Genomic DNA, 57,671 nt, shown 5'->3' with positions numbered 1-57,671 from the left:
CAAGGATTTCGGTGGCGAACGCACACTTTCGGAAGCGCTGGAAATGCTTGATAGCCGCTTCGATTACATCATCATGGATACCGCGCCCGGCTGGGATGTTTTGACAGTCAACGTGCTTTTCTTCGCAGACGAGGTACTCTCCCCCGTATCTCTGGAGGTCATGACGCTGCAGGGGCTACTGGAATTCCAGCAGAGCCTGACCACGATCCAGCGATATCACCAGGAGCTGATCCTGCGCTATATCCTGCCCACCTTTATGGATCGCCGGGTGAAAAAGTCGGGGGAGATCCTGGGCCAGTTGACGAGTACCTTCCCCGAACAGACTTGCGAGCCCATCCGCTACAACGTGCGACTCTCGGAGGCGCCGGGCTACGCGCAGTCTATCTTCGAATATTCACCCCGTTCCGCGGGATCTCAGGATTACCAGCAGCTTGCAGAAAGGATCGCCAACGATGGCACGTAAGGAAACTCCAGATCTCCTGGGTGAGCTTTTGGCAGGCACCGCGGCAGAAACCTCAACGCAACCGGCAACCCAGGCAGCGACCACCCCGGAAAAAAAAGGCCGCAAAAAGACGCAGAAAAAACCCTCCTCTCAGCGCAAGACCACCCCTGTTACGGTCTGGCAGCACCTGCTGATCTCCTTCTGTGATAGCCAGGGTTGGCGACCACGCTACATCAATGGACGCGAGATCAAAGGGTGGACCCAGGCACCGCTTGTCCACGACTATATGGAGCAACTGGGCGAGGATGGCTGGGAGCTGGTCGGTGCCGGCAACGGCAAACCGCTGTATGGCAAGACCGATTATGTTCAGTTATTTTTCAAGCGTCCAAAAACAGCCTGAGGGATCTGTCACTTGGCGAGAGAACGATTTTTTCTTAGGAACGAAAGTTACGCACATCAGAAGACGGCAGACGGCGGTCGGCGGTTCTCGGGAATGCGATAGGAGTCGAGGCTGTGCGTAGCCCCCTTTCTGGGTTAGCCGGGGTCAGCGACGCGGCGACAAAGTGGTCCGTGGTCGGCGGTCCTCGGTCAACGGTCTTCCGATGTACGTAACATCATTCAGGAGGTTTGTATCAATGAGGAAACAGCTTATCACAGGCATCGCCCTGTTGGCCGTTGCCATACTATTGTTGGGCAGCGCCGTAGTGGCTGCCGCCAGCCCAGTCGGTTTTGCTCAGCAGGAAATCAATCCTGACGCTGGATTGGTCATCGTGCAGGTGGATCCCGATGGCCCGGCCGCAGTCGCCGGGATCGTGCGAGGAGATATTCTCCTCGAGGTCGACGGTGAAGAAGTCGATTCGATGTTGGCACTTTCCAGGAAACTCGGTACCTTTGAGAAAGGCCAGCAAGTGGTGGTCACGGTCCTTCACGGTGACAAAGTGAAGATTGTCGGCGTCCAACTCGGTGAGTTGAACCGCCGGCCCTATCTCGGTCTGACCCCCTTTGGGGGCGCGGCAGCGCTCCGCCAGGCCATGCCACAAATGCTGCCCGCGATGCCCGAAGGAGAGGTGGAGATGATGCAGTTCTTCCAGCCCGGCACGCTCGTGGCCGAAGTTGTCCCCGATGGCCCTGCGGCAGCGGCAGGCCTGGAAGCCGGTGCCATCATCATTGCCCTGGATGGTGAGGCCTTGACGCCGGAAAGCGACCTGGCCGACATCATTGCCGGCCATGAGCCTGGCGACAGTGTCATCCTTGAAATCGCAGCGGCAACTGAAGATGGTGACACCGAAGAAATCACTGTTGTGCTCGGCGAACACCCGGAGTTGGATGGCGTGGCTTTTCTCGGCGTGCGATACTCAGCCATGCCCATGGCCGGTTTCCTGCAAAATGCCATGCCCTTCGATCCCGACAGTTTCGAGGGACCATCCCCCCAACGCCAACCCTTCCTGCCAGACCTTGACTTTGATTTCCCCGAAGCTGATCTCACGCAAGGCGCCGTAGTCACCGAGGTTCTGGCAGAGAGCGCGGCTGCTCTGGCTGGTCTTCAGTCGGCCGATGTCATCACCGAGATCGATGGCGAACCGGTCAGCGGCCCCGATGCAATAATCGAGACGATCGCAGGCATGGAGCCGGGCGACAGCGTCGAACTGACGGTCGTGCGCCAGGGTGAAGAAGATCCGTTGACCCTGGAAGCTGTTCTGGGCGCACATCCCGAGGAGGAAGAAAAGGCATTTCTCGGGGTTGCCTTGAGTGGTTTCGCTATGAAACGACTCAACTTCGAGGACATGCCCCACGATGGCCGCCACATGCTGCCCTTTGGCATGCCCTTCAACTTCGAGGACATGCCCCACGATGGCCACCACATGCTGCCCTTTGGCATGCCCTTCAACTTCGAAAATATGCCCCACGATGGCCACCACATGAGGGGTTTCCGCTTCCACATGCCCTTTGATCTGGACCAACTTCCCTTCGACCTGGATGAGTTGCCCTTTGATCTTGATGCGCTTCCCTTCGATCTGGATAAATTGCCGATTCCGACGCCTGATAAAAACCCGGAGGCCCAGTCGATTTGACCGGGTCTGGCTATGCCAGCAACGGGTTAACCTGACTTGATGAACCTGGGCGGGTGTGTGGCATAACCACACGCCCGCCTTCTCTGTTTCGGTGAATGGTTCATGTTCCCCATTCGATTCGCCGGCGGTCTGTTGCCAGCTTCGTCCTGGTGACGCTACGATATCAAGTTTACGGAACTGGATGGGCAAATGATCGTGGGGGCAGATCAGGCAGAGGATAGAAATGGACTTTGGGGAGCCGGTACCGGCAGGTTGTTAGCCACCGAACATGGCTCGTGCCGCCTCGTTGAACCAGGTCGCCCAGGGGTAGGGGTAGATTCCAATCAACACGGTACCGACAGCAGCGATGAAAACGACCGCCGAAACCGCAAGCGAAGATCCAGCCAGCAAGGTACTCTCAGCCGATGCGTCCGCCCCCGCCAGTGGCATGTTGCCCGACCTGCGTGCCAGACCTTCATCGGGCACGCGCCGGAAGTACATCTCCGCCGTCACCCGCAGGTAATAGTAAGCGGACAGCACACTGTTCAATACGCCAATCACCACCAGCCAGATCCATCCGGCCTCTACCGCCGCGCCAAACACATAGAGCTTGGCAAAGAAGCCAGCCAACGGGGGAATACCGGCCAAAGCGAACATGAAGACCGCCATGGCAGCCGCCAGCAGAGGTTGCCGGTCCGACAGGCCGGCCAACTGCTCGCGTGTTACATCGTTGTCGCCCAGGTGTTCCATGGCGAGCACAACCGCGAAGGCACCCAGGTTCATGAAGGCGTACACAAAGAGGTAGAAGAGAACCGCCGAAACACCCTGGCTTGTTCCCGCCACCAGGCCAACCATGGCATAACCGGCATGGGCAATGCCGGAATAAGCCAACATGCGCTTCAGACTGGTCTGTCGCAGTGCGGCCAGATTACCGAGGGTCATGGTCGCTATGGCCAGGCCCGCCAGGGCATAACCCCAAACGTACTGGGCCGACGGCAACGCCCACAGGAATACCCGCACAAATGCTGCAAATGCGGCAGCCTTGGTAGCCACCGACATGAAACCGGTCACCGGCGTGGGTGCGCCCTGATAGGCGTCGGGCGTCCAGGAATGGAAGGGCACCATGGCGATCTTGAAACCGAAGCCTACGATCAACATAGCTGTTCCGGCGTAAAGGTAGAATGCGTTGAGGCTACTGTCGCTGGCCAATGCCGTTGCGATCTCAACCAGGTTGGTGCTGGCAGTAGCCCCATAGAGCAATGCCACCCCGTAGAGAAAGAAGCCGGAGGCAAACGCGCCCAGCAGGAAATACTTCAGCGACGCCTCCGCGCTGCGTGGTTCCTCCCGGTTGAAGCCCACCAGGATGTAGAGCGCCAACGAGAATATCTCCAGCGCCAGGAAGATCACGATCAAATCGATGCCCGACCCCATGGTCATCATGCCGGCCAATGCCAGCAAGAGCAGGGCGTAGTAGGCACCCACCTGGTCGCTTATCTTGGGAATAGTGGCATAAGCAAGAGCAACCCCAAACCCGGCAGCGATCAGGATCACCAGGTTGAACATCATGGCGAAGCCATCGGCCACCGCCATATCCTGGAAGACTTGAGGCTGGTTAGCCGGCAGCGCCAGCCAAACTGAGGTTGCGCCGGCTGCCACGATAGCGATCAGAGCCAGCCAGGGAAGCAAGGGCCGGCTCCATGAACCTTTGCGGTCTATGGCGTCGAGCAAAAGCACCAATAATGCCATCACGATGACAATGGTCTGGGGAAGAATTGCTATGAAATTCAGGTTCGGAAGCGTCATAACGCCATCTCGTGGTGATACATAGTCGACATGTCTGGTGTCTACCGGTTGACCAGTTCTATCCCGCCATTCTCCTGCGGTCCGGCGTCCATCTCCTGAACCAACGCCTGTCCATCCACGCGGCTCAGCAGGCCTTCCACCGAAGGATTGATCTTCTCAAGGAAAAGGTTGGGAAAGAGGCCGATGACGAAAAACATGATTACCAGGGGAACCATGATCAATATCTCGCGGCGGTTGAGATCCTTCAGCACCGCGTTGGCTGGATTGTTGAGCGGCCCCTGGAAGATCTTAGTGAACGCCCAAAGCAGGTACCAGGCCGCCAGGATGATTCCCAGCGTACCCAGGACCGCGTAGATAACGTTGGAAAGCATGGCGCCCGTCAGAATCGTGAACTCGCCGACGAAGCCGTTCAGGCCAGGCAATCCGGCGCTGGACAGGACAGTGAGCAGGGTAAGGGCCGCGAAAACGGGCATTATCTTCCAAAGGCCACCAAAGTCGTCGAGCATTCTGGTATGGCGACGCTCGTAGAGGAACCCGACCAGCAAAAACAATGCGCCCGTACTCAGCCCATGATTAGCCATCTGCAATACAGAGCCCGACACGCCCTGGTATTGAAGACTGAATATCCCCAGGACGACAAATCCCAGGTGCGCCACGGATGAATAGGCCACCAGGCTCTTTACATCCTTCTGCACCAACGCCATCAGGGCGCCGTAGAGAATGCCGATGATGGCCAGCACGATGAAAAGTGGTGCGAATCGTTGGCTGGCTTCGGGGAAGAGGGGCAGCGAGAAGCGAACCAGGCCATAGGTGCCCATTTTCAGCAATACGCCCGCCAGGATGACCGAGCCGGCCGTTGGTGCTTCAACGTGGGCATCAGGCAGCCAGGTATGGAAGGGAAAGAGAGGTACCTTGATTGCAAAGGCGATACAGAAAGCAAAAAACAACCAGGTCTGTATGCCGACCGGCACACCTATCTCGTACAGCGCAGGCAAACTGAAGGTCAGCACACCTGTCTCCTGATAGCCAACGTAGCCCAGGACCAAAATGCCGGCAAGCAACAGGGCGCTGCCGAAAGCGGTGAAGATGAAAAACTTCATTGCCGCGTAGACCCGTCGAGGTCCGCCCCAACGACCGATCAGAAAATACATGGGGATCAGACTGGCCTCAAAAAAGACGAAAAAGAGAATCAGATCGAGCGCTACAAAAACCCCCAGCATGGCGGTCTCAAGGATGAGCATGAGGAACAGATAGGTCTTTACATTGTCTTTGACCGAGTCCCAGGAGAAGAGTATCACCAGTGGCATCAAAAAGGTTGTGAGAAGAACCAACAGCAGGCTTAGACCATCGACGCCCACGATGTAGTTGATGCCTATCGATGGCGCCCAGGGACGGCTTTCAACAAATTGGAAACCGGGATCTCCCGTCTGCCAGCCAAAGAAGAGCAGCAGGGATATCAGGAAAGTCAACAGGGTCGTAGCCAGGGCCAGGCCTTTCATGCCCCGTTCGCCGGGCATGAAGAGCAAGATGATTCCTCCCAACAGCGGCAGGAGGAGAAGGATCGACAGGATTGGAAGATCAGTTAGATTTGACATGTGAAGCCAATTGAATCGCTCGGTTTAGCCGAAAAGGGCAACCAACAGGAAATATCCCAGTACCACCACAGCACCAAAAAAGAGAGTCAGGGCATAGGTACCCACCAAGCCTGTCTGCAGGCGTTGGGTGACGGAGCCCAGCCAGCCAAAGCCGGCAGCAACGCCGTTAACTGCCCGGTCGATCACGTTCACATCGAAGCCGGCATAGAGGAATCCTCCCAACGCCCACAAAGGTTTTCGGATTGCCTCGTCATAGACCCGGTCGAAATAATAACCATTGTCCGCCAGCGTGTAGATGAAACCAAACTTCTCGCTAACGCTTTCACCGGTATCTGCCCGCCTGACATACAACCAGTAGGCAAGGAAGATTCCCGCCAGCGAAACGGCGGCCGATAGCACAAGCAGGCCCACTTCCAGAGTCACGGAAACGTGGTGTTCGTCACCATGCACCACTGGCTCCATCCAGCCATCCAGGGCCGGTAACAGGATAGGAATATTGATCAAGCCGGCAAAGATGCTCAATGCCGCCAGGATGATCAAGGGCCAGGTCATCAAGCCGGGCGCGTCGTGGGCGTGATCGTACAGCTTTTTATCCCGTGGTTTTCCCCAGAAGGAGACGAAAACCATCTTGAAGGCGTATACCGCGGTCAAAAACGCCGTGAATAAACCAATGGCATAGAGCAAATAGTCTCCATCCTCGAAGGCCCCAAACAGGACACCATCCTTGCTCCAGAAGCCCGCCAGCAGTGGAAATCCTGCCAGAGCCGCTGCACCGATGAGGAAGGTCCAGTAGGTTTTTGGCATCTTATCCTTCAGCCCACCCATCTTGTTGATGTCCAGTTCCCCGTGCAACGCGTGCATCACGCACCCGGCGCCGAGGAAAAGCAGCGCCTTGAAAAAAGCATGGGTGGTCAGGTGAAAAATGCCCGCGGCGTAGGCGCTTGAGCCCACAGCCAGGAACATGAAGCCCAACTGGGAGATGGTGGAGTAAGCAAGGATTCTTTTCAGATCGGTCTTGGTCAGAGCAATGGTGGCTCCCATCAACGCCGTCAGGACGCCTATCCAGGCAACCACGGTCAACGTGTTGCCCGCCAGCTCGAAAATGGGGCTGACGCGAACGATCATGTAGACGCCCGCGGTCACCATGGTTGCAGCGTGGATCAGGGCGCTGACCGGCGTGGGTCCCTCCATGGCATCGGGCAACCAGACCCACAGAGGGATCTGGGCTGATTTGCCGGTTGCCGCCAGAAGCAGCAGCATCGTGATGATACCAGCAACGCCCGCCAACAGGGCAGGATTCTGCTCGAGGGCCGCGAAAATGTCGTCGAAGGCCAGGCTGCCTGCCACATCGCCCATGTATTTAAAAATCATCATGATGGCCAGGGCCATGCCGAAATCGCCCACCCGGTTGACCAGAAAGGCCTTTTTGCCTGCGTCACGGGCGGAAGGCTTGTGGAACCAGAAGCCGATCAGCAGGAAACTTGCCAGACCAACACCCTCCCAGCCCAGGTACAGAAGCAGGAAATTGTTGGCAAGCACCAGAAAGAGCATGGCGACAATAAAGAAATTTACAAAGACGAAGTAGCGGGCATAGCGGCCTTCGTCCAGAGGCCGGTGTTCATCATCGACCTTCATGTATTCGATGGAGTAGATGTGGATCAAAAAACCGACCCCGGTGACAACCAGGATCATGATCACCGAAAGGGGATCGATCAGCAATGCGAAATCGGGAGAAAAGGTGCCGATGGTTATCCACTGCCAGAGAAAAACCTGTACGCTGCGGTCATCGGGCGGCAGGGCAAGCAAACCGACAAAAATGCCGACAGCCACCAGGAAGGAGAGCCCGACAGCCAGCGCGCCCAGATAACCGGCCCCCGGTTTTCCGAGACGTCGCCCGAAAAACGCGTTGATCAGTAGAGCTACCAGAGGTGGGATGAAAATTAGCCAGGCAAAGTTGAGCATGTGAGTTTCAGAAAGTGCGTGAATCTTCGATTTGACGCTAACCCTTCAGCAGATCAATCTCGTCGACGTTAGTCGTGTCGCGGTGCCACACCATGGCCATGACGATCGCCAGACCAACAGCCACTTCGGCGGCCGCTACTGCCATAACCATAAACACGAATATCTGGCCGTCCAGTTGGCCAAACTGCCGGGCCAGGGCGATAAAGGTCAGGTTCACCGCGTTGAGCATCATCTCCACACACATGAAAATGATCAGGGCATTACGGCGTACCAGTACCCCGAGAGCTCCGATGACGAAGATGATGGCTGAGAGTATCAGATAATAGTTGGTAGGTATGGTGTCCATTATTCAGACATTTCAAAGTTTCTTTGGTCGTCGGGCCAGCACAACGGCGCCGATCATGGCAACCAGGAGAAGTACCGACGCCAGTTCGAAGGGCAAGAGATACTCGGTGAACAACACCTGTCCGATGGCCTGTACGCTGCCAAAATCGGGCACAATGCCAGTCGTCGGCGCCAGCGCACCCAACACGACAACGATCGACAGTCCGACTGCCATCAAGACAGACAGAATCAGGGCCGCAACCCGGGTCTGGCGGCGTCCGCTGGCAAGGGTGGACCCAGGAGCAAGCTGGCCGCCAATCAACATGATAACGAACAGGAAAAGAACGACGATGGCGCCGGTGTATACGATCACCTGCACCACGCCCAGAAACTGCGCGTTCAGCATGAAATACATCACTGCCAACACGGCAAAATTGAGCAGCAACGCCAGCGCGCTGTAGACCGCATTTCGGCTTACTACCACGCCGATCGCACCGACGAGGGCGAGAAATCCTAACGCTATGAAAAAGAGCAATTCCATGGTCGGTTCCAGATTATGTCAGCAAGTCATCATGACATTGTGGCATCACGAATCAGGACGGATAACCAGGTTCGCATCCTTGGGTTCAAGGAGCACATCCTGGGTCAATATGAAGTTTGCCCGGTTTCGCTGTGGCATCGGCACCGACTGAGTGAGAACGATGGCCTCGGTCGGACAGGCTATCTCGCAGTCACCACAGAATACACAGCGCAACAGGTTAACTTCGTAGGTTTTGGCGTAACGTTCACCGGGCGATCGCGGGTTCCCGGGATCATTTTCGGCGGCTTCTACCAGAATGGCGCCCGTTGGACAGGCAGCTTCACAGAGACAACAACCGATACAGCGTTCCAGACCGTTGTCATAGCGGCGCAACATGTGTTGGCCTCGATAGCGCGGGAACACCGCCATCGGCTCTTCAGGATATTCGAGAGTCACGGGCCGCCTGGTTGCATATTTCAGCGTAACACCCATGGCCTGCGCGATTTGGGCTGCACCTTTTACAACATCACCAAGTCCAGACATCATCACTCCACAGTGAAAACGATTCGTTCACTACTCAGACCGTTGCCTACGTCAGGGCCACGAAGACCGCGGTAATCGCCAGGTACACCAGAGAGATCGGGAAAAGAAATTTCCAGCAGAAACTCATCAGCTGATCGTAGCGCACCCGGGGCACGCTGGCCCTAACCCAGATAAAGAGGCCCAAAACGAGAATGACCTTCGCTACAAACCAGAAAACACCCAGGATCGGCAGTGTGTCCACAAAGGGCCCCTGCCAACCACCAAAGAAGACGGTGACCATGATGGCAGAGGCAGTGATCACATGGATATATTCTGCCATGAAAAAGAGCGCGAATTTGATGCCGCCATACTCGGTCTGGAAACCGGCAACCAGCTCGTTTTCCGTCTCCGGAAGATCGAAGGGACTGCGGCTGGTTTCTGCCAGCATACAGATGAAGAAAATGGGAAAGGCAACCCACAGCCAAAGCCAGTGCAAGATGGAACGATCGGGCGTGACAACCTCAACCAGTTCGACCAGGCTGAGACTGCCAACCCCCGTGGACAGGCTGGTAAGCAATACGATACTTACGAGGATAATCCCCATAGGTAGCTCGTAGCTGACCATCTGGGCAGCCGTTCGCAGCGCGCCCAGAATGGAGTAGTTGTTGTTGCTGCTCCAACCCGCTAGAATCACGCCGTAGGTGCCCACGCTGGCAATAGCCAAAATATAAAGAAAACCGATGTTGACATCCGCGATATAAAGGGAGATCGTGTGCCCGAAGATGGTGATATCAGGCCCGATGGGAATCACGGCAAAGGCCACCAGCGCAGGAATGAGCGCCAGCGCGGGTGCCACGATGTACACCCACTTGTCCACATGCCCCGGAACGAACTCCTCCTTGAAGATGGCCTTCAATGCATCGGCAATCGGCTGAAGCAGTCCTTTCGGACCAGCCCGATTGGGCCCGACGCGGGTGGTCAGCCGGGCCAGAAATTTCCGCTCGTAATAAGTCATATAAGCGAAGCCAAGGAGCAAAACCACGATTAATACCAGGCTCTTGACCGCCGGGATGAGGAGAAGTTCTACCCAATCCATTGTCACTCAGCCTTGCTCAACTGAACTGGAATTCCAATACTGTCGTCGGTGCCCAAAAGCGCCTCCACGGGGGCTCCCAGCAACGAATAGGAAATCCACAAGGTGCCGGGCCGCACCCGCTCATCCAGATCAACGGCGAGAGTCAAGGAGCCGTTGATGGACGAAACGACCACCTGTTCACCGCCAGCCAGCATTTCCCTGGCCGAATCCACCGGATTGATGCCAACAACCAGCGGCGCGGCAATGCCGTAAGTGGCTTCAGTCGCCTGCACCAATGTGCCACTGTCAAATAGAACGTTTCCGCTGGCCAGCCGGTAGGTGGCGGCGCTTCCGGCATCCCTGAAGCCCAGGGTACCAGGAACCACGAAACGCTGCGATCGCCCGCCGCTTTGCCCGCCGTTGCACTGTTTGCCCAGGTCGCCCAACTCACTCCAACTGATGTCACCGTAGCCGGACACTGCTTTGGAAATCTCATCCAGTACGGCCTGGGCGCTGGCATAGGTCCACCGTTTGGGCGGCAGGCCCTCTTTACGTCGTTTTTTGCCCTTGCGGTTTCCGGAGTCAGCGATGTCGCCGACCATCCCCGGCCAGCTCTGGGCAAGCTGGGTCAAGATGCGCCAATCGGGCAAGGCCCTGCTCTGAGGCTTCTGCAGTGCCCTGGGCGCCCTTTGCACCCGTCGCTCCAGGTTGGTGTAGGTCCCATCGCTCTCGGCCCAGCTGACTGCCGGCAGCACAACATCAGCCAGGGCGGCGGTTTCCGTCAGGAACATATCCTGAACAACCACGAATTCAGCGCGTTCTATCGCAGAACGTCCGGCAGGACCTTCTGAGACCGGGTCGCTGCCAACCAGATACAGCGCCGCAAGATGACCACTGCCGGCGGCGTTGAGCATGCCGCTATAGGACAGGCCTTCGTTGGGCGGCAGGGAACCGCCCCACAATCGCCGCAAACGATCGCGCGTTGCTTCGTCGGTGACCGCTGTGTGCCCAGAGTGCTGATGCGGCAGCAAGCCCATGTCGCGAACGCCGACGCTGTTTGCCTCCGGCGCGATATAATAGGTCCTGTCCGCACAACCGGCAAGTCGGGCGAAATTGTCCAGAGCCCACCGGTTATTCTCTCCACCAGGCCCGCTAACCAGTGCCGGTCCATACAAAATGATGGCCCGTTCCGCACCGGCAATCAACTGGGCTACCGCCGACACCTCCTGGCCAGCCGGCTCGTTCCCCAGCCAGGCAACCAGGTCGTCAAATCCATGGGCCTTGGCGACACGCTCCCGGATGGTGCTGACCTGGAGCAAGGCCCGGCTCATCTCGGCCAGCAATTCGACCTCGGCCCCAGGCATGTAGGGCAAATAGGCAGCCGGATACCGGGTGTCCTCGATTTTGCGGGGATGCAAAACGACCAGCTTTGCGCCCTTTCGAACCACCGTTCGGCGAATAAACAGGTCCATCACCGGCAGCTCTTCGGCAGGATCGAATCCCACGAGCACAATGACGTCCGAGTCTTCGACGTCGCGCAGGTTGGAAAGCCCTCGAGGATCGGCGAGCACCGCACTGCCGCCTTTGTGATCCACGTTGTTGGTGCCCACAAGGCTGCGCATAAATTTCTGAAAGAGGTAGGCGGCTTCGTTGCTGAGTTTCGCCGAACCGATGGCACCCACGGCATCGCCGCCCTGGCGTTCGACAATGGCAGTCAGTTGATCGGCCACTACCTCCAGCGCATCCTGCCAGGTTGTCTCCTGAAGCCTGCCCTCGACGTCCCGCACGAGAGGCTGTTTCAAACGATCGGGATGATCCACAAAGCCGTGCACAAAGCGTCCCTTGTCGCAGATCCACTCGTCGTTGACAGCCATGTTCTCGCGAGCGACGATTCGGCGCAACTCGTGCAGGCGGGTATCCAGTCGCACATTGCAGCCCTGGGAACAGTGCACGCAAATGCTGTCGGTGCTTGTCAACTCCCAGGGTCGATATCCAAAGCGGCTGACGCGATTGGTAAGGGCGCCAACGGGACAGAGGTCGATGATATTGCCACTGGTTTTGGCGTCAACCGGCTCGTTGGAGAACTTTTCGATGACCGTTTCGCTGCCCCGGTGATAGAGGCCAAGCTGCGGCTTGTCTTCCCATTCATCGAGATAACGGATGCAACGCCAGCAAAGGATGCAGCGCTCCTGGTCGAGCAGAATCAGGTCACTGATCGGGTAACGCTTCTGCTTGTGTACCTTGTCTTCTGAAAACCGCGACTCACCAGAGCCGTGAGCCATGACCTGGTCCTGTAAAGGACATTCGCCCCCTTTGTCGCAGATGGGACAATCCAGTGGATGGTTGACGAGGAGGAATTCCAGAGTATCCTCTCGGGCCTGGGTAGCCGATTCACTGGTGTAGCGAAACTTCATGCCGTCCGCCACCATGGTGGTGCAGGCCGTCACGATACTCCACCGCCCCCCCCTGCCCTCCATCTCCACCAGGCACATGCGGCAGGCGCCCAGGGGATCCAGCTTGGGATGGGCACAGAAAACAGGAATCTCTATGCCGAGATACTTGCGGGCCGCCTCCGACAGCGGGACTCCCGCAGGTACCTGGTACTCGATATCGTCAATGGTTATGGCAACAAGTTCGGACATATCACGAATCAGGTTCGCACATCTGGTGCTACTGTGCCAACATCAGGCCTGTAGATCGCCCGCACTGGCAATTGTGGGGCCTTGCCTTCCGGATTGCTCATTTCGATGTAACGCTCAAAGTCATCCCGGAACAGTTTCAGCATGCTGCGTAGCCCCCAAACCGCTGCCGGTCCAAAGGGGCAGAAGCTCTGGTGCTCGATGGGATAGGTCAGGCGTTCCAGAGTATCGAGGTCTTCCTTGATACCCCTGCCGTGTTCAATGCGCAACAGGATTTTTTCCAGCCATGCCACACCCTCGCGACAGGGCGAACATTTCCCGCAGCTCTCCTCGCGGTAGAAACCGACCATACGGCGGGTCACCTCGACGATGTTTTCCCCTTCGCAAATGACGATGATACCGCCGGAGCCAAGCATCGATCCCAACGAGGCAATCGTCTCGAAATCCATGGGTTCATCGATCAGGTCTACCGGCATGCTTGGCGCGGAAAGCCCGCCGGGAATGATGCATTTAATCGGGCGGTCGTCAATCGTGCCACCGGCAAAGTCGTAGATCAGCGACCTCACCGTCGTCCCATACGGCAGTTCGTAGACGCCGGGCTTTTTGACCGATCCACTCAGGCAGTACAAGGCAAAGCCGGGTGACTTTTCGGTTCCCCACTGTCGGTACCAGGCAGATCCGTTTTTGACGATGTGCACGACCTGGGAAATGGTTTCAATGTTGTTGACAATGGTGGGCTTGGCGTAAAGCCCCTCAATTGCAGGAAAAGGAGGCTTGAGCCTGGGATGGCCGCGAAATCCCTCCAGTGAAGAGAGCAAGGCCGTCTCTTCGCCACAGATATAGGCGCCAGCCCCTCGATGCACCGTGATCTCCAGATCGAAATCGCTGCCGAAGATGCCCTTGCCGATGTAGCCAGCATCCCGGGCTTCCGCGATAGCTTTTTCGAGTCGCCGGGCGCCAAAGAAGTACTCACCCCGAATGTAGATGAAGGCGCGGTTGGCCTGACAGGCATAGGCCGACAGGATGATCCCTTCGATCAACTGGTGGGGGTCATACTCGATGATCAACCGGTCCTTGAAGGTGCCGGGTTCGCTCTCATCCGCATTGACGACCAGGTAGCGAGGGAAGACTCCCTCGGGCAGAAACCCCCACTTGACGCCAGCGGGAAAGCCTGCACCACCGCGACCGCGAAGACCGGCATCACGTACTGTCGTTTTAACCTCTTCGCCGCTCATCGTGCCCATGCCCACGACCTCTTTGGCCGTCTGATAGCCACCATCCCTTTCGTATCCGGCAAGTTCGTGGCTATCTGCCTGGTCGATCCTCGCCAGGATGAAGTTTGTCTCTGGATGGTGATCGTGGTGAAATGGGCCAATGTCGCGGCCAGGCAACGGGCTGGATGTGGTGCGGGGAACGCTTCTTTCCGGTACCGGCAACTTGTTATCCGGCACCTCCGCCAATTGGCGAAGTTCTCTCAGGACAGCGTCGATTCGCTCGTCGGTACTGAGATTCTCGTAGTAGCGAGACCAGTTGGATTGCCGCTTGGTGACACTGACCACGGGCGCCGTGGCGCAGGACCCAAGGCATTCCATGTGATCCAGAGTGAACATGCCATCATCGGTGGTCCCACCCCAGTCCACACCCAATTTTTCCTTGAGCCGGTCCGCACACAAACCGGCACCCCGCAGCAAACAGGGCACGTTGGTACAAACCTCGACATGGTAAGTCCCAACTCTGTTCTGCCTGAGCATATGGTAGAAGCCGACAAAGGCCTGCACCTCAGCCGGCTCGATATCGAACAACGCGGCAACCTCTTCCATGGCTTCGTCGGGAAGAAAACCAATCTGCTGTTGAACGGCCTCCAGAGCGGGACCCAGTGCGGAGCGCTGCTGTCCCTCAGGATAACGGGCCATCAATTCTCTTATCTTATCGCGTGTCTTATCAGAAAGAAGCATGTCTTGCCAGTTCGATCTAGCGGTCAACTTCACCGAGCACGATATCGATGGAGCCGATGATAGTGATCAGGTCCGAAAGAAAGTGCCCGCGAGCCAGCGTGTCTGCCGCAAAGATATTGACGAAGCTTGGACCCCGAACCCTCAGGCGATACGGGTGGGCGCTGCCATCGGAAACCAGGTAATAGCCAAGTTCTCCCTTGGGATTCTCATGGCCGACATAAACCTCGCCGGGTGGTGGTTTGATACCTTCGGTCACCAGTTTGAAGTGGTGAATCAGGGCCTCCATGCTATGTTCAAGCTCAGACCGGACAGGTAATGCAACCTTCCTGTCGCCTGTCATCCAGGCTTCACCCACCGTGGCCCTGACATCTTCCATGGCTTGTTCGACTATACGAAGGCTCTGGCGCATCTCCTGCATACGAACCCGATAGCGGGCGTAACTGTCCCCTTCGGTGGCGGTCGGCACTTCAAAATCGTAGCGCTCATATCCGCTATAGGGAGCCAGCTTGCGCAGATCGTACTTGACGCCACTTCCCCGCAGCAAGGGGCCGGTCAAACCCAGGCTGAGCGCATCCTCGGGGCTTAGCCTTCCGACACCCTCCAGCCGCTTGCGCAGGATGATGCTGTTGGTCAGCATACGCTCGTATTCGTCCAGCCGGTGGGGGAAAAGCTCACAGAACTCATCAACCTTGGTGTAAAAGGCCGGAGGCACATCCTTCCACAACCCGCCCGGCCGCACGTAGGAGGTGGTCATGCGGGCGCCGCAGATCATTTCAAAGATATCCAGAATGATCTCACGTTCTCTGAGCGCGTAGAAGAGAATGCTCATCCCCGTCCCGCTGGTATCCAGGATAGATGTCGCCAGCCACACCAGATGAGCGGCAATGCGCTGCAGTTCCCCGACAACCACCCGAATCGCCTGGGCGCGCGGGGGAATCTCGACATCCAGCAGTTTCTCCACTGCCAGCGCATAGCCCAGGTTGTTATTCATTGCGGAGGTGTAATCCATCCGATCGGTATAAGGAACAAAGTCCTTGTAACGGACATTCTCGCCCTGCTTTTCAAAGCCACTGTGCAGATAACCGGTGTCAGGGTAAACGCTTACCAGAGTCTCGCCATCGAGCTCAACCGCCAGCCGCAACACACCATGGGTCGCCGGATGGTGGGGACCCAGGTTAAGCACCATGTGTTCTTTTAAGTCAACCCCCTTGGGCAACGGGACCTGGACCGGAGAGTCATCCCGAATCTGCTTGCCGAAGGAGGCAAATTCCGGGTCGTTCCAGGTCATACTGAAGGGTACTTCTTCACCCCCAAGGGGATAATCCTTGCGAAGTGGATGCCCCTGCCAATCCCACGGCATCATGATACGCCGCAAATCGGGATGCCCCTCGTAGTGAACACCCATCAGATCGAAGGCTTCCCGCTCCATCGGCAAGGCGGCTTTCCATAGCGGATAAAGGCTCGGAACGGTTGGCCGGTCATCGGGCCCTTCGGCTGGAACGGTGAGGCGGATTCGCTGCTGATTCGAAATGGAAAAAAGGTGATAGATGCCGGCAAAACGCCCGGACCCGGCAGTTTCAGATCGCCGCTGTCCTTCTGGCAACTCGCTACGGTCCAGGGCAGTCAGGTCTGCCAGGTGTACAAATTGCCAATCGGGATCATCGCGGAGAAATCGAGCCACATCCAGAAAACCGGCGGCCCTGAGGGTGAAATCAACCTCGCCGCGAAAACGCTCCACGTCAAGGAGGGCATCCGGGAAAGAAGCCTGCAACCTGTCAGCTAAATTGTCCTGCCAGTCGTCTGTTTTATCCTGAACCGTGGCGGGTGTGGGATCGGTCATTCATCCAGTCCATCAAAACAAGCGTGTACTAACCCATCTGGCGGCCCCTGGCCGCTTCCATGTATTGTATCTCGTAATCGCTGAACTTCTCACCCTTGATTTTTCTCTGCAGCAGCATCAATCCCTCGAAGAGTGCTTCCGGGCGAGGAGGGCAACCGGGCACGTAGACATCCACCGGGATGATCTTGTCTACGCCCTGCACGATCGCGTAGTTGTTAAAGGGACCGCCCGCGCTGGCACAGATTCCCATCGCGATCACCCATTTGGGTTCGAGCATCTGATCGTGCAGCCTCTTGATAACGGGCGCCATCTTGTTGCTGACCCGGCCCGATACGATCATCAAGTCAGCCTGCCTGGGTGACGCCCTGAAGAGCTCGGAGCCAAAGCGGGAGATGTCGTAGCGGGAAGTACCGCTGGCGATCATCTCGATGGCACAGCAAGCCAGACCGAACAATAGAGGCCAGACCGAGTTGGACCGGCTCCAGTTGACCATGCTCTCCAGCGATGTTACGACAATGCCATCATCGCTGCCAAGTTTTGTCTCAAGTCCCATGAAACCCTCTGTCCGGTTTAACTATCATGCAAGTCCACATTCAATCAGATCCCCTTACCACTCCAACGCTCCCTTGCGCCATACATAGACGAATCCGATGATCAGTATCGCCAGGAAGACTGCCATCTCGATCAATCCAAAGAGCTTAAGTTGGCGCAGGACGACGGCCCAGGGATAGAGAAAGATCACCTCGATGTCGAAGAGAATGAAAAGCACGGCAACTACGTAATACTGAACCGGAAAACGCCGCCGGGCATCGCTGTAGGGCAACACACCGGACTCGTAGGCCTCCATTTTGGCCTTGTTCGGTCGCCGTGGGCCCAGAACAGCAGGCATGACCAGAGCAATCACAGCAAATATGGCCGCGAGGACAATCAGAATGAAAATTGGCAGATAATCAACTGGCACTGCTGTCTCCGGTTTCGAGGGATGGGTGTGGAACGGATAACGTTGTCAACCCCGTTTTTTCCCTGCGCACAGGCGCTGGGATCAACGGTGGGCCTGTACCGAACACCTGTGGTCGACAACAATTGCGAATTCTATCACACGGTATATCAGATGTCAAGGGTTTTTGAATGGCGTTCATAATCACCGTTGCACATGGTTTACTTATGAAACCGGCAAAACACCGATTGTCCACCGACCCCGTTTGGTAGTTTTGGCCTGAATCCGGTAAAATCCCAGGCAGTGGTGAAAAGAAAAAAACATGACCGCAGACCTGTCCTGAGCGTAGCCGAAGGATCAACGCCGACGTGTCCTGAGCGCAGCCGAAGGGTAAACGCTGATCAGACATCAGAAAAGATCAGCGGCAATCTGCGCCGGAGGTCTGCGTAATCAGTGGTGAAAAGAAAAAAGCATGACCGCTGATTTGCGCTGATAAACGCTGATCAGACATCAGAAAAGATCAGCATCGAAAGTTGCCTTGTCAAGGCCAGGATTTCTCTCGATGAAGCAAAGGCTACCAACTCTAATGCCGGTTGCAATTTTGATTGGGATTGCTCTCTTGATCGCCGGCGGGTTGACAACACTCGTGATCCCTTCGGTTGATGCCCGCGCCGACCTGCCTGATGCCCCAATGGAGCCAAACGCCGCAACTGGTCCAATGAACATCGCGCATGACCAGGCGCCCGAGAACGACTGTCCTGCCTGGGAAGCGCCACCCGCCAGCAGCTACCGTGCCTTTCCCGATGCCGGTCTCTATGGGTTCTTCGATTGGCCCCATTTGGATCCTGACCAATACCCCTGGCTTCGCGGTGGGCACACTGTCTTTACCTGGCGCAACATCGAGAATCAGGCCGAAGGCGAGTACCTGTGGGACCCTGTCGATCAATGGATCGCGGTCGAGGCCGACCTGGGGAAAACCGTTGGTCTGGCCTTCAATACCTACGAGGGTACCTGCTGCGGTGGCAACCAGACCCCCTGGTGGTTCCAGGCGGAACAGGGCGCCTGGCCTGATGGTGATGGCTTCGTTTCCTGTAGCTGGACCGACACGCAGGGTTTCCATCAGGAAGATATTCCCATGTATTGGGAGGATGCCTACCTGACCGCCTTCGAGAACTTCATACGGGCTGCTGCTGAACGCTATCGGGACGATCCCCGCGTAGCCTTTGTCGAAGTCAGTACAGGCATTTACGGGGAGACCGCGCCCTCCGAACTGGACAGTGAGTTGGACCAGTGTCTTCAAAGCACGGGGCTGACCAGCGAGGTGTGGGTGGAAACCCTCAACCGCATCGTCGACATATACCGCAGACACTGGCACGAAAAACCACTGCTGACCCAATATGCCCCCTGGTATCTCTATCGAAAGGAACGGCGCGACAACACTGACTACGCCGCCAGCGTCGGCGTGGGCCTGAAACACAACCGGCTGGTGGACGATCACGACGACCAGGTGATTCGATCGGACACGGCAACCATTCATCCCGATGTCTGCCGCACAGGCCAGTACGACCCCATGCTCGAACACGCCGGACAGGTGCCCATGGGCTGGGAAGCTGAATCGGTCTATCATCCGGAGGGCAGCGACCTGTTGTGGAGCCTGCTCAACGGCATGAACAAGCATCCCAGCTACCTGTTGATCGGCAAGAATACGCTTCGCACCGAGGACCCCGTCCGGCAATGGGCCCTGCGCCTGGCCGATCGTTATGCCGGTGTGGATGTCGACTCAACGCCAGGCGTGTGGGTGGCCCTGCGCGAGGCAGCGCCACCTGAGCCAGGCGGCTCATCACGTTGGTATCCCCAATGGGGCAACTATGACTTCTGGTTGACCCAGGAGGACGATGCACCGGGAGGCCGCACCATCCCTGAATGGCAGGTCACCGACCACCCCTGGGGACGATATACGCGGCGTACCGATCTGAACCATGGCAATCCGGATATGTTTTTTGACGTGGATGAGGCATTTTTCGACGGCGCAAGCTCCCAACCGGTGAGCGTCTCCATCATATATCGCAACGCGGGAAACGATAGTTGGGATCTGCAATATGATGCCCTGGACAACAGTTTCAAAGTGGCCGGAGTGGTCCAGAAAACCAATCGGGATGACTGGAAAGAAGCCAGCTTTCTTCTCCCCGATGCAAAGTTCTCAGGTGGCCTGGACGGCTACGATTTCCGAATCCGCAGTCGGGGCGATGGTGACGAGTGGATCAGCTTCGTGGAGGTGAGCAAGGTCGAAACCGATGCTGGCAGTCTGGCAAAATCCAGGCAGGTGGAGAGACATGGCCTCGAATCGCCGCCGGTAAACGACGACTTCGACGACGCGATCGTCATCGACGCGTTTCCCTATGAATCATCGCTCGATATCTCCGCCGCAACCATGGCAGCCGATGATCCTGACATGGCTTGCGGAGAGGGGCAAAACGAGCTCACTGTCTGGTACCGTTTTGTGGCGCCAGACTCAGGCTTCATCACGGCCAACACCGTCGGCAGCGATTTCGACACCGTCGTGGCCGCCTGGCAGGGTCAACGAGGTGAACTGACCGCCCGGGGATGCAACGACAATGCAGGCTGGTGGTCCGGAACCTCCAATCTGAACCTGGGCATGACCGCGGGTGAAACCTATTATCTGGAGGTGGCCCGCCGGCCCGGGTCGCCAGGGACACAGCTTGACCTGCGGCTAACCTACCATGCCTGCTCCTACGAGGCCGTCGATCAACCGACCATCCAGGGCATCCTGGACGGCTATGGACTGGCTGGTTTCGACTATTACGTCGACCTGGTCATGCTGCCGGACCAGACTCGCTGTGCCGTGACCGGTCTGAGCCTGGCGGGACGGCAACTGACGCAGACATTGCCACCGACCATCGGCTATCTGGGCAATCTACAGCGACTGGACCTGCACTACAACCAGTTTTCTGCCCTGCCAGAAGCCCTTGGCAACCTGCACAACCTTCAATGGCTCGATGTCCGCACCAACCTGCTCCAGAGTGTTCCCCACACGCTGCAATACCTGGGTAACCTGCAGGCCCTGGAGCTTGCCGAGAACCGCCTGACCGGACCGATGCCCCCGTCCCTGATCTACCTGCCCTATCTGCAGCATCTTTTCCTTTCCCGCAATCAGTTGATGGGATCCATTCCAGATTGGATTGGTGGCCTGGTCAACCTGGAAAGCCTGTGGCTGGGGCACAACGAACTTTCGGAACAGCTGCCCGATTCTTTGGGCGATCTGACCCGCCTGCGCCACCTTTCGATCCAGGGCAACCAACTTGTGGGGCCCTTGCCGGACAGCCTGGGAAACCTGAGCCGCCTCGAATATCTTTATCTTGGCAACAATCAGCTTTCCGGCCCTTTACCGTCCACCGTTGGCAACCTGGCGGCCCTGCGGGGGTTTCATCTGGACAACAACCGGTTGGAAGGAGCTCTTCCGGCAGAGCTGGGCCAGCTTTCGAACCTGGAGTTGCTGAACCTGGAACACAATCAGTTGGATCACGCCCTTCCCGCCGCCCTCGGCGACCTGTCCGGGTTGCGCGCGCTGGCGCTGCACCATAACGAATTGTCGGGCACGATTCCGGAGTCTCTGGGCAGCCTGGGCAAGCTATCGGGTCTTTACCTGGACCACAATGCCGTCGGTGGACCGTTGCCTGCATCGCTGGCAGACCTGGGCGCCCTCCGAAGACTGCACCTCTCCGATACCGATTTAAGTGGTCCCCTGCCGGAAAGCCTGACAACGCTCGGCCTGTGGTCTCTGAATACCCGAGATTCTGAGCTGTGCGAACCAGGCAACCCCGATTTTCAGCTGTGGCTCAACACCGTTCATTACCGTGAGAGCAACGACGAGGCCTGTCGCCTGAGCCTGGAAAAGGATCTGCAAACACCAGTTTCAGGAGAGGCGATCACCTACCGGCTGCAAGTGCGGAACATGACCGGGCAGGCGGTGCAAAACACTATCTTAACCGACATGCTGCCTCTGGAGCTCGTCTACCAATATTCAAATCCCCCGCCAACCAACGTGACAGGCAATACCCTCACCTGGTCATTGGGAACTCTCAGTGCAAACGAAAACTATTCGGCAGCCATTTATGTCGACTCACCTGCCGGACCTGCCCGCATCGTCAACATGGCAGAGGTGAGTGGCGAAGGAGACGGTAGCCAGCTTAGTGACAGAGCGCAACTGGTTAATGACATGCCGGGCGCTTCCGGGGCAACAAACACACCGACGGCGACCGGAACGCCATCGCCAACACACACGTCGACTTCGACGCCAGGTCCGACCTACACACCGACAGCGACAGCTACCCAAACTGCCAGCCCCACGGCGACAGTCACACGCACGCCAACTCCTACGCCAGTCGCGACACCGACTCCGCAGCCGCTGAATATCTTTCTGCCACTCCTGCTCCGATAACGGATCTGCGCCTGGCCCGGTGCAGATCGTTCCCAATGGAATGAAGCAAAAAGGGGAAAGAACGCGACCCATTTCCCGGTCGGACGTCATCGGTACTGGGTGGGAATTTGATCAGTACCTGTCATCTTCCTTACCCGGCGTCTGCATGGCAGGATATCGAAGAAATAGGAGTAGAACATGAAACCCTTGGCTATTGCATTTCTGTTGATCACAATTCTCTTGACCCTGACTGCCACCATCTCCATGGGTGCCCAGCCCGGAGTCGACATACCGGGAGATCGCGCGCCGGTTCTATCTGCGCAACCCCCGGCCCAGGCCTTCCAGGCGGTTGAGACCCCGGTAATCGACGGGGATCTGAGCGACTGGGGACTCTTTCCCCATCTGTACATGGACAAGGACACCGCCGACTTCGTACGGGTAGAACCTGACAGCGATCCGCCGCCGGAACCGGCCGATGCCAGTGTCTATCAGTGGGCCATGTGGTCCGGCACCGACCTGTTCTTTGGCCTCCATATCGATGACGATGTCATCGTCAACGACAGCGAACTGGTATGGTGGGATGACGAGATCGAGCTGGCGTTCATCGGCGCCTTCGACGGGATACCGGGCGGGGGCGACGACCACCAGTACACCGTCAATGCCGACGGGCGAAAGTCCGATTTCGGTATCCCAGCTACGCCGGTGCCCATCGAAGTGGGAACGTCAGTGGTTCCTGACGGTTGGGATGTCGAGGTGCGAATTGCGGCCGAGGATCTCTATGGTGTCAATGCGCCATTGGTGGCAGGAAAAACCATGGCCTTTAGCTTGGGTTTGCACGACGACGACACGGGTGGCTACTACGATCTTCACATGATCTGGGCCGGCAATGCCACCTGGAACCAGGCCGACGGCGAACTCCAACTGGTAGAGGATTTCGCAGCCATCCCCCAACCCCTCTACCTGCCCATCATCTCGGCGCAATAACGCCCGGCGTCGTAGACATTTTCGCAGCGCAACCCGTGTTTCACCGGCCGGGTTGCGCTGGCGCGTCTGCCAGCGTGAGAAAGCTGGCAGTTTATGGTCACTTGTCAGTGGTCAATGATCAATTGTTAACACCTGCGCCCGAACCCAGGTGCAGGTGTGGCAGGGAGCAATCGCCAGTTGTGGCACCGCGTGGATTCCCGCTTTTGCCTTCGGCAAGAGCAGCTTCTTGACAACCTTTCCGGATGCGTGGTATAGTGTGGACCACCCCTCCCCCCCGGGGGGCGGGGTCCGAGATCAAAGAAGAGGATGGATCTGCCATGATGGATTCCGATCAAGAGCGTGTGGTTATCAATCGGCTCAAGAGCATTGAAGGGCATGTCCGCGGCATTCAACGCATGGTCGAGGAGGACAAATATTGCATCGATGTCATGCGACAGATCCATGCAGTGCAAAAAGCGCTGGAAGGCGTCAGCGCCATGGTCCTTGAGAATCATCTGAACACTTGCGTCACCACCGCCATCCGCGGCGACGACGCAGACGAACGCGAGCGGATGATCGACGAAATCGTTGGCGTTTTCCATGAAACCGGGAAAATGTGACTTTCCCTCTATCAAAAGAACTGCAGGAGAAACAGAAATGACTACCAAGACTTACACAGTGCCGGCTATCAGCTGTGGCCATTGCGTCAAAACCATCGAGCGCGAGCTGAAATTCGTGGATGGCGTTCAATCCGTCAAGGCCAGCGAGGCCACCAAGACTGTCCTGGTTGAAGCTGACAGCGAGGAAACGCTGCCCGCGGTTCAGGCCATGCTGGTCGAGATTGGTTATCCACCGTCGAACTGACGAACACCACAGGAGTATAATACCATGAGACCAGTCATTCTTTTGGGCGTTGTCGTCTCCTTACTGATCGTGGGCTGCGCCGCACCGGCACCGGTGCAGGAAGCCCCCCAGAAAGAAGCCCCTGTCGTCACGGTGTTCAGGGCACCCACCTGAGGTTGCTGCGGCGACTGGATCGAGTACCTGGAGAACAATGAGTATGCCGTTCAGATCGAAGATGTCTCTGATATGACGGGCATCAAAGAGCGCTATCAGGTACCGAAAAACCTCCAGTCTTGCCATACAGCCATCGTCGATGGCTACGTCATCGAGGGCCACGTGCCGGTCGAAGACATCGAACGCCTTTTGGCCGAACGGCCGGATGTCGCTGGACTGACCGTGCCCGCTATGCCCATCGGGTCACCCGGCATGGAAGTTGAAGGATACGAGGATCAGCCCTATGACGTGCTCACCTTCGATTCCTCGGGCCATACCGATATCTTCTCCAGCTACGCACCATAACGCCACAGACCAGTGTCGCCCATTGACTGATTTAGCCTTCCTGCATGACTACACCAGACACCAAACGCCTCAGCATTCCGGTAACCGGAATGACGTGTACCAATTGTTCCAATACCGTGGCGCGCAATCTGAAGCGCATGGACGGCATTCTGGAAGCAAACGTTAACTTTGCCAACGAGCGGGCAGAAATCATCTACGATCCTTCGGTCATCGCTCCGCCGGCGATGATGGAAACCATCGAAGAGATCGGCTACGGCATTGCCGAGGCCACAGTGGACCTGCCCATCGCGGGCATGACCTGTACCAATTGCTCTGCAACCGTGGAGCGCAATCTCAGGCGCATGGATGGGGTCCTGGAGGCCAACGTCAACTTTGCCAATGAAACGGCCCATGTGAGCTATCTGCCCAGTCAGGTCAGTGTGGGCGACATGAAACTGTTGATTGGCGAGATCGGCTACAAGGTCATTGAGCCGGAAGCTGGTTTGGGTGAGACCGCCATGGACGCCGAACTGCGGGCCCGCCAGGCCGAGCTGCAGGATCGAAAAAGGCGACTGACCATAGGCATCGTGCTCACGTCGATCATCATGATCCTGAGCATGGGCGTTGATCTGGGCTTCATCCCCGATTTCCCGGGTCGGGGTTGGTTGCTTTTGGCATTGACCATTCCCGTGCAGTTCTGGGTGGGTGAGCCATTCCTGCGCAGTGCCTGGAAGGCGGCCAAAAACCGAACGGCCAACATGGATACCCTGGTGACCATGGGGTCGCTGGCTGCGTTTTTCTACAGTTTGGCCGTGTTGGTACTCGGCCTGGATAGCCACCTCTATTTCGAGTCGTCCGCCATGATCATTACCTTGATCTCGGTAGGCAAGTATCTTGAATCCCGAGCCAAAACCCAGGCAGGCAACTCGATCCGAAAGCTACTCAGCTTGCAGGCCCGATCGGCGCGCGTTGTACGCGACAGCGAAGAGAGAGAGGTACCTGTAGACGAGGTCGTAGTCGGCGACACGGTCATTGTCCGACCTGGCGAAAAGATCCCGGTGGATGGCATCATCCTCAGCGGTCAGTCCGCTGTGGACGAGAGCATGGTAACCGGTGAAAGCCTGCCAAGTGAAAAAGGTCCTGGCGATGAAGTCATCGGCTCCACAATCAACAAGAGCGGCAGCTTTCGCTTCGAGGCAACCCGGGTTGGCCGGGATACCGCGTTGGCCCAGATCGTGCGCATGGTTCAGGAAGCCCAGGGCTCCAAGGCGCCCATCCAGCGACTGGCAGATCAGGTGGCCGCCATCTTTGTGCCCGCCGTCATTATCCTCTCCTTGCTGGTTTTCCTGGCCTGGTACTTCATTGGCGGTGTCGGTTTCACGACCGCCCTGCTGTTCTCCGTATCGGTGTTGTTGATTTCCTGCCCCTGTGCGTTGGGACTGGCAACGCCGACGGCTGTCATGGCAGGCACAGGGGTTGGTGCCGAAAACGGTATCCTCATCAAAAACGCCGAAGTATTGGAGACGGCCGCCAAAGTGAAGACCGTGGCCCTGGACAAGACGGGCACCATTACAGCGGGTGAACCACAGGTCACCGATGTGGTTCAAAGCACCCTGTCGGAAGATGAACTGCTGCAACTGGCTGCCTCGGCCGAAAGCGTGTCCGAGCATCCCCTGGGACAGGCCATTGTCGCGTTGGCTCAACAGAAGCAGGTCAGCCTATCGGTTCCGGAAGAGTTTCAGGCGATTGTCGGAGGCGGTATTCGAGCTTCCGTCGATGGCCATCAGGTCTTTGTGGGCAGCCCGCGATTGATGATCGATCACCAGGTTGAGCTCAATGGATTGGGTGAGCAGGTATTGCAACTTCAAGCGCAAGCCAAGACAGCCATGGTGGTGGCCGTGGACGGCAAGGCGCAGGGTATCATCGCCGTTGCAGACACGGTCAAAGACACCTCCACGGAAGCCATCCACCAACTGCACGAAATGGGTATCGAAGTCGTCATGCTAACCGGAGATAACCAGCGAACTGCCGACGCCATTGCCCGGCAGGTGGGCGTCGACCGCGTCGTGGCCGAAGTACTGCCCGCGGACAAAGCGGCAGAGGTGAAGCGTTTACAAGTCGCAGATCGCGAGTCGCAGGTCGCAAGTTCGGAAACAGATCATTTTCCTCTGATCGCCATGGTGGGGGATGGGATCAACGACGCGCCTGCACTGGCCCAGGCCGATATAGGGATGGCCATTGGCACCGGCACCGACGTTGCCATCGAGACCGCCGACATCGTGCTCATGCGGGGTGATCTTCGCAGCGTTCCCCAGGCGATCCGGTTGAGCCAGCGCACTATGAGGGGAATCAAACAAAACCTGTTCTGGGCCTTTTTCTACAACATACTGGCCATTCCGATCGCTGCCGGTGTTCTGGTACCCATTCTCGGCCCGCAATACCGGCTAAATCCGATGATCGCCGCGGCGGCCATGGCCTTCAGCTCCGTGTTTGTGGTAGGCAACTCGCTGCGGCTGCGACGAATGAAACTCCAGGAGTAGCAGCCGGCCCAGACAGATCGACCAGGCCTGAAAGCTGGCAGCTGATTTTGTGGCCGACAATATCCCCCAATCTTCTACGAGAAATCACGGCGATATGGCGAACTCCCAACCCATTGCAATCGCCAACCAATGCGGAAGAAGCATTGTTGATCGGGAGAAATCCAGGCCTTCGTTTTCGATATAATCCCCTATTGTCCTTGACAACGGACCTGTCGCCGTCACAAAAGACATGAGTACCACCGGAGGGTCTTCTGTAGATTCCGGATCGTTTGCTGCGGCGCAGGATAGGGGGTGCGAAGAGACAAAATGCGTTCGACAGGCGACCGGCCTCACAGGATAGGCGCTGCATGCGCCATTTACCAGCAGAGGGCAGCAATGGTCATAGTCGGAAAGATCGATCTGCTCGTCGATGTTGACCGGCGGATATCTTCCCGGCCTGGAATTGTCCCAGGCATGCCATTGTTGCGTTCGCATCCGAAGGTCGTCAATCTGGTCACCTGAAAATTCCCGCTTGATGTATTGCGCCAGGGCGTGGGCCTCTGCAATGTTCGTAAGGATATGAAACCGGCAGCAGTGAGAACAGCCCAATCCACAGCTTGGAATAATGCCATCTTCGCTTCGCAGCCGATCCATTTCGAATGCCGTCGCTTCATCCACCAGGGAATACACGCCGTTGACGAAGTCCTCCTGCGCTGTAATTGGGGTATCGGCTGCGGATTCCTCAGCCCCCATACCGAAACTGCTATTCTCAATCGAGTTCATCAATCTCTCTTTTTCGACAGAAACTTCAGGCGTACACAAGGCAGGTTGCCTGGTATCAACAACTACCGCCATTTTATCACGGACATGCACGATTGAAAAAAAACAGCTCTCCGATGGCAACAGGCAGGCCTGAACCTGCGCTGACAACCTCCTGTGATTCGTTGCACCCTCCTTGGTACTACAACAAGACTTGGGCCTTATCGATGTCATGCTGAAGGTGGCGTACCCCTTGCTTGGACACGATCAACCGCCGGGCGGCCTCAAAGGTTTCGGGACTACCGGCGAAGCGCCCCAGATCTCCGCTGACAGGTTTGTACAACCCACAGCGCGAATGCCGGCCGTGATGGCCGCATAGTCCTCCGATTCGATAAACTTCAGCCACGACGCCAGGCTGTCAAACTCAGTGTGAACCACAACCTGAGGCGTCGTATCGTAAGGATTCCGATAAGCGCGGAATTCCCTGATGCCCGGCTGCTTCAGTACGGTTGGAATCCATACTGTGCGGGCTTGTTCATTGTAAGCCTCGATTTGCTCCGCTGGAGGCAAATCCCAGGATAGAATACTCAAAGCCATTTCACTTACCTCCTCAATGGTTTGCTAAATCTACGTTCAAGGGGTACGCCAAACCAACTTCCCGACAAGCCAGTTTCCACTATGATAGCAGATAGGGGTCCACAAAATGTCTACAAAGTTCGATAGTGGTGTAGTCCGCCTTTTTTTGGGACCGCCGGCTCAGGGTGACCGGTGGTTCTGGTTTTTTGGCACTGTACACCTCGCGGCGATCACAAAACGGAGGAATCCTGTGAAGTTTTTCGTTTAACCTGGTAGTGGTCTCGGCCCGCAATTACATTTTCATCAATTGAAATCGATCTTTACCAGTAACTGCTCAGACAGTCTCAGTTTTTCCACAGATTTCGCTGATTGACACAGATTCAAACAAAAACATCTGTGCAATCTGTGGTTGATCTGAGCGCAAACAAGTCATTTTCCTGCCGAGACTGAGTAGTAACCTTTACCAAAACAAAATATCTTTCGCCGTATCCGCACCGCCAAGCGTCTTCCGGCTCGATCAAATCGCCGGTGTATCCGCATCAAGGAGGACCAAAACATCATGTCGACGCGCACGCGCAAACACAGAAGTTCTCAGTTGCTCGTCTGGCTCGTCCTGTTTTCGTTGCTTGCATCCCTGGTCGCCCCGCTGGGCGCTGGCGCAGCCTCAACACCTGCGCAGGCCCCGCAACAGGGGCCCGATTCAGCCGTCACGAATTTGCCGGCCCCAGGAGACCTTGATCCCCAATTGGTCCAGGAAATGCTCGACGCTGGGGTACCGGCAGAGGATATCGATCGGCAACTGGCCGACGAATGGCCGGCTCACCTGGAGGCACTGGCCGCCAAGAACCAGCGTCGCACATTTGCCAGACCGCCCGAATCAGGCGAGACCGACAACCCCGAAACCCAGCGAACCCCCGATGAAAGGGCAGTCCCGGCGCACAGCCAGCAGGATCCACTCTGGGATCGAATCGAAGCGGCCCACAGCGCCCGCGACTGGCAGGCATTTGCGGATATCGTTGAGGAGATTCCCCTGATCAGGTTGTTCCAGGTGGCCCGGTTTGCCCGCGCCACGCTTCCCCCGCCTGAACGATCGCAGATAGTTTCCCAGGGTCCAGTTTCCGCTGAACTCGAACTGCAACAGGCCATCGAGGATGAGGCCAGGCGTTCAGATCTGATACAACAGGAAGCTGCCAGTCGACTCCTGGCCCTGGTCTCCCAACCGGCGGTCGAGGAGTCGAATACCCCTGCCGGCGATCCGGATTACCGGGGTCCCCAGGCAGTTCGCACGGTGGGCGACAGTTGCACCTATTCGACGCTCCAGTCTGCGGTCGATGCCGCCAACTCCGGTGACATCATCCGGGTAGAGGGCCGCACCTATACCGGAAGCGCCGCCACCGTCAATATCAACAGTAAATCGTTGACCATCAAAGGTGGATATGACAGCACCTGCACGACCCAGGGAACGAGTGCCACCGTGCTGGATGGCACTGGTCAGGGCGATAGTATCTTTGAGATCTATGGCGGCACCCCTGGATCGGTGAGCGTGATCATCGATCTGTTCCAGATCACCGGCGGCGAGACCGACTCCAACCACGGGGGTGGAATCGAACTGAGCGATGGCCATCAGGTCGAACTGCAGCGCACAACGGTCAGCGAGAATACCTCCGATCAGGGCGGCGGCGTCTTCATGGAGCCCGATACGACATTGATCCTGGACGACCAATCGGGATTGCTGAAAAACACCTCTACCGGGGACGGGGGAGGGGTCTACTGCAGCGATTCCTCTATCGAAGTGAGGGGCGACTCCTTCATCGGATTCTGGCTCTTCGCGTCCTTTGGCAACGACGCGGACGGCAACGGCGGCGGTCTCTATCTGGACAACTGCGATCTCCTCCTGGATGGCAATTCGGGCGCCTCCATGGCGGGAGTCATCGACAACAGCGCCAGCAACGGCGGCGGCGTCTACGCGATCAACGCCAGCCGAATCGATCTTAGAGGTGGCAAAGCCCGCGTGGCGGGAAATCGGGCGACCACGTACGGCGGCGGCCTCTACCTTGCCAGCGGCAGCGATGTATGGGTAGACAATGGAGCGATCAACGAAAACACTTCCGGCAGCAGTGGCGGCGGTGTCTACGGCACCGGCTCGGGCACCACCGTCGACCTGGACAGCAGCGATGCCTATTTCTGTGGCGAGGCCAGATGTGCCCAGTTGAATGACAACACGTCGACCAGCGCCCACGGCGGCGGTGCCTTTGTCGCCGCCGGCGCCAAGTTGGACCTGGAGTCGGTGTATGTGGAGGGCAATCAGGCAGGCAGCCTGGGCAGCGGCATCTACGGCCGCGGCGACGGCACGAGAGTACTCGTGGACAGCGCCATGCTGACCGGTGGCCACGCCGGCAGCGATTATGCCTTCAGGCTCCATAACTTCGCAGGCGGCGCGCCCACAGCCTGGGTTCGCAGCAGCACGGTGGCGGGAAATAGTGGACACTCGGAGGGAGCCTTCGGAATCAACACATCGGCCCGGCTCGACGCGGATGCCCTGGTTGTCTGGGACAACACCGGTAGTGCCCTGGTGGCCGGCCCGGGCGACACCACCATCGATTGCTCTATTCTGCAAGTGGATTTCCCTGGCAACAAGAACGAAGTGCAAGATCCCCAATTCCTCGACCCCGCCAATGGCAACTACCACATCCGACGCGACTCGCCCGCCGTCGATCACTGCGACAGCGGTTTCTCCCGGGATATCGATTACGAGGTCCGGCCCTATGATGTCCCTGGCGTCACCAATGTCCTGCCAACCGGCGCGGAATTCGATCCGGACGAACTCACTGCAAGGCTGAGCCACAGCGTACGCATCGACCGCTCGGAACTGGCAAAGCTGGCCCAGGTGGACCTGTCTGACGGCCTGCTTCGCTCGGTGGTCTACCCTGCCTACCTTTGGCTCGATCTTGATCAGGCGGCCTTTGACCGGCTTGCCGGATCAGACGTTGCCTTCGACCAGGTCGAAAACATGGCAGTCATCAGCTTCGACCGCTTCTCCTTCGATCCGGTACGGGATGGAGAGCCTGTCAGTTCCACCGATCTGCTGCATGGGTCAGCCCGCAATCCAGAAGGCGAGGGACTCTTCCTGGTCCAACTGCGGGCGCCGGCCACTGAGCAAGACATCGACTGGCTGCAGGCGACAGGGGTGATCCTTCAATATTTCCCCTTCAACGCGTTTCTGCTCTGGAGCAGTCCGCGGGACCTCCATCGCGCGCTGGAATGGCCAAACGTGCGCTGGACAGGCGAGTTTCATACGGCATATAGAATAACCGGGAGGCTGAACGAAGCGCGCAGTCTGGCCGGCGACGAAACGCTGCCCTTTCTCCAGGCCCTTTTCTACGACGACGGTCGACTGGCCGAGGTGGAACAGGCAATCGCTTCCTGGGGAGGAGAGATCTTCACCAGGGCACCCCGGCATGTCATGGGCGAGCAGGGACAGATGGCAGTCCTTGAATTCAGCCTGGCGGCCGATCGGGTTATCGACCTGGCGCGGCTGGCCCAGACCATCGTCGTTGACCTGCAGTTCCCCTCCGAGATCGACGATGAACGGTCCAACCAGATTATCGCTGACAACGCGCCAGGCGGCGAACCTGAGACAGGTTACGCCGACTGGCTGGACGCCACCGGTTATCGCGGCAGGGAGGTAACTGTGGCAGTGGTAGACACCGGAGTTGATTGGGATCATCCTGATCTCAACGTGGTGTCCGGCACCGACTACGGTGGCTACAGCGAGCCAGGCGAGCCGGGATCGGACGGCGCGCCAGATCTGAACCATAATGGCAGGGGATCCGGGCATGGCACCCACGTGGCCGGTATTGTGGCCGGTGACGGAGGCTCGGCTACAGCCGACGGCGATGGCTTCGTTTATGGCCTGGGCATTGCGCCCGGCGCCACCCTGCACGCCCAGGATGCCATTGCCGAGGATCGTCCCGCCGATGTTTCCATCTATCAGCGGGTCTACGACTCGGCCGACAACGCGGACCTGAGCAACAACTCCTGGACCATCGGGAACTACGGTGCCGGCTACACCCTCAATGCTGCCAACCTGGACGACTACGTTTTGGATGCTATCGACGATAACGGCAACGTGCGCGACCTGTTTTTGACGGTCTTCTCCGCCGGCAACTCGGGTGACGACTGTCCCGGTCCCTGCATGAGCTCGATCACCGAACCCAAGGAGGCCAAAAACCTGATCGTCACCGGCAACAGTCTTAGCCGGCGGTCCGATATGGCCGGGGGTTTGACCGGCGATATCGACTCCCTGCGTTCCTCCAGCAGCCGGGGACCTGCCATCGATGGCCGCCTGCTGCCCAATATCATGGCACCAGGCGCCTACATCATCAGCACGGAAAACCGGGTGGTCACGGCTGGCGGCCAGATCGACATCACCTGCGCTACGTCCCCGGGCAATTCCACACAACATTCCTACTGCTCGGGCACCAGCATGTCGTCGCCGGCCATGGCTGGCGCGGCGGCGCTCTTCACCGAGTTCTGGCGGCTTCGCAACGACACCAGCATCAATCCCATGCCTTCCATGGTCAAGGCAGCGCTGGTCAACACCACCGACGACCTGGCCGGCGGCGACGACGGCTGGGGCAATGTCATGGGTAGCCGGCCTGATGACCATCAGGGCTGGGGCCGCGCCAACCTGGACCGGATGCTCAACCCTGAGGTTGCTGTGCAATACTATCAGAATCCCGATCTGTTGACCGCCAGCGGCCAGAGCTGGAGCCGAGAGATCGAGGTCAACGACACCGGCCAGCCACTGCGCATCACCCTGGTCTGGTCCGATGCACCTGGAGCTGCTGGCGCCAATCCGGCCCGTGTCAACGACCTGGACCTGCGCGTGGTGGCCCCCAATGGCACTACCTGGTATGGCAACCGCTTCGGCAGCAACGGCTGGAGCGCCACCGGTGCGGTGGACGATGATCTCAACAACGTGGAGAACGTCTGGATCCAGGCGCCGTTGACCGGCGTGTACACGGTACGGGTCGAGGCTGAATTCATCAATGGCGACGCCTATTACTTCAACGGCGATCCCACCGATCAGCACTTCAGCCTGGTCTGCTACAACTGTGAAGAGCGTATCAGCGGCGACTACGATGCAGGTGCCGACGAGGCCTACGCCTTCGTAGGCCTCAACGGCGCCCTCTGCCAGTACAACACGATTACCGGCGCTATCGCCGCCGCCAGTCCAGGCGATACGATCTACATCGCCCCTGGCACCTATCCTGAGGTCCTGGGAACGATCGACACAGACCTGACCCTGACAGCGGCTACCGGCGACTGCCTGAGCGATTCCACCGGGGGGGTCACAATAGATGCTAACGACGTCGATCGCGTCGCCTACGTGGCCCCTAACACCGACGTGACGCTGGCCAATCTGCGGTTGACCGACGGCACAAACCCCCTGGGCGGCATTCTCTACGTCGATAGTGGCAGCACGGTGATCCTCGACAACACAGACCTGACCTATGGGTCCGCCAGCAATAAAGGCGGTGGGCTCCGGGTCTACACCACTGGCACTGTGGAGCTGATCAACGGCAGCAAGATCGAACAGAATGTTACGACCGGCTCCGGCGACGGTAGCGGCGTTGCGCTGCAAGACGCCACATTGATCATGCGCAACGACAGCCGGGTCGGCGATTACCTGGACCCCAACGAATCGGCCGACCTTGGCGGCGGAGTCTACATGGATGGGGGCGAACTGCAAATGCACGACACAAGCAGGATCCGATCCAACGTGGCGGCCAATGACGGTGGAGGGGTATATGCTTTCGACGGGGCCGATGTGTCACTCTATGATAGCGCCGATATCGGATACGTATTTGAGACTGCCAACAATGACGCCGTCAACGGTGGCGGGATATTCCTGACCGATCCTGGCACCACGTTGGCGATGTATGGCGTCAGCGGTGTTCAGCACAATTTCGCCAGCTATCGAGGCGGGGGAATCTATGTGGCCGGAGGTGCCTCCGTTACCATTAGCAGCTCCCTGGTGGCGGACAACGAGGCCACCGACCGGGGTGGCGGCATCTTTGTCGAAGGAGAGTCGCCCCCGGTGGAGGGGGACGGAAATGCCCCAGCTGCGGGACCAACAGTGACCATCCAGAACGGCAGCCACATCGACAACAACCTGACCGGCGACCTGGGCGGCGGCATCTACATTCTGGACGACAACGCCGATGTGTCGGTGGACGACAGTTCCGTAGACAACAACGTCGCCAGCGGTTATTTCGGTGCAATCCGGCTTTGGGGGCAAAGCACCCTGACTATCCACAGCGGCGCCAGCCTAAGCTATAACTGGGCCAATGGCGTTTCCGGCGGCGGACTGGGAATTGGCAAGGGAAGCGCGAACCTGAACAACGCGGTCCTGCAATACAACCAGGCGGCCCACATGGGTGGCGCCATTTCCCAGACTGGCGGAGAGCTGGTGATCCTGGATTCCGATATTCGTTGGAACGAGGCCGGTAGCCATGGCGGTGGTATCTACAACCTGGATGGAACCCTGCGCGTGGAGGCAGTCAACCAGCCAGGTTACGTCGGCGTCAATCAAGCCGGAGGCAACGGTGGTGGGATCTACTACGACAACTCGAACACCCTTGAGCTTCGTGCCCTCTCCGACTATCGTCTTCAGATCAACAGCAACACCGCCCAGGCGAACGGCGGCGGGATCTTTGCCTCAGGTGGTGGCCTTGTCGACTCCTGGGGCTGGCTCCAGATGGGCAGCAACCAGGCGGACAACCACGGCGGCGGAATCTATCTCGATGGCGGCGCCACCCTCTGGCTGGACGACGAAAACAACACGCGCATCCCCGAGATATGGACCAACACTGCGCTAACAGGCAATGGCGGAGGCATCTATGCGCTGGACAGTGCTTCGGTCCGGGTGGAAGGTGCCCAGATCGGCGGTGCCGTCAATGGCAATGAAGCGCCCGCCGGCGACGGTGGCGGTATCTATCTGGACGACAGCGACTTGTTCATGGCAAACACCCTGGTGCGCAACAATCAGGCGGGAGACAACGGCGGTGGCATCGCCGCCGAAAATGGGAGCGGTATCCAGATATCATCGACCATGCCAGCCCCCGTGGAGGCCCCACCCGCCTCCCCGACCAACCGTGTCCTGGTTCCTGTCATATGTGATCCATCTGCACTGCCCGCCGACCACTATTGCACGGAGTTCAGGACCAACGATGCCGGCGACAAAGGGGGCGCCATTCACATGGAAGGCGAAAGCACGGGGCTGGTATCCCATGCAGCCTTCCTGGGCAATACGGCCAGTCAGGCATCGGCCGTTGAACTCTATGACAGCATACTGGCACTGGAAAACAGCCTGATCAGGGACAATGTGGCCAGCGGCATCAATGACAGCACCGTGCACCTCTACGATGTCGGAGGGGTAGGGCCGTCGGCGGAACTTCATGCCCTGCACAACACCTTTGCCGACAACATAAGTCACGCCGTATACTTTGCGGCCGGCACCTCCGGCACCTTCGACAACAATATCGTCTGGAACAACGGCTCTTTCGGCATCATCACCCCCCTGGCTACGGCAGCCTGCAACGACACGCAAGGTGGCGCGCTAACCGGTCCCGGCAACATCAGCGAGGACCCCCTGTTTACCGCCACGCCGCGCGGCGACTACCGGCTGGGAGTCGGCTCACCGGCCATTGATGCCTGCCCTGGAGGAGACTCCCCGGATCTGGACAATGTGGCCCGGCCGGCAGGTTCCGATTACGATATGGGAGCCTTCGAGGTGGCCTGCATCGCCGGCATGACCGATGTCAACGGATCAGGCAGCGTCGACATTGTCGATATCCAGCTGGTGGCCGGGGACTTCAACAACCCGGCCTACACCATGGCCCACGATGTGGATTGCGATGGCGACGTGGACGTCAACGACATTCAAATCGTGGCGAGCGACTGGACACCATAAGGTTGACCGCCAACCGAGGACCGCCGCTTCGGGTCATCCGTGACCGGTAACCGGTAACCCGATCCGGAACCGCGTCGAATCCCATCGGATTACCGAATACCGTTTACCGGAAGGGTAACCCGTGACCGGTAACCGGTAATCCGATCCGGAACCGTGTCGAATCCCATCGGATTACCGAACACCGTTTACCGAACACCGGAAGGGTAACCCGTGACCGGTAATCCGTAATCCGATCCAGAACCGTGTCGAATCCCATCGGATTACCGAACACCGGAAGGGTAACCCGTGACCGGTAATCCGTAATCCGATCCAGAACCGTGTCGAATCCCATCGGATTACCGAACACCGGAAGGGTAACCCGTGACCGGTAATCCGTAATCCGATCCGGAACCGTGTCGAATCCCATCGGATTACCGAATACCGTTTACCGAACACCGGAAGGGTAACCCGTGACCGGTAATCCGTAATCCGATCCAGAACCGTGTCGAATCCCATCGGATTACCGAATACCGATTACCGCTTCAGGTCATCCGTGACCAGTAATCGGTAACCCGATCCGGAACCGCGTCGAATCCCATCGGATTACCGAATACCGATTACCGATTACCGTTTACCGGCCACCGCTTCAGGTCATCCGTGACCAGTAATCGGTAACCCGATCCGGAACCGCGTCGAATCCCATCGGATTACCGAATACCGATTACCGATTACCGTTTACCGTTTACCGGCCACCGCTTCAGGTCATCCGTGACCAGTAATCGGTAACCCGATCCAGAACCGTGTCGAATCCCATCGGATTACCGAATACCGTTTACCGAATACCGACCGCCGCTCAAAACCAATCGGTGGGCCACATGTTCAGTGGGGCTGTCCGGAAAGACGACGTAAGTTTATTGCAAACATCGTCGGTCGCAAGGAGTCGGCCCACCGTTCTTGCCTGCTCAGCGCTCACCAGACCGGTGTAGAGTTCGCTGAACGTGGCAATGTCGGTTTCCACCATTAACTGCCTCTCTTCGGCGGGCGGGGAACCGTCCAGTTCCTGTACGCCGGCACTGCCGTCGGCGATGTGAACACACAGTGGCCGGGTGTTTCCCGGCAGTTGAGCGTCCTCGATCGAAAGGTGGAAGTGGGCAGTCACATCGGGGGGAAAGGATCGTTGCCGCAGGGCGTTTTTTATATGCACAACGCGGAGCATAAAGCCGCTGATCACCCGGGAATTGGGAAAGAAGACAAACTCCACTGTACCGGTGCTCGGGTCGTAGGGGGGAGAAAGCGCCGTCAGCAGGGGTTCATGGGCAGCCGCGTTCATTGCCACAGTCCGGAACTGGTCCCCCAGTGCCGAGAGAAATCCTGCCAACCCCCGCCAGGCCTCGTCGTTCTGCCATACCCATTCGATCACCTTGGCCTGGCTCATGTCGTCATTCCAGACCAGCCAGTAAACCAGGTAGCCCTCTACCCCGGCGTTGCCTTCATACACAACTATCTCGTAGTCCTCTTTGGACCAGAGCCGGTTTTCCCACTCCCAGTCGCCCCGCGATAACCAGCCGTTGTTGCGGGGATCGCCAAGGGAGTTTTCATAGAGAATACGCATATTGGAGCGGTCTCCCGGCCTTGCGCGGCGCACGAGCAAACGTTCCGGATAGTCGGGAATCAGGCGGGGTGGAATCTCGATGTAGCGGTTGAAGTTTGCCATGCCGTAGCCCCGGTTTCGGTACCATGTGGCCGAAAATGGGAAAAGCAGAGAGATCGGCGTGCCCAGATCGTAGAACTCCGACAGCAGCGAATCCATCATCCGCCCCGCATGACCCCGTCGCCGATGCTCTGGCGCTACTGCAACACTTCCGATGAGGCCGGCAGGCAACACACCGCCGTTGAGGCTCATATTCCGGTGAAAGACTTTCGATACCGCCACCGCTTCGCCTGCATCACTTTCCAAGAGCCGCAGATTTCTCCAGCCAACCCGTCCCCCGCTGCGGTAGACCTCCCGATACCGTGCCGCGTCGCTCCGAAAGGCGCGGGCCTGGATATCGGCAACGACAGGAATCTCTGATTGTTTGATTGATCTGGTAAGCATATTCTGCGATTTATATCCCCCACGCGTCTCCGGCAACAGTGCTACTCCCGAAGACCGTCAGCTCAAGATCATGCCGCAAACTGAAACAAGCGAGGTGTCGTGCTCATCGGCCGGGCACTGATCGTAGGAGGTCAAAATGCCCTCGCTTTCCCCAAGAAGCCTCAGCATCAGGTAGAAGGGCGCGACACCGCAGACATTGTTGCGGTCCTGAATACGTCGGATAGCGCTGTAGAAACCATCGGCGTTCCCCTCGACGAGTTTACCGATCAACTCGTCGTCGGCCCCCTTGATGCCCGCTTTTCCTGAGGCGTCCAGCGGCATGCCGCCGAAAGCGGGACCCACATGGGAGAGATCGCCTGATGCCACCACCAGTACATTCCGGCCGGCAATTTCCTTCCGCAGCGTGCGCAGGAATCGGTTCAAAGTGGGATCATGGGCTGGGTTCTTTTTCCCCACGATCATATCCACAAAGGAGCCGGTCAGAATCGGCACCATCTCGACAGGCCGACCTCCGCGCATGTGGTGCAACCAGGTTGCGACCAACTCCAACGAATGTTCGCCCAGATTGCGCAACTCGCCGGCGAAAGCCTGCTCCGGTCCAATGGCTTCAGCCAGAGAATCGACGATCCCCTGATGGGTCGGCAATACACCGAACGGTGTCGAATAGTGTTGACGGGTCAGGGTAATCCGGTCGTCGATGCTGTAGTGATCGGTCCCTAACAGGACTATCAAATCAGCTGCATTCGCCATCTCAGCAGCATGCTTCCATACCGCTGCATAAACTGGGCCCCCTCGGGGATAGTCGATATGGGGACTAATGACACCCTTGCCGGTTGTCGGCGTGGGCAACTTGCCATTGGTTTGTGCCAGATAGCCGTCGAAAAGAGTCTTCAGCCGGGTCGGATCGGCCGGATAGGACTGATCTGCCAGGGCCGGAGTCCGGAAGGGAGCCCGCCGATAGATCTCGCGAGAGCGAAGATGCGCTGCATCGGAGCGCCGGTTCTCCAGCATGAAGTTCTCGTCAAGCAGGGTAATGAGATGCTCCAACAGATCGGCCGAAACGGGCATGCCGTAACGCACCAGCAGGGCCGCCCTGATGGCGTCCATTTCCATGGTACCGTCCAGCAGCATCAGGGCCGGACCCAATTCCCTGGGCAAGACCATATAGTTTCCGCTGAGTTGCAAGGGATCTCTGAGAAGCAGTGCGGGCTCACCATTCTGAGTGAAGGGGCTGGCATCAACTGCCCGCATTTTCGGCAAGGAGGGGGTTTTTCCGTTCTTGGCCATGTTATGTCATCTTCGATGAGGTGAAAGCAAGCAAGTCGTAGCAAATACTACCACAGAGTCGCCAGAGTGCAAATTCCTGGCGACCCTCTCCCTGTGTCGGAGTGTCGGGATGTCAGAATGTCGGGATGTCAGAATGTCAGAATGTCGGAGCGTCCCCGCGTCGCCCCCTCTCCGTGTCCCCCCCTCTCCGCGTCCCCGCGTCCCTACCTCACGGTACGCCTGCTGGCGGCGTCCCCGCGTCCCCGCGTCACCGCCCCTCGCGCACGGCCGCCACGAAGGCCTCGATGTTCTCCCGCGGCGCGAAGTCGATATCGTAGGCAGGCGACACAAGTAGTCGTGTTTGCCCCAGGGTTTCGATGCGATACTGAACATCGGCCCTGATCTGCTCAGGCGTGCCCCGGTCCCAGAGCCAGGCGCTTCCGACGGTGCCCCAGAGTGCCACCTCCTGGCCGAAGGCCTCCCGAATTGCGAGCGCATCCATGCAGTCGGGCTGAACCGGATTGATCACGTCCACACCAATCTGGATCAGATCAGCAATCAACATCGAATAATCGCCATCGCTGTGATAGAAGATCAACAGATCCGGGGAGGCCTGCCGGGCTAACTCGATCGTGCGAGCCAAGCGGTGTTTAAAAAACGTGCGCCATAGATCGGGGGCGATCATCAGGCCGGTAGGCATGGCCACATCGTCGTCCAGCAGCAATATATCGATGCCCGCCTGGGCAAGAATGACAACACTGTGAATCAACATGGCCGTCAATTGGTCCAGCAGATAGTGGGCCAGCTCTTGCCGCTCCAGCAGGTCCAGCAGGAAGTTTTCAAAGCCACGCAGCCGCCAGGCGGTCTCGAAAAGCTCACCTCCCAGGTGGGGCGGCGATCCCGCCACTGCCAGGCCCCGATCGTGCCAGGCCTGAACCTGTTCTGCCAGCCCGGCGTAGCGGCCAGGATCGTTCAAATCGGGAAAGTTGAAGCGGCCCAGTTCCTCGACCGTTTGAATCTCGCTCAAGGGCCTGCTGGTACCCCGCTCCGGATGATAGGCCCACTCGTGATAGGTGCGCAACTGCGCCATGTTGCCGACGTGCACATCCTCCGGCAAGCCCTGCAGATATCTCAGGAACCCACCCTGTCCCGTGGGCGCTTTGAACTCTGCGAAGCGCACATCGCTGCCGAAAACCTCATCGAGATCCCCGATGCCCGGCAAAGATTGCCGAAAAAAGCCCATGGCAAAGGGTGATCGATCGGGAACCCCGCCGCTCAATGCCAGCTGTACTCGTTCCCGTGAGTTCATGGTTCGCCAACAGGCGCGCCTTTCTCAATCCGTACCAACTCGCCATTTCGAACGATGCGAAACAGGGTGGCGTCGCCGATGACCCGCCCAAGGATGTTCACCGGGCTGTAGGCACGCGGTTTTTCATCGACACTGACAGGCGTAGGACCGAAAAAGATGCAGAATGCCCGCCCCACCGGCCAGTAACCCAGTTCTCCCACAGAGACTTCGGCGCGGGCGTCTCCCTCCTGTTCTGCAACCAGCGGAATCTCGAAATAGATCTCGTCGCCCCAGATGTTGGCACGACCCTCAAGCGGCAGCGCCCGCCAGACCTGGTGAGCCGTGGGACCACTGCCAAGCTCGGCGGGTACAGCAAGCCCACCACAGCGAATCGTAATCGCGTTCATTGTACCCTCACCAGCTTGCCATCCTGGGCAGCAGAAGCCCGAATGGCATCCCACAGCCGCGCCATGCGCAACCCGACCTCGGGAGGAGATGGATTCTCGATCTTTCCCTCCCGCACTGCCAGGAATTGTTCCCATACCCCGAACGACTCAGGAACATCGACTGGCTGCCATTCTTCCTCGCCATCGAAAAAGGCCTCGAGAAAGCGGCCCCAGGCCCCCGTTCGTAACATCCCCTCGGTGCATTGCACGCGGATATCGGAGGCACAACTGGGTACGGTATCGCCGCAGGCATTGAGGCTGACCAAGGCCCCCGACTGCAGACGCCCCATGACCACGCCGAGAACATCCACCTGCCGGCCGCGGTTATCCAACCAGGCAGCCACCTCGACAAAGTCCTCGCCGGCCAGATCAGCAACGGTGTTCAGCAGGTGAGCACCGGAGTCGAACATGAAGCCGCCGCCGGAGAGCTTCGGTTCCTGCCGCCAGGTGTTGGCTGCCAGCTGGCCCCAGTTCTGCCAGATCACCCCACTGATGGTCAGAATCTCGCCCAGCTCACCCGCTCGCAGCATCTCCGAGGCGCGACGAATCTGAGGCGACAGGCTGCCCTGGAAGGCGACAACCATTTGTTTTCCCATACGATCCCGGGTCGCTATCAGACTCTCGGCCTCTGCAGCCGTCATTACCATTGGCTTTTCCAGCAGCACATCAAGTCCTGCTTCCAGAGATGCCCGGGCCTGATCGTGGTGCAGGGCGTGGGGCGTGACGATAAACGCGGCGTGCAAATCATCGCCGTATTGAGCCAATAGCCGATCCAGGTCAGGTTCGTTGACCGGCACATCCCGGCCCGCATCTTCGAAGAGTTGAATGGTCGCCAGATACTCCCTTGCCGATGGTTCGCAAACCACCGGAATCCTTGTCCCGGGAAAGTACTCCAGAATGTTGCGCAGGTGGTGACGGGCCATGCCGCCGCATCCGATGATTGTTGTTTTCATGATACTTTAGCAACAAAATGAGTGATAATGTGGGATAAATGTGGGATAATGTGGGATACTGGGGGAAAAGGCATAGTTCACTCCCGGAATGCTTCAAGCTATCTCAGAATGTAATAGGTGGCTCGCTTCTCGCCGATCTTCAGCAGAACACCTCGCTCCACCAAATCCGCAAGGTCTCGCCGAATAGTCTCGGGGCTGACATCCGGGCAGAGCTGCTGATAATCGCGATTGGTAATGCGACCGTTCTTGGAAAGATAGGCCAGCGCTTGCTCCTGTCTTGGATTCAACAATTCATTTCCCCAGCGCTGGCTGTCCGGTTCGCTGCTGACCAGGTCGTCGCCCTGCCCTAACAGTGTTACTCGAAAACCTGCCACAGTTTCCTCGAATCTTGGTGCAGGTAAGTGGGCTTCCCGCATGGCTGCGATCATGCGGTCGATACCGTAGCCCAGCCGTTCAATAAAACCCAAATCGCTGAGCACCTGCACGATGACTTCGTTGCGGCTGAAGCGCTCCTCGACCAGGTTTGCCAGGGTAACGTGACCGGCCAGCCGGCCTGGGCTATATACTTCCAAACGATCGCCGAACATCAACAGCCGGATGCCGTCGCCCCGCAAACCATAGTTGCGATGGGCTACTGCGTTGACCACCGCCTCGCGGGCCACTGAGACGGGATATTCAGGAAGCTCTTCCCGGGTAAAACCACTGATTCGCATCCCCTTGCGGATGTTGGTTCCAATAAAGGCTTCGGCGCGCCGTATCTGCTCCGGCAAGGTACCCTTGATGTCCTCACGGACAAACTCATCGCCCATGGATGTTCCAGCGTAGCGAACGGCAATGATCTCGGCCGAGGGCAAATACTGCTGTGGATTACGCCCGAACAGCAGGATGCCCGCGTAGGTAGGCACAAGAGTGCCTTCATCGGTCCGCCGGAGACAGCCGCGGCTCAGAAGCGCATCGGACATCGAAGATGCTGTCAGACCTGCCAGTCGCTCCAGGTAGCGGCCCGCCTGGCTCTCATTCAGATCCTCCAGTGTCGCCTCGCGGACAGGAAGGGACTCGAAGCTCACGTTGCCCCGGTTCTGCAGGAGTCCCCGCAGCTCCGTTGTGGTAAGTTGCCTGTTTGCCTTTCCCTCGCGGGTCAGATAGCGGCCCTTCAAATTGTACACATGAGACAGGCCCGGCGGTACGTGCACGACTAAAAGGGCAACCCCGTCCAGTTGGACCACCTCGGGCACGGGCAGTACCAGGGGCGGATCCGCCATCAAAATGGCCTCCATTGCCTTTTCCTGGGAGACCGGTGGGGAATCCAGTCCAACGAGCCGTCCGGAAGGAGTAACGCCCAACACCAGCATGCCGCCCGAACTGTTGGCCATGGCCACCAGTATCTCTGCCATCTTGCGCGCGTTGGTCGACTTCGGCAACAAGGCGATGGTTGGGCCACTGCCTGCCGCCAGAAAGTCGGCCAGTTGTTGGGGAGAAGTCTGGTAAGTTGACGATGTCAGGAAGTCCATGAGCCTCCGTCAGGCAACTATCACCGGTTTGTTACTGAACGAGTTCCACGGCGGCGATTCGCCAGCGGGATGACTCGCCCACTATTTTGGGCCGCTGCTCGTCAACTTTCCATTCATAGGTCAGCAGCCCGAAGTCCGTCTCGATAACGGTTCTCACTATGACACGTGAAAGGGCTTCGTTCTGAGTGTCGGCTGTCTCCGCCTCGCCCCAGTAGGAGATGTTTACCACTCGCTTTGGACTTTGAGGAACGAGCTGGGTCACCTGTGGTTGGCTGTCTGGAAGAACCAACTCAGAATTGCGGGTGATCAACCAGGCCAGAACGACCGCCTCGGGATAGGTGGGCTGCTCTGGGGCGGTCTTGCCAGTGGGACTCTGGCAAAAGACGATGGTTGGATCTGAGGCCGAAAAGTTTAGCGCATTTCCTTGCCGAACGTGTTCCGTCTGTTTACACAGATGGCTTCGTTCGTTGAGATTGTCCTTCGTCAAGACGGCCTCCACCGGTTGTCCGGGTTTGCGCCCAGGCGTCGAAACCCTGTAACTTCCGGGGAAATGAGCTACGCCGTAACCATTGGGCGCACCATTCCAGCGAAAGAGGGAGAGCCTGGTTGGCACATCGTCCGGTGAATAGCCAATCACGATCAATTCATCGTTCCCTTTGTTACTCTTGTCAACCCTGGCCTCCTCCCACTTGACATTGGTCTCCGCCAGGTAGCCCTGCCCCTTGTCGGGACGCCAATCGGGCAGCAGCCGGTAAGGGACCAGAAACGCCGACGGTTGGTAGGGAAACGGGATCACCTGCTCCTCGAAAACGGGCAGGCCATAGGGCTCGGTGTCTTGCTGGGCATCGTAGATGATTCCACCGACCGGCCCCCGGGTCTCGGGATCCTCACCGATGTTGTCGTAGTAGAAGAAAAGCAGCCACTCCGTTTCTTCATCCCCGTCGATGTTCACCCCCTGGAACTCCAGCTTTCCCCGTCGTTCAGCGTCAAGCAGTTGCCAGTCATCCGGTATATACTCGATCAACGGTACCGGCAGCTCTGGTTCTTTTCCTTTGAACAGATTGCAGGAGGCCGTTGCAAGCAACACGAACAACAGGGTCACGAACAGTGACATTCTGGGCGCCGGGACAGGGAAGAGCCGCAATCCTGGCCATCTATCTGAAGCAAATCCCCTCATTACTGCACCTCCGGTGATTGGTTCCGGGCTTTGCACATCGTTGCGTAAGTTCATGCCGGGTGGAACCTGGGAAAATCATTGTACCCTCGATGCCGGAGACTGGGAAACCTGCCAGTCCGGATCTGGAGGCTCAGCCTGGTACGCCCAATCCCAGGGCGGAAAAGCCCCGGGGTAGCGAGCAAGCCAGGCCTCTCTGGAGTCGGCCACCACAAACAGTGACCCTGTAGCACAAACCGTGCTTGCTGGACTCGCTACCTGAAGCGCACAATTGAGTCCTTCTGCCACGTCGCAAGTAACAAAAATAGATTCGGCGGCCAGATAAGCGCGTGCGGCCGCGGCCAGTTGCTCTGGGTCGGCAGCTCTGGGATGGCGAGACCGCGTCAACACCAGTTTTGATGTGTGCGGCGCAAACCTCTCCAACATGGCAGCCGCGTCCTTGTCGCCGGAAGCTCCAAACAGAACAACCAAAGGCCGTCCGGGCAGATAGCGGCCGAGAGCATGGAACAACAATGCAGTCGATGCCTCATTGTGGGCACTGTCGACGACCACAGCTGGCCCGGCGTCGCCCGGTGGGTCGAGCACCTCCAGTCGACCAGGCCAATAGACCGTAGAGAGCCCTTCCCGAAGTGCCGGTTCGCTGATCTCCACGCCCTGTTGCATCAGTTCCCAACAGGTAGCAACGGCTACCGTTGCATTGATCAACTGATGCCTGCCGAGCAACGGGGTGTACAAGCTGCGGATCGTGACAGGTTCCGCGCCAGGCTCAGCGGGATGGGGGCCAAACACTGAAAAAGATTGCCCTCCCAGATCATCGGTGATCGATCGCCACCGCCAATCCAACCCCACCAACACCAACGACGAGTCCTGCTGAGCGGCCACCTGCTGAAACACAAGCAACACCTCAGGATCCTGCGGTGCACAGACCACCGGAACGCCCTTCTTGATGATGCCAGCCTTCTCGAAAGCGATGGCTGCCAGCGTATCGCCCAACAATGCGCTATGTTCGTGGCTGATGGGCGTGATCACACTTACAGCCGGCGTGACAACATTCGTGGAATCGAGCCGGCCTCCCAGACCAACCTCCAGCACCGCCCATTCGACTCCCTGCCGGGCAAAGTGCAAAAAGGCCAGCACAGTGATAATCTCGAAGGTCGTGATGCCAGGAATCGCCTCGATCACGGGCCGGCACTGATCCAGAAGATTGACCATCTGGGCCGGTTCGAGAAGGTTGCCGTCAATCCGAATTCGCTCTCGGAAGGTGTGCAGGTGAGGTGAGGTGTAAAAGCCTGTCCGAAGTCCGGACGCCCGCAGCACGGACTCTATGTTGGCCGCGCTTGACCCCTTGCCCTTGCTTCCGGCAACATGCACAACCTTGAATTGTTGCTGTGGATTGCCCAACATCCTCAACGCCCGCCGGGTCCGATCGAGATCCCACGCTTCCTCGTCGTATGGAACCGCTCGCCTTCGTTCGTAGTCGACATAGTTGAAAATGTAGTCCAGAGCAGTCTGGTAATCAGTTGTCATGATCACGATGTCTCGCCTTGAATAGTCTTCGACCATCATTGTACACCAAGACAAAGGGAACTCAAAACGAATTCATTTGACCCCATGTAAACGTACCGCCGCAGAAAGCAGGCTCATGCGCCGCAAACCCCATTGTAGCCCCCTTCAGGCGCTTATTACCTTTCGAGTCAGATTCTTGCACACCAGGCAAGGATATCATCCCCGAACCTGACAAGGATGTACCGCAGACCTGAAAAGAAAAAAAACATGACCGCAGATTACGCAGATAATTGCAGATCAGATATCAGAAAAGATCAGAGAAGAGCAGCGATAATCTGCGCCGCAGGTCTGCATAATCAGCGCTCCTCTGGCTTGTCCAGGTTAGGGTAAGGCGGTCCGTCAGCTGTTCTTACGCAAGACAAATCCGGCTAACCCAAAAATGGGGACTTCGTACAGCCTCGACTCTCCTGCATATTAAGAATTGCCGAATGGCTGCCGGCATCCTTGTCAAAACCTGGTGGCGGTGGTATATATCCTGCATGTCTCCGCGCCGATCTCCCTTCCAACACCACCTGATTGCACTGTTAAGTTACGGGGTCTTGGGCCTGATCCTGACCTACCCTCTGGTCACCCGGTTCTTCACCCATGTACCAGGGGATGGCATCGACGATCCTGCGCTGGCGTGGAACCTCTGGTGGATAAAACATAGCCTGGTCGATCAGCAGATCAATCCCTTTCAAAGCCAGTGGATGTTCTTTCCCGTGGGCATCAACCTGGCCTTTTATACGCTGACGATCCTCAACGGTCTGCTCTCGGTGCCGCTGCAGACCTCCCTCAGCGTGACAGCAGGATCCAACCTGCTGCTTCTCTCCTCCCTGGTACTGAGTGGCTATGGCGCGTACCTCCTGGCTCTTGAAACTCTGCGTCCAAAGGTCCAACCCGTGCCGGAAGCCGACAACGAAAACCTCTCACACCCTTTGCAGGAGCAGGTTGCCAGGCAGCCGGACCGGGGGAGCAGTGCCCATCTGCCAGCGACGGTGTTGATCGCCGCCTTTCTGGCAGGGCTTTTTTTCGCATTCTCATCCAGCAAGATGTTCTATATTTCGCTGGGCCAGTTCAACATCGCCAGCTCGCAATGGATTCCCTTCGCAGTCCTCTACGTCATCCGCAGCGGCCGGCCACGCAGCACGTGGCGGGACCCGCTGCTGGCGGCGCTCTTCCTGCTGTTCCAGGCCTACGCAGAACTGATTTTTGCCACCTTCATCGTGATCTTCATTGCCCTGTTCGCCGCCTATCGTTTGCTTGAGTACCTGATGGCGAAAAGAAAGGGTCGCATGGTTGGCCAGAACATCGACCCCTCACAGGCCGTCAAACTCCTGATACGCAACCTGGTGATCATTGCCGTTGTATTCCTGATTGGCCTGATCCCCTTTCTGGCCAATATGCTGCCTGACATGATGGCTGAGGGCGATATTTTTGTCGAGGGTGGTGGCTTCGCCGACATATACTCGGCAGACATGGCCGGGTACGCGCTGCCGACTCAATTGCACCCCGTGTTCGGGAACGTGATCCGGCGATTAGCCAACGATTCTCAGATGCAGGCAGATGGCAGACAATGGCAGGTTAACAAGGGGCAGCACCTGACCCTGGGCTATCTGGGACTCCTTTTTGTTCTTTTCGGTCTCTGGCGCGGGCTCAGAGATCCTGACTATCGCCGCAGCGGGTGGCCCATGGCGGCGTTTTGGGGCCTGTCGACTCTGTCTTTCTTCCTGTTGACGCTCGGCCCGTTTCTGAGGATAACCGGCTATGTCACCCCCTTGCCAGGCCCATTTCAAATCCTGGAATTATTACCCTTTTTCAAGGGCAACCGCTATCCCAGTCGATACAGCGTCATGGTGCTTGTTTCGGCCAGCCCCCTGCTTGCCATCGGAGCCCATTGGCTGTTGACGCGCCTGTCCGGTGCCGGGCGAGGGTTCCACAGCCAGCGGCGCCTCGTACTCGTGGCGAGCCTGCTGGCACTCCTGCTGGTATTCGAGAATCTATCCACTCCATTGCCTATGACCGACCTGTCTGTGCCCAGTATCTACGGCAAGATCGCGGCCGGCTCGCAAGGAGGATCGGTTCTGGACCTGCCCGCAGGCTGGCGGAACGGGTCCAATGTTTTTGGCAAGCAGGATGTTATCATCATGCGTGAGCAGTGGTGGCAAACGGAGCACGGTCAGCCGATCCTTGGCGGCAATACCTCCCGCAACCCGGAGCACAAGTTTCGCTACTTCCTGGAGGCGCCCCTGATCGGTCCTTTGACCGTACTGGCCAATGCCGATGAAGAGCATCCCCACATTCGGAAACAGCTCGAAAATGGCCTTAAAGCACTACAGGAAGGGGATTCATCCCTTGGGGGCAATGCCTTGCTGCTGCAGGCAGCGTCCGATGCCGCGGGCACTCTGGAATTCCTTGGAAGCGACTATGTGGTTGTCCACGAGGATCACGTGCCCGCAGAGTTTACGACGTTCGTGGAAAGCTATCTGCCCATCACCGAGCTTGATCGCGAGGGCCCACACCGGCTTTACCAGGTCCAACCCACCGAACCTTTGCCCGCGATTACCCTGGCGCCCGCCGAAACACCCCTGTCGCGCGCGGAGGGCTGGAGTGGCGTGCCTCAACTGGCGGTTGCCCCCGGCGGGCTGGCCGAACAGGGCCTGTGGGCCCATCGTAGCGCCACCCGTCTTCTGCTGCCTCCACTGTCAGAGAAAGATCATCAACTGGTTGTGCGTGCCAGGTCCGCGGGTTCCGGTCAGACGTTGTCCCTTTCTGTCAATGGATTCGATACCGACACAAGAGACCTTCACAGCAACTGGCAGGAACTGCGATTCAGCATCCCCGCGGGGGTCCTGGGCCAAAAAACCAACGAAGTCGTCCTGAACTTCGGGAAAACATTTCCGATTGCCGAAACAGACGCCTTCGAAACCCTGGCCGTGGACGACGGGCCGCCGGCGGCGTTGCTGGTCGAAAGCGCCGGTCTGGAAGCAGGCAACTACGCGCACATCTGGCTCAACGGCAAGGATATCTCGCCAAACCAGCGAGGCTACAATTTAGCGATGGTCGATGGGAAAACCGGCCAATTCAAATCGGCAGCCTCGTTCGATACCCATGGGGATCCCCAGGCATCGGACAGACTCGTGGACTTCCTGGACCAGTTCGATGACGGCAGCATCCTGTTGGTGGCCGTGAAAGATACGGCGGCCGATCAACTTAGCGAAAGAGCCGTGGAGGCCCTGACCGAACTTGGCCTTAGCGATCTTGGCGGAAAACTGCGCTGGAGCCAGGCAGCCATTGTGATCGGAGAAGGCCTATCACCCCACCTCACCAGAACCTTCGAACGGGTGGACGGTCTGCAATCGACCAGCGTGGGCTGGGGACCAGGTTGGCGCGAGCCCAACGTGGCGGCGATCGTCGACTGGATAGAAATTTCGGCGATCGAGCGCTGACCCGGGTTTCAGTAGGGGCGACCCATTCCCGGTGAATCGGTACTCGGCGGAAATCGATGTGCAGGCAGGGGAAATGTTGGTGGAAGGAGATGAAGTCAGGAATGGGTCGCCCGTACACGCGAAAGACGTTCGTACGCGCGAAATCTGTTTGTGCTGCACTACGGATAGCCGGGATCAAAAAAGGCCGGCACTGGGGTCGGTAAAGGTGCATGCAGGCCGGCGAACATCCCGGGAAGATAGATATTTCCTGAGCTTTGAACCTGGTATTGCGTATCTTGAGGGGCCTGGCCACCTGGAATAACCAGGTACTGGCCGCGCCAGATACTGGTGTCCTGCAGCCCATTGGCGCTCACCAGGGAAGCGACGGAAGCATGACAGCGGTTGGCAATGCTCGAGAGCGTATCCCCTGATCCAACCACATAGATCGAGCCACAAACAGTGGAACGGGAAAGAACGTTTTCTCCCGTCCCGGGATAGCCTGTGGTCTGCCACGATGGGCTTGCCGGCGGCGGGCGTTTTTTTGGGATGATCAGTGATTGTCCGGCATAGATACGATCGCCGGACAGCCCATTGACTTGTTTGAGATCGGTAACAGTCACCCCAAATCGGGAAGCGACCGAGCTCAACGTAGCACCCGAACCCACAAGAACGGCGCCACGGGCAGTGGGCTGGGAGCCGGCCGTCGAAGAACCAGCCGAAAGTGCCGGCGCAGAGGCTGGGATAGCGAGGCGTTGACCGGGAATGATGATGGAGTTGGAGAGCCCATTTGCCCGTTTAATCCCGGCTATCGTCGTGCCATAGCGAACTGCCAGACCATACAACGTGTCGCCGGCACGGACGACATGGACCGTTTGACCCTGCCCAGGCTGACTGGCCAGCGATACCGAGCGCTGAGCGACAGTCATGAACGACAGTGCCATGACGACAACCACGATGATGATCCGTCCCTTGCCTGACATAGTGCCTTCCCAACAAATATGGATACCAGGTGATTGGCGTGAAAAGTGTCCGGGATCAAACAAGATGACCTGGGCGTAACTTGACATACGCTTGCGTTTTCCGTCAAGTTATGCTAGTTTATGTACAATTAACCGGCAGAATCAGGGTCTATTGCTCCATTGACTTGAACACAACGCTGACCAGAGCGGTTTGCCCCATTTTGACGCGTAAAAGCTGCTGAGGATGGAAATGTTTGGATCTGCATAGGCAGTACGTCAGCAGCATGTTCGATGAAAGCAATGATGTGGGCCTTGCACTGAGTACCGTAAGCCGTTTGCAATGACCCCAAAAACGTGCGAGGAAATTGGGTCAGCTCGGTAGGCCTTCATGATACCACACCATCGAGCAGAAATCAACTTAAAAATAGTCTTCTCCGACCACCTGAACCTTATTATTGGCGCCTACGCTACACGAAGAGCCGTTGGAATGATTGCCATTGCCTCCAATGGCTTTCTACTCGCGCTTCTGGCATCCCTCCTGCTGTTCTCCAGTACCCTGGCCCAGCCCGGAACGAACCCGGCCTGGACGAGTTTCAACCGCGACCTGTCGTCCGGGGATATTCGCACGGTATTCGTCGACTCTGAGGGCACCCCCTGGTTCGGAACAGCCAACGGAATCGACTATTTCGATGGACAGTGGCATTCCTTCACAGCCGAAGATGGACTGCCGCCCGGCCCTGTCAACAGCATTACGCAGACGGCCGACGGCACACTCTGGGCAGCCACCGATGGTGGTCTCGGCAAGGCCGTGTCATCTGACCAAAAGTGGACATGGTCGGCGGAACAGCCGCCATTTCCGCCAGGGCCGGTCTTTGACCTGTGGGTATCACCTGATGACACCCTCTGGGCTGCAACCCCAACAGGGGCCGCCCGAAGATCAGAGATTCAGTGGGAACTCATCCCTGTCAGCGATCCAGAGGGGAATCCGTCGCCAATCGTAACGGTCGCCGGCTCCCCTTCGGGCCAGGTCTGGCTTGGCGGTGACAGCTTGTTCCGCGTGCCGCCCGGCAAAAACCAGGCTTTTGAAATTGCTTCCACGCCGGTCGAGAGCGAAATTCAGGCTCTTCTGGTTACACCGGCCACCGCCGGACGTCCCGAGACGCTTTGGGTTGGCACCAAGACCGGGGGAGTGTGGAGCCTGAGCGACGATTGGCTACACTTTTCCCGCCCGCCCGAGTCGGAGCAATTGCAGGGCATCGTATCCAATGACGTGTTGGCGCTGGCCCAGGACGCCGAAGGCACCCTGTGGATCGGCACCAATGGCGGCGGCATCAGCCTGTTCAACCCGGATGGACTTGGTGCTTTCTGGGATGGCGGTACCTGGCAGAGTCTGACGACCCTGGACGGTCTTGCCGCAGATGCCGTTGCCGACATCCACTTCGACAGTAACGGGCTGGCATGGATAGGTACTATCAATGGAGCCAGCCGTTTCGATGGTCGGACCTGGCGCACCCTTTCATCGCCCGATGTTCCCGCCGGCCTGGATGTCAGTACGATCCTCGTGGACAGCGCAGGCGGCCTTTGGGTCGGTACCGATCTTTATGGGCTGATCTACTTCGACGGCCACGATATTTTTCGCATCACGGAGGAACACCAGGGTCTGGCGGAGGATTTCGTGCGATCCCTGGTTTTGGATCGCGATGGCAATCTATGGATTGGTACCGCGCGGCAGGGAATTGCCATTGCCCCGGTTTCCTCGGTCACCGCTGCCGCCCGCCAGGGAACGCCTGTCGAATGGCAACAGGTTTTCGATGAAGAGCAGTTGGGATCCAATGTACTGCGGGCAGCCATCCGAGCCGACGATGACAGCCTTTGGTTCGGCACATTTGCGGGCCTGGCCCACTACAAGCCCGGCCGGGACGACTCGGAAGGAAGCTGGGAGGTGTTTGGCGTCAGCGACGGACTGGCGAATTCCGAAATCAGCCAGAATGCGCTGGTTGAGGACAGCCAGGGTCGCATTTGGGCCGGCACACCGACAGGCCTTACCAGATTCGATCCTGAGAACAACACCTGGCAAACATTTACAACCGAGGATGGATTAAGCGACAACTGGATCACCAGCGTGGTGGCTCTGTCGCCGAACGACCAGAATCAGGATACCATCCTTGCCGGCACGCGCACAGGGGACGTGTTCCGCTTCGACCCGGAGGACGATCAGTGGCAAAATATCATTCACGTAACGACGCCCGTGTTTGCCTTGCTTGAGTCCAGCGACGGCGATCTCTTCGTTGGCACGGCAACAGGGTTGGAACGTTTCGATCTGGAGAAAGAGCTGCGAACCGCCTACGGGCGTTCCGATGGCCTGATCGATAATGAGATCCACGCGCTGGCAACCGGCGACTCAGGTGAGGTCTGGATTGGGACCGAACTGGGCATCAGTCGTTATCGTTCGCAGGCCGGCCAACCCAGCGTGACCATCGACTCGGTCAATGGCAAGGCGCCGCTGGATGGCCTGGTCCAGGTGCTGGGCGGTGAACCGGTCATCGTCGCCTTCCATGGCAACAACGAGACGACCCCTGCCGGGAAATTGAGCTACCGCACCCGGCTATCAGAAAGCGCCAGTGAGTGGCAACTGACTGACGAATCCCAGATCACCTACGACAGCCTGCGACCTGGCACGCACAGATTTGAAGTTGAAGCCTGGGACAGCAGCCTCAACCTGTCGCAGCCTGCCACAGTGGACATCGAGGTCCAGTCCTCCTTCGCGTTACCTGGGCTGGGTCGCCTCTCAGGGCTTTCGACTACCCTGCTGGCCGGACTGGCCGTAATCGCTGCCCTTGGTGTAATCGGAATAATGCTGCTGTCGTCCCGCCAGCGGCAGCGACAGCGACAGGCAGTCAAGCGGCAGTTCAACCCTTACATCTCTGGTGAGCCAGTTCAGGACCACGAAATGTTCTTTGGTCGCCACGATGTGATGGAAAAGATCATCAACATGTTGCACGAGAACAGCATCATGATCCACGGCGAGCGCCGGATCGGGAAGACCAGCGTGCTGCACTATCTTTCGCGTGAACTGAGCGAAACCGATGACCCTGACTACTTGTTCGTGCCGGTTTTCATCGATCTGGAAGGCACGAAGGAAGGGGAACTCTTCCACGTGATGATGGAGGAAATCGCCGGAGTAGCCAGGGGTTACCTGCCGTCGCTGCAGGATCTACGTTTCGATAAGGTCGCCATCGCAGACTATGACCACCGCGAGTTTAGCCGGGACCTGGAGCGGATTATCAGGGAGCTTGGAACAACCACAGATAAAAAAATCCGTTTGATCCTGCTGCTGGATGAAATGGATATCATGAACGACTATAGCTCGGTGACCCAGCAACAGTTGCGCCGGATTTTCATGCGAACCTATGCCCGTAACCTGGGCGCCGTCGTGGCCGGAATCGAGATCAGCAAGGAATGGGACCGGGTTGAGAGTCCCTGGTATAATCTCTTCAACGAAGTCGAACTGGGACCCCTGGACGACGACGATGCCCGTGAACTGGTGATGGAACCGGTCAAGGGCAGCTACGCCTACGAACTGCAGGCTGTAGATTTCATTGTTAGTCATGCCGGCGGAAGACCCTACTACATTCAGCAACATTGCCTGGAAGCGATCAATATCATGCTGGCCGATGGTCGAAATACTGTCACGTTGGAGGATGCCAGCGACGCATTCGATTCCCTGGCCAGTGTTCGATCCTCCCAGAGCAACGGGCTTTCCCAGGCTGACATGGGAACCGGCACACCGACACCGATGGTGTGACCTGCGAGGCAAGGAGACCAGAAGTGCGCAACCCTTATACCACAGGAGGGTGGGTGACGGGCCAGGAGTTTTACGGCCGCGAGGCGCTCATCAAACATCTGCTGGAAAGCCCCAACAATGCTTTCTGGGTCATCGGCAACCGGCGGGTGGGCAAGACATCGCTACTGCGCCAATTGGAGCACCTGACGGTGGATGGAAAACCCTACCTGCCCCTCTATTGGGACCTTCAGGGCATCGCCAATCTGGACGACCTGGCCCACGAACTGGTATTCGCAGTGGAGGAATCCAAGGAACGCTTCGACAAGTTGGCCATCGACATTTCGCTCCTGGCGAACTGGGACGTCATCGGCGTGATCAGGATGTTGCGCCGCTACGCCCGCGCCGCCGACACGACACTGTTGCTGCTGATCGATGAGGCGGAGGCTTTGCTCACAATCGCTGAACAGGATCCCCTGAGCCTGGCGCGGCTAAGAAAAGTCATCCAGGCTGCCCAGGGATTGCGCGTGATCATGGCCAGCACCAAGGTGCTCAGCCGCTTGAGCGACTCCGATGATATCTGGCAAACATCGCCATTTCTGCTTGGCTTCAGCCTGGCGAACCTCAGCGGGTTGCAGCCAGAACCTGCCGAAGCGCTCATCCGCCGGGAGCAGGATGAACAGACTGTCGAGGTTAGCAACAGACTGGTTCGCCAGATCAGCCGCACGACCAACAACCATCCCTATCTCACCCAGGTCCTTTGCAGCCGGCTCTTCGAGCCTGAGGGTAGATTGAGGCCCATCACCGACCAGGATCTGGCGTTGGACACCGTGTTGCAGGGTTACCTGAACAACGATTTTCGCTGGTTGTCGCCCACCGAACGCCAGACCGTGCTTGCGGTTGCCCAGGGCCATCACACCACGGAAGCGGTGGCTGCCCAGACAGGGCATTCGCAGGCAGTGGTGGAAGAATTCATTTTCAGTCTGGAACGTTTGGGACAGATCCGCATGATATCAAACGAAGCCCACATTGGAAATGAATTCCTGGCGCGCTGGCTCAAACAGAATGTGGAAGATCTGAAGATGGGGCTGGAGGCCAGCGAAGTCACCGACCGTGTCACCCTTGAGATGATTCGGGCCGCCCAGGAACAGGAGACCCGCTACCTGCTTCGCCAGCTGATTTCCCGGCGCGAGGACCTGGCCCGGCTGGAGCTGCAGAGATCCCGCTATGGCCTGAACCCACCTTCGGAGCTGGTCGATGATCTGAGGCATGTCAAAATGGAGATCAAACGCCTGGAACGGCGCCTGTCTCTCATCCCGCCGGACCTGATCGAATCGTATGACAACGAGTTTCAGCGGCTCAGGATGAGCGGCGCTGAAAACAATCCCCAGGACCGGTAGAGGCTTATTGGATTCCCTTGACCGAATACATTCCCCTGGTCGACCTGAAGGCACAATACAGGACCCTGAAGCCAGCCATTGACGAGGCAATCTCGCGCGTGGTTGAAAGCACCGGCTTCATCCTGGGGCCGGAGGTTGACGCGTTCGAGACGGCCTTCGCCGGTTTTTGCCATGCGAAACACGCCATCGGTGTGGGCTCAGGTACGGCGGCACTTGAATTGGTGCTGCGAGCCTACAACATCGGCCCCGGTGATGAGGTCATTACGACGCCATTTACCTTCATCGCCACCGCAGAGGCAATCTCGGCGACCGGTGCAACGCCCGTTTTCGCCGACATTGACCCCTTCACCTACAACCTGGACCCCGAGGCCGTTGAGGCAGGTGTCAGCCAGCGCACCCGTGCCATTATCCCGGTCCACCTCTACGGCCAACCGGCTGAGATGGACACACTGATGGAAATCGCCGGACGCCACGGGTTGAAAGTGATCGAAGATGCTGCCCAGGCCCATGGGGCCACCTTCCGGAATCGTCGGGTTGGCAACCTGGGCAACCCCGCCTGTTTCAGCTTTTACCCGGGAAAAAACCTGGGATGTTACGGCGATGGCGGCGCTGTCGTCACCAACGATGACGCGCTGGCATCTGCGATCAGCAAACTGCGCAACCACGGCCGTTCCAGTAAATATGTACATGACGAGTTAGGTTTTGGCCATCGCCTGGATGCCCTGCAGGCTGCGATTCTTTCTGCCAAGCTTCCCCATCTTGAAGCCGCCAATGTTGCCCGCCGCCAGCTTGCCGCCCGCTACACTGAACTACTGGCCGGCAGCGATCTTATCCTTCCCAGCGTTGGGGAGCACGCCAGGTCGGCCTGGCATCTGTACGTGGTGCGCACAGCCGGCCGTGATCGAATTATGGACCAACTCCGGCAACAGGGAATCGGTGCGGGCGTTCATTACCCGATTCCCCTCCACCTGCAACCGGCCTATGGCTTCCTGGAGATCCCTGCCGGACGATTCCCTGTTGCCGAGGCCGCTGCCAATCAAGTGCTCTCCCTGCCCCTCTATCCCGAGATGAGGGAGTCACAGCAGGATCGCGTGGCAGAAACATTGATCTCTCTCATCTCCTGAAGATGGCGGACGCGGGGACGCCGCCAGCAGGCGTACCGTGAGGTAGGGACATGGGGACATGGGGACACGGGGACGCCGCCAGCAGGCGTACCGTGAGGTAGGGACACGGGGACGGTTTGGACCACGAAGGCGCGAAGGTTCACGCGCCAGCAGGCGTACCGTGAGGTAAGACCACGAAGCGCGAAGGGCACGAAGGCCGCGGGGACGCCGCCAGCAGGCGTACCGTGAGGTAGGGATGGTTTGGACCACGAAGGCGCGAAGGTTCACGCGCCACGTCAGCACGTCAGCACGCCAGCACGCCAGCACGCCAGCTAGGCGGTGCGTGAGCTAGGCGGTGCGTGAGCTAGTACAGCTTAGCGTAGATAAGTATGCAGTTAAAGACCGTCCCTACTTCTGGTGAAGGACCTTGGTTACTGCATAGTTATTTAGCCCGCAGAGTACTAGCCGGATTCATCCGGCGCTGTTACGTAGCACGGGCCATTC

At 58.1% G+C, this 57,671-nt stretch carries 38 protein-coding genes (1 of these 38 running past the window's edge); 15 read left to right on the top strand and 23 right to left on the bottom strand.

The window, feature by feature from the left end; genetic code table 11:
* The 3 genes from U9R25_06055 to U9R25_06045 form a co-directional block, all read left to right on the top strand.
* Positions 1-463, top strand: partial view of a ParA family protein gene (locus tag U9R25_06055; GenBank protein ID MEA3335455.1) — the 3' portion only. 284 nt of this gene lie to the left of the window's left edge; the window shows 463 of its 747 coding nt (coding positions 285-747); its start codon lies off the left edge, out of view; it ends in the stop codon at positions 461-463.
* Positions 453-842 (top strand): hypothetical protein, encoded by a 390-nt coding sequence (locus U9R25_06050; protein MEA3335454.1) that lies wholly within the window; start codon positions 453-455, stop codon positions 840-842. The genes U9R25_06055 and U9R25_06050 overlap by 11 nt, the downstream gene beginning before the upstream one ends.
* Positions 843-1,077: 235 nt before the next feature.
* Entirely contained in the window at positions 1,078-2,514 is a 1,437-nt protein-coding gene (locus U9R25_06045; protein ID MEA3335453.1) for a PDZ domain-containing protein, read from the top strand.
* Between the two features lie 255 nt (positions 2,515-2,769).
* Here the strand turns inward: U9R25_06045 and U9R25_06040 are convergent, their stop codons facing one another.
* The 12 genes from U9R25_06040 to ndhC are packed head-to-tail and all read right to left on the bottom strand — an operon-like array spanning position 2,770 to position 17,689.
* A complete protein-coding gene (locus U9R25_06040) occupies positions 2,770-4,296 on the bottom strand; it encodes an NADH-quinone oxidoreductase subunit N (protein MEA3335452.1) in 1,527 nt (508 codons plus the stop codon).
* 41 nt (positions 4,297-4,337) lie between these two features.
* Positions 4,338-5,891 carry an NADH-quinone oxidoreductase subunit M gene (locus tag U9R25_06035; GenBank protein ID MEA3335451.1) on the bottom strand — a complete coding sequence of 518 codons (1,554 nt, stop codon included), beginning with the start codon at positions 5,889-5,891 and terminating at the stop codon, positions 4,338-4,340.
* Between the two features lie 24 nt (positions 5,892-5,915).
* The gene (nuoL, locus tag U9R25_06030; GenBank protein MEA3335450.1) at positions 5,916-7,853 is read right to left on the bottom strand and encodes an NADH-quinone oxidoreductase subunit L; all 1,938 of its coding nucleotides are present in this window, start codon (positions 7,851-7,853) and stop codon (positions 5,916-5,918) included.
* 37 nt (positions 7,854-7,890) lie between these two features.
* The gene (nuoK, locus tag U9R25_06025; GenBank protein ID MEA3335449.1) at positions 7,891-8,199 is read right to left on the bottom strand and encodes an NADH-quinone oxidoreductase subunit NuoK; all 309 of its coding nucleotides are present in this window, start codon (positions 8,197-8,199) and stop codon (positions 7,891-7,893) included.
* Between the two features lie 12 nt (positions 8,200-8,211).
* Complete coding sequence (locus U9R25_06020; protein ID MEA3335448.1) at positions 8,212-8,718, bottom strand: NADH-quinone oxidoreductase subunit J; 507 nt, start codon at positions 8,716-8,718, stop codon at positions 8,212-8,214.
* Between the two features lie 45 nt (positions 8,719-8,763).
* A complete protein-coding gene (gene nuoI / locus U9R25_06015) occupies positions 8,764-9,243 on the bottom strand; it encodes an NADH-quinone oxidoreductase subunit NuoI (GenBank protein MEA3335447.1) in 480 nt (159 codons plus the stop codon).
* A 43-nt stretch (positions 9,244-9,286) separates the two neighbouring features.
* On the bottom strand, positions 9,287-10,315 hold the full coding sequence (nuoH, locus tag U9R25_06010) for an NADH-quinone oxidoreductase subunit NuoH (GenBank protein MEA3335446.1): 1,029 nt from the start codon (positions 10,313-10,315) through the stop codon (positions 9,287-9,289).
* Between the two features lie 2 nt (positions 10,316-10,317).
* Complete coding sequence (nuoG, locus tag U9R25_06005) at positions 10,318-12,936, bottom strand: NADH-quinone oxidoreductase subunit NuoG (protein MEA3335445.1); 2,619 nt, start codon at positions 12,934-12,936, stop codon at positions 10,318-10,320.
* An 8-nt stretch (positions 12,937-12,944) separates the two neighbouring features.
* A complete protein-coding gene (nuoF, locus tag U9R25_06000; GenBank protein MEA3335444.1) occupies positions 12,945-14,846 on the bottom strand; it encodes an NADH-quinone oxidoreductase subunit NuoF in 1,902 nt (633 codons plus the stop codon).
* Positions 14,847-14,904: 58 nt separating this feature from the next.
* The gene (gene nuoD / locus U9R25_05995; protein MEA3335443.1) at positions 14,905-16,728 is read right to left on the bottom strand and encodes an NADH dehydrogenase (quinone) subunit D; all 1,824 of its coding nucleotides are present in this window, start codon (positions 16,726-16,728) and stop codon (positions 14,905-14,907) included.
* A 28-nt stretch (positions 16,729-16,756) separates the two neighbouring features.
* A complete protein-coding gene (locus U9R25_05990) occupies positions 16,757-17,281 on the bottom strand; it encodes an NADH-quinone oxidoreductase subunit B family protein (protein MEA3335442.1) in 525 nt (174 codons plus the stop codon).
* Between the two features lie 54 nt (positions 17,282-17,335).
* Complete coding sequence (gene ndhC, locus U9R25_05985) at positions 17,336-17,689, bottom strand: NADH-quinone oxidoreductase subunit A (protein MEA3335441.1); 354 nt, start codon at positions 17,687-17,689, stop codon at positions 17,336-17,338.
* A 538-nt stretch (positions 17,690-18,227) separates the two neighbouring features.
* On the opposite strand from ndhC, the gene U9R25_05980 reads away from it, so the two are divergent.
* The 7 genes from U9R25_05980 (at position 18,228) to U9R25_05950 (ending at position 26,947) form a co-directional block, all read left to right on the top strand.
* Positions 18,228-22,124 (top strand): hypothetical protein, encoded by a 3,897-nt coding sequence (locus U9R25_05980; GenBank protein MEA3335440.1) that lies wholly within the window; start codon positions 18,228-18,230, stop codon positions 22,122-22,124.
* A gap of 177 nt (positions 22,125-22,301) precedes the next feature.
* The gene (locus U9R25_05975) at positions 22,302-23,087 is read left to right on the top strand and encodes a sugar-binding protein (protein MEA3335439.1); all 786 of its coding nucleotides are present in this window, start codon (positions 22,302-22,304) and stop codon (positions 23,085-23,087) included.
* 317 nt (positions 23,088-23,404) lie between these two features.
* On the top strand, positions 23,405-23,686 hold the full coding sequence (locus tag U9R25_05970; GenBank protein MEA3335438.1) for a metal-sensitive transcriptional regulator: 282 nt from the start codon (positions 23,405-23,407) through the stop codon (positions 23,684-23,686).
* Between the two features lie 37 nt (positions 23,687-23,723).
* Positions 23,724-23,930, top strand: a complete 207-nt coding sequence (locus tag U9R25_05965) for a heavy-metal-associated domain-containing protein (protein ID MEA3335437.1) — start codon at positions 23,724-23,726, stop codon at positions 23,928-23,930.
* A 24-nt stretch (positions 23,931-23,954) separates the two neighbouring features.
* Positions 23,955-24,083, top strand: a complete 129-nt coding sequence (locus U9R25_05960) for a hypothetical protein (protein ID MEA3335436.1) — start codon at positions 23,955-23,957, stop codon at positions 24,081-24,083.
* A gap of 18 nt (positions 24,084-24,101) precedes the next feature.
* Positions 24,102-24,428, top strand: a complete 327-nt coding sequence (locus U9R25_05955; GenBank protein ID MEA3335435.1) for a DUF411 domain-containing protein — start codon at positions 24,102-24,104, stop codon at positions 24,426-24,428.
* An 89-nt stretch (positions 24,429-24,517) separates the two neighbouring features.
* On the top strand, positions 24,518-26,947 hold the full coding sequence (locus U9R25_05950) for a heavy metal translocating P-type ATPase (protein MEA3335434.1): 2,430 nt from the start codon (positions 24,518-24,520) through the stop codon (positions 26,945-26,947).
* An 84-nt stretch (positions 26,948-27,031) separates the two neighbouring features.
* Here the strand turns inward: U9R25_05950 and U9R25_05945 are convergent, their stop codons facing one another.
* Together U9R25_05945 and U9R25_05940 are read right to left on the bottom strand one after the other, a co-directional pair.
* Entirely contained in the window at positions 27,032-27,709 is a 678-nt protein-coding gene (locus tag U9R25_05945; GenBank protein MEA3335433.1) for a hypothetical protein, read from the bottom strand.
* 243 nt (positions 27,710-27,952) lie between these two features.
* A complete protein-coding gene (locus tag U9R25_05940; GenBank protein MEA3335432.1) occupies positions 27,953-28,282 on the bottom strand; it encodes an antibiotic biosynthesis monooxygenase in 330 nt (109 codons plus the stop codon).
* 538 nt (positions 28,283-28,820) lie between these two features.
* Here U9R25_05940 and U9R25_05935 point away from each other — a divergent pair.
* On the top strand, positions 28,821-36,239 hold the full coding sequence (locus U9R25_05935) for a S8 family serine peptidase (protein ID MEA3335431.1): 7,419 nt from the start codon (positions 28,821-28,823) through the stop codon (positions 36,237-36,239).
* Positions 36,240-37,071: 832 nt separating this feature from the next.
* Here the strand turns inward: U9R25_05935 and U9R25_05930 are convergent.
* From U9R25_05930 to U9R25_05895, 8 genes are all read right to left on the bottom strand, one after another.
* Positions 37,072-38,313, bottom strand: a complete 1,242-nt coding sequence (locus tag U9R25_05930) for a GNAT family N-acetyltransferase (protein ID MEA3335430.1) — start codon at positions 38,311-38,313, stop codon at positions 37,072-37,074.
* Between the two features lie 57 nt (positions 38,314-38,370).
* Positions 38,371-39,600, bottom strand: coding sequence for an AmmeMemoRadiSam system protein B (gene amrB, locus U9R25_05925; GenBank protein MEA3335429.1), 1,230 nt, complete (start codon positions 39,598-39,600; stop codon positions 38,371-38,373).
* Positions 39,601-39,847: 247 nt separating this feature from the next.
* Positions 39,848-40,888 (bottom strand): uroporphyrinogen decarboxylase family protein, encoded by a 1,041-nt coding sequence (locus U9R25_05920; GenBank protein MEA3335428.1) that lies wholly within the window; start codon positions 40,886-40,888, stop codon positions 39,848-39,850.
* The gene (locus tag U9R25_05915) at positions 40,885-41,274 is read right to left on the bottom strand and encodes a cyclophilin-like fold protein (protein MEA3335427.1); all 390 of its coding nucleotides are present in this window, start codon (positions 41,272-41,274) and stop codon (positions 40,885-40,887) included. Before U9R25_05915 ends, U9R25_05920 begins: the two co-directional genes overlap by 4 nt.
* Positions 41,271-42,266, bottom strand: a complete 996-nt coding sequence (locus U9R25_05910) for a Gfo/Idh/MocA family oxidoreductase (GenBank protein MEA3335426.1) — start codon at positions 42,264-42,266, stop codon at positions 41,271-41,273. Before U9R25_05910 ends, U9R25_05915 begins: the two co-directional genes overlap by 4 nt.
* 98 nt (positions 42,267-42,364) lie before the next feature.
* The gene (locus tag U9R25_05905) at positions 42,365-43,777 is read right to left on the bottom strand and encodes a helix-turn-helix domain-containing protein (GenBank protein MEA3335425.1); all 1,413 of its coding nucleotides are present in this window, start codon (positions 43,775-43,777) and stop codon (positions 42,365-42,367) included.
* A 31-nt stretch (positions 43,778-43,808) separates the two neighbouring features.
* Positions 43,809-44,891, bottom strand: coding sequence for a hypothetical protein (locus tag U9R25_05900; protein ID MEA3335424.1), 1,083 nt, complete (start codon positions 44,889-44,891; stop codon positions 43,809-43,811).
* A gap of 138 nt (positions 44,892-45,029) precedes the next feature.
* Positions 45,030-46,478 (bottom strand): folylpolyglutamate synthase/dihydrofolate synthase family protein, encoded by a 1,449-nt coding sequence (locus tag U9R25_05895; protein MEA3335423.1) that lies wholly within the window; start codon positions 46,476-46,478, stop codon positions 45,030-45,032.
* 518 nt (positions 46,479-46,996) lie between these two features.
* On the opposite strand from U9R25_05895, the gene U9R25_05890 reads away from it, so the two are divergent.
* The gene (locus U9R25_05890; protein MEA3335422.1) at positions 46,997-49,945 is read left to right on the top strand and encodes an interleukin-like EMT inducer domain-containing protein; all 2,949 of its coding nucleotides are present in this window, start codon (positions 46,997-46,999) and stop codon (positions 49,943-49,945) included.
* 158 nt (positions 49,946-50,103) lie between these two features.
* On the opposite strand, the gene U9R25_05885 is transcribed toward U9R25_05890, so the two are convergent.
* Positions 50,104-50,991 carry a LysM peptidoglycan-binding domain-containing protein gene (locus U9R25_05885; GenBank protein MEA3335421.1) on the bottom strand — a complete coding sequence of 296 codons (888 nt, stop codon included), beginning with the start codon at positions 50,989-50,991 and terminating at the stop codon, positions 50,104-50,106.
* Positions 50,992-51,370: 379 nt separating this feature from the next.
* On the opposite strand from U9R25_05885, the gene U9R25_05880 reads away from it, so the two are divergent.
* From U9R25_05880 to U9R25_05870, 3 genes are read left to right on the top strand one after another with little or no spacing between them, the layout of a single operon-like run.
* Complete coding sequence (locus U9R25_05880) at positions 51,371-54,688, top strand: two-component regulator propeller domain-containing protein (GenBank protein MEA3335420.1); 3,318 nt, start codon at positions 51,371-51,373, stop codon at positions 54,686-54,688.
* 23 nt (positions 54,689-54,711) lie between these two features.
* Positions 54,712-56,064, top strand: coding sequence for an AAA family ATPase (locus tag U9R25_05875; GenBank protein ID MEA3335419.1), 1,353 nt, complete (start codon positions 54,712-54,714; stop codon positions 56,062-56,064).
* Positions 56,065-56,081: 17 nt separating this feature from the next.
* On the top strand, positions 56,082-57,188 hold the full coding sequence (locus tag U9R25_05870) for a DegT/DnrJ/EryC1/StrS family aminotransferase (GenBank protein ID MEA3335418.1): 1,107 nt from the start codon (positions 56,082-56,084) through the stop codon (positions 57,186-57,188).
* Positions 57,189-57,671 lie beyond the last annotated feature (483 nt).

The sequence above is a fragment of the Chloroflexota bacterium genome, assembly GCA_034717495.1.
GTDB lineage: Bacteria > Chloroflexota > Anaerolineae > JAAEKA01 > JAAEKA01 > JAYELL01.
Note: the sequence above shows the minus strand (reverse complement) of the source record. Positions and strands in the feature narration are given on the sequence as shown.

Excerpts from the sequence above, each read along its gene's own strand:
- U9R25_06050 (MEA3335454.1), top strand. The coding sequence starts at position 453 with ATGGCACGTAAGGAAACTCCAGATCTCCTGGGTGAGCTTTTGGCAGGC.
- U9R25_06045 (MEA3335453.1), top strand. The coding sequence starts at position 1,078 with ATGAGGAAACAGCTTATCACAGGCATCGCCCTGTTGGCCGTTGCCATA.
- U9R25_06040 (MEA3335452.1), bottom strand. The coding sequence starts at position 4,296 with ATGACGCTTCCGAACCTGAATTTCATAGCAATTCTTCCCCAGACCATT.
- U9R25_06035 (MEA3335451.1), bottom strand. The coding sequence starts at position 5,891 with ATGTCAAATCTAACTGATCTTCCAATCCTGTCGATCCTTCTCCTCCTG.
- nuoL (MEA3335450.1), bottom strand. The coding sequence starts at position 7,853 with ATGCTCAACTTTGCCTGGCTAATTTTCATCCCACCTCTGGTAGCTCTA.
- nuoK (MEA3335449.1), bottom strand. The coding sequence starts at position 8,199 with ATGGACACCATACCTACCAACTATTATCTGATACTCTCAGCCATCATC.
- U9R25_06020 (MEA3335448.1), bottom strand. The coding sequence starts at position 8,718 with ATGGAATTGCTCTTTTTCATAGCGTTAGGATTTCTCGCCCTCGTCGGT.
- nuoI (MEA3335447.1), bottom strand. The coding sequence starts at position 9,243 with ATGATGTCTGGACTTGGTGATGTTGTAAAAGGTGCAGCCCAAATCGCG.
- nuoH (MEA3335446.1), bottom strand. The coding sequence starts at position 10,315 with ATGGATTGGGTAGAACTTCTCCTCATCCCGGCGGTCAAGAGCCTGGTA.
- nuoG (MEA3335445.1), bottom strand. The coding sequence starts at position 12,936 with ATGTCCGAACTTGTTGCCATAACCATTGACGATATCGAGTACCAGGTA.
- nuoF (MEA3335444.1), bottom strand. The coding sequence starts at position 14,846 with ATGGCCCGTTATCCTGAGGGACAGCAGCGCTCCGCACTGGGTCCCGCT.
- nuoD (MEA3335443.1), bottom strand. The coding sequence starts at position 16,728 with ATGACCGATCCCACACCCGCCACGGTTCAGGATAAAACAGACGACTGG.
- U9R25_05990 (MEA3335442.1), bottom strand. The coding sequence starts at position 17,281 with ATGGGACTTGAGACAAAACTTGGCAGCGATGATGGCATTGTCGTAACA.
- U9R25_05980 (MEA3335440.1), top strand. The coding sequence starts at position 18,228 with ATGAAGCAAAGGCTACCAACTCTAATGCCGGTTGCAATTTTGATTGGG.
- U9R25_05975 (MEA3335439.1), top strand. The coding sequence starts at position 22,302 with ATGAAACCCTTGGCTATTGCATTTCTGTTGATCACAATTCTCTTGACC.
- U9R25_05970 (MEA3335438.1), top strand. The coding sequence starts at position 23,405 with ATGATGGATTCCGATCAAGAGCGTGTGGTTATCAATCGGCTCAAGAGC.
- U9R25_05965 (MEA3335437.1), top strand. The coding sequence starts at position 23,724 with ATGACTACCAAGACTTACACAGTGCCGGCTATCAGCTGTGGCCATTGC.
- U9R25_05960 (MEA3335436.1), top strand. The coding sequence starts at position 23,955 with ATGAGACCAGTCATTCTTTTGGGCGTTGTCGTCTCCTTACTGATCGTG.
- U9R25_05950 (MEA3335434.1), top strand. The coding sequence starts at position 24,518 with ATGACGTGTACCAATTGTTCCAATACCGTGGCGCGCAATCTGAAGCGC.
- U9R25_05945 (MEA3335433.1), bottom strand. The coding sequence starts at position 27,709 with ATGAACTCGATTGAGAATAGCAGTTTCGGTATGGGGGCTGAGGAATCC.
- U9R25_05940 (MEA3335432.1), bottom strand. The coding sequence starts at position 28,282 with ATGGCTTTGAGTATTCTATCCTGGGATTTGCCTCCAGCGGAGCAAATC.
- U9R25_05935 (MEA3335431.1), top strand. The coding sequence starts at position 28,821 with ATGTCGACGCGCACGCGCAAACACAGAAGTTCTCAGTTGCTCGTCTGG.
- U9R25_05930 (MEA3335430.1), bottom strand. The coding sequence starts at position 38,313 with ATGCTTACCAGATCAATCAAACAATCAGAGATTCCTGTCGTTGCCGAT.
- amrB (MEA3335429.1), bottom strand. The coding sequence starts at position 39,600 with ATGGCCAAGAACGGAAAAACCCCCTCCTTGCCGAAAATGCGGGCAGTT.
- U9R25_05920 (MEA3335428.1), bottom strand. The coding sequence starts at position 40,888 with ATGAACTCACGGGAACGAGTACAGCTGGCATTGAGCGGCGGGGTTCCC.
- U9R25_05915 (MEA3335427.1), bottom strand. The coding sequence starts at position 41,274 with ATGAACGCGATTACGATTCGCTGTGGTGGGCTTGCTGTACCCGCCGAG.
- U9R25_05910 (MEA3335426.1), bottom strand. The coding sequence starts at position 42,266 with ATGAAAACAACAATCATCGGATGCGGCGGCATGGCCCGTCACCACCTG.
- U9R25_05905 (MEA3335425.1), bottom strand. The coding sequence starts at position 43,777 with ATGGACTTCCTGACATCGTCAACTTACCAGACTTCTCCCCAACAACTG.
- U9R25_05900 (MEA3335424.1), bottom strand. The coding sequence starts at position 44,891 with ATGTCACTGTTCGTGACCCTGTTGTTCGTGTTGCTTGCAACGGCCTCC.
- U9R25_05895 (MEA3335423.1), bottom strand. The coding sequence starts at position 46,478 with ATGACAACTGATTACCAGACTGCTCTGGACTACATTTTCAACTATGTC.
- U9R25_05890 (MEA3335422.1), top strand. The coding sequence starts at position 46,997 with ATGTCTCCGCGCCGATCTCCCTTCCAACACCACCTGATTGCACTGTTA.
- U9R25_05885 (MEA3335421.1), bottom strand. The coding sequence starts at position 50,991 with ATGTCAAGTTACGCCCAGGTCATCTTGTTTGATCCCGGACACTTTTCA.
- U9R25_05880 (MEA3335420.1), top strand. The coding sequence starts at position 51,371 with ATGATTGCCATTGCCTCCAATGGCTTTCTACTCGCGCTTCTGGCATCC.